Raw genomic sequence first — 57,671 nt, forward strand, 5'->3', positions numbered from 1 at the left:
TAACAGATGCTCACCCAATAACTCTCTGGTGTGCTTAACGACTAAAGTGTACTGATTGATTAAGCGTGTTGAGCAGAAGAAGATGCAAACGCTGATTTCAATTTGATTGCTGTATTTTTAACGGCTTTAAAAGCAGAAGAAATGCCTGCAATGATGTATTCAGCGCGTTCAGCACGAGCAATTGCTTCGTATTTTTCAGCATCAGTAAGAAAAGAAGTGTTTACAGTGTCTAGTAATTCGGCAACAGATTTAGTGTTTTTCATGATGTATTCCTCGTTCATGGTTGTTTTGAAAGGCATCAAAACTTATTCCGTTTTGACGCTTATATAGTAGAAACTATGGGGAAATAAGACAAACGATAAAAAATACACCAATACCTGAAAAAAACTAATCAATCGGACAAGGAAATTCTTAAGTTAATGTTTTTAATAGATTTTTATGATTTATCAAGAGGGCTACCGTTTTGCTTTGCTGTGTCTAAACGTATGTAGGATTTGGTGCTTACAACGTCAGCATGAGCATAAAGTTGTTTTACTACTAAATCGGTGAATTGTGTCATGTCTGTTGCGTAAATTTCTACCATTAAATCCACATCTCCTGTGACACCATGCACGCTAATTGCAGAACTTTGTTGCTGTAAAAAAAACATCACATTCTCTCGAGCATTGGCTGTGTCTTTACTGACGGTGACCAAAGTCCAAGCCATGACGCTATAGCCGAGCTTTTGGTAGTTAACTTGTGCTCGGTAACCGCTAATAATGTCCATTTCTTCTAACTGTCGTAAACGCCTTAAACACTGGGATTGTGAAAGATTAATGGTTTCTGCTAACTGAGTATTACTAAGTCGGCCGTCGTTTTCCAATGCTTGTATTATTTTGTAATCAGTGCGGTCTAAGGTGATTTCTTTCATAAAGTGCTCATTTAAAACAAAAATCTTGTATTACGTTAGTGATTCTACCTTTAAATAGCAAACAACTTGTGTGTCTTATTCTCTATACTTTTCTTATGAGCCCCTTGCGCGATTACTGCGTTTGTTACTTCGTGCAAAGGTCTTCTTATGTTAGTTCGATTTGAATGGCAAGCAGTAGACTGCTTTCAGTGTGGAGATAAAGTTATGACACCTAAATTGGATTTGGCGTTTGTTCGTTCTCAATTCCCAGCGTTTAAAGAACCGTCTTTAGCAGGCCAGGCATTTTTTGATAATGCGGGTGGCTCTTACGCTTGTCAGTCGGTGATTGATCATTTAGACCAATATTATCGAGAAACCAAACTTCAGCCTTATCATCTTCATCCCGCCGCTCAAAAAGCTGGCGCTCAGATGGATTTAGCTCACGAGCGTTTAGCGTCCTATTTGAATGTGAAAGCCAGCGAAGTACATCTTGGCCCTTCGACTTCTCAGAATACCTATGTACTGGCGCAAGCTTTTGGCAAGATTCTAAAAGCAGGTGACGAGGTCATAGTCACTAATCAGGATCATGAAGCGAATATTGGTGTCTGGCGAGCACTGGAATCACGTGGCATTGTTATTAAAGAGTGGCAAGTAGATACCCAGACTGGATCATTAGATATAAATGATTTAGAGACACTTTTTACGGAGCAAACCAAACTGCTGGCTTTTACTCATTGCTCAAATATTGTGGCTGAGATTAACCCGGTGGCAGAAATTTGTGCACTAGCAAAAGCTGCAGGCGTTGCGACGCTTGTGGACGGAGTGTCTTTTGCGGGCCATGGTTTGCCGGATGTGAATGCATTGGGCGCAGATATTTATCTACTTTCTCTTTATAAAGCGTACGGAACGCACCTTGGTGTAATGGTTATTCGTGATGCTATGGCGGATAAACTAGGTAATCAGGCGCATTATTTTAACAAAGCTTATCGTCAAAAATGGTTTGTCCCAGCGGGTCCAGATCATGCACAAGTTGCAGCGAGTCGTGGTGTTTTAGATTACTTTGATGCACTGCATGACCATCATTTCGACACGACAGGTTCTGTTATTGAAAAAGTCCAGCGAGTACGAGGCTTGTTGCATGATGCCGAACAAGGTTTGTTGGTTAAGTTGCTTCGTTTTGTTGATCAACACCCAAAATTAATCTTACTTGGTACGGCTGATCCGTCTAAGAGAGCTGCGACCGTAGCGATTATTCCCAAAGGACAAACACCTCAAGAGTTGGCGCAAAAATTAGTCGATCAAGGTATTATTTGTGGAGCGGGGCATTTCTATGCGGTGCGCTTATTAGAAGCTATGGGAGTGGATGCAGCTACGGGGGTGGTGCGTTTGTCATTCGTTCACTACACGAATGCCGAAGAAATAGATCAACTGATCGAAGCGTTGGACAAAGCGCTTTCATAATAGTATTTCAAACTAGTAAAAGAAGAGGCCTAAGCAAGTGAAATATCTACTTAGGCTTTATTCGCTTTATGCCTACTAAAAATCACAACGTATTGGCTGGTGCAGTTATTGTGTAACTCTATTAATCATTTTTTGGCTGCCGCCAAGAGTCATAATGAATGGCACAGCTGGCATCTCGTCTTGGTAACCAGCCAGCCCTTTCTAGGTCTGGTGTGTCATGAAATTCTTCAACATAGCCCACGCATAAATACGCAATAATATCGATGGATTCAGGGATGTTAAGCGTGTCACGTATTACTTTGTCATGAACAATACTGACCCAGCCAACGCCAAGGTTCTCCGCTCTGGCGGCTAACCATAAATTTTGTACTGCGCACACTGAACTGAATAAATCCATTTCTGGCTTCGCGGTTCGTCCTAATACCACTGAGCCTGTTCGACTGCGGTCGCATGTCACACAAATGCCCAGTGGCGCTTCTTCGATGCCTTCTAATTTGAAGCTTTTATACTGCTCTTTACGTTCGCCTTTAAACAGTTCGGTGGCTTCGGCATGGGCTTGTAAAAAACCTTGTTTAATTTGTGCTTTAGATTCTGGCTTAGTGACAAGAATGAAGTCCCAAGGCTGCATAAAGCCAACGCTTGGCGCATGGTGAGCAGCCAGTAATATGCGCTCTAAAACATCATTTGGGATAGGATCTGGTTTGAATTCTCGTCGCACATCACGACGAGAAAATATGGTTTTGTAAACCGCGTCGCGTTCTTCAGCTGTGATGTTCATAATAATCGACTTTTGATTTGTAGGAAGTCGATTATTATGGAGGTGGAAGTTCGTTTATGCCAATGAGAAAAACTCGGGTTATCAGGAGTGTTATTTAAGCTTGATTACGACAAACCGCTTTTAGTAATAAATCATCACTTGCAAGCGGGTACCAGGTTGAAGCGGATTGGCTTGATGAAGGGCTAAAGGATTGAGTGAAATCTGTTCTGGCGCCTTGTACACAATCGACTATTTGTGGGACACGTTTTGCTGTGTGGCGACGCTCAAAAAAATATAAGTCGACAAGAACAAGGTTCGGGTCAATTTTATTTTGTGCAGAATTCTCTACGTCGGCAGCAATAAAGCGGAGAGTTTGTGGGAATACGTAGCTCCAAGGACGCCACGGCGCTTCTTCTTGAACGGTTTTTACAACCACAATACCTTTTGGCAATAAGCTAGTTTGGTGATTGTACCAGTCGTACTCACCTTGAATTTGAAAACCAAGCATAGCAACACCAGCAAACGCAGGCACCAGCCATTTCGGCGCAGTTTGTTTGGTTATCTTTCTTAACAACAGAGCAATACCTGCGCCGCCAATACCGGCAAAAACAGTAGCAATGAGTTCCCAAAACATAAGCGCTCTCTTTTATTTGTGTGGATTCTTATTATAGGGAAATTGGGCCTCACAAAGAAGTGAGGCCCAATTTTCGGAAGTGCTTTTGGTTAAACCTTAGTGGTCAACAGCACCGCCTGCACCTTGAGGGTAACGAACGCTTTCAACAAGGTCTTGGATTTCTTTTGGTGGTGGCGCAGTCATCGAAGAGACAGTAAACGCGACCACAAAGTTAATCACAGCACCCACGGCACCAAACGACAATGGAGAGATACCGAACAACCAGTTATCTGGTGTGTTGGCAAGCGACGCAGTACCTGGGATGAAGAACCAGCCAAGGAATAAGAAGATATAAACCAAGGTTGAAATCAGACCCGCTAGCATACCAGCCACAGCCCCAGTGCTATTTACACGTTTAGAGAATATCCCCATCATTAAGGCTGGGAAGATAGACGCTGCCGCGATACCAAAGGCTAATGCTACTACTTGAGCGGCGAAACCTGGTGGATTCATGCCTAGATAAGTTGCTAATGCTATCGCGACAAACATGGACAGCCTTGCCACTCTGAGCTCCCCTTTGTCACTAATATTGGGGTTTATCGAGCCTTTTATTAGGTCATGACTTATTGCAGACGATATTGCCAGTAGTAGACCTGCAGCGGTTGAGAGTGCTGCGGCCAAACCACCAGCGGCAATTAGTCCAATAACCCAGCTTGGAAGGTTCGCAATTTCTGGATTTGCCAATACAAGGATGTCACGGTTAACGACTAGTTCATTGCCTTCCCAACCACGAGCTGTAGCTTCCTCTTGGAATGCAGGGACGTCGTTGTAGAATTGCACACGACCATCGCCGTTTTTATCGTCGAACTTGATAAGACCGGTTGTTTCCCAAGTCTGAACCCAATCTGGGCGTTCAGCGTATTCGATGGGTTGTTCTGTTGGACCTGATGGGTAAATAGTCGTTAGTAGATTTAAACGAGCCATAGACGCAACCGCTGGTGCGGTTAGATACAACAAAGCGATGAAGACTAATGCCCAACCAGCAGACCAACGGGCATCGGCTACTTTAGGAACAGTGAAGAAACGAATAATAACGTGTGGTAGGCCGGCAGTACCTATCATTAGAGATAGGGTAAATAAAACCATATTTAACTTGTTATCGACGTCAGCGGTATAATCTCTAAAACCAAGCTCACGTACCACCTCATCAAGTTTTTGTAACAGTGGTAAGCCAGACTCAGTATGAGTAGAGAAAAGACCAATAGCAGGGATAAAGGTATCTGTTAGTTGTAAGGAGATAAATACCGCAGGAATAGTATAAGCGATGATAAGAACCACATATTGTGCAACCTGCGTATAGGTTATGCCTTTCATACCACCTAACACGGCGTAGAAAAACACAACAACCGCGGCAATCAAAAGGCCTGTGTTGTTATCCACTTCCAAGAAGCGAGAAAATGCGACGCCCGCACCAGTCATTTGACCGATTACATAGGTGACCGATGCAATGATTAAACATGCAACAGCAACAAGCCGTGCTGTTTGGCTATAGAAGCGGTCGCCAATGAAATCTGGCACAGTGAACTTTCCGAACTTGCGCAAGTAAGGTGCTAGTAACATAGCGAGTAGGACATAACCCCCAGTCCAACCCATTAAGAAGGTTGAGTTAGCGTAACCGCCAGCCGCGATCAACCCCGCCATTGAGATGAAAGATGCGGCAGACATCCAGTCTGCTGCTGTTGCCATACCATTTAGTACTGGATGTACTCCACCGCCAGCGACATAGAACTCTTTTGTTGATCCAGCGCGCGCCCAAAATGCGATACCGAAGTAAAGAGCAAAGGAGCCGCCGACGAAAAGTAGGTTAATAGTAAACTGATCCATACGACTTACTCCTGAAGGCCAAATTCTTCATCAAGCTTGTTCATTCTCCATGCGTAGAAGAAAGTCAAAATGATGAATACGAGAATGGAACCTTGTTGAGCGAACCAGAATCCTAAATCTGTTCCACCAATATGAATGCCTGAGAGCATGGGACGAAGTAGGATGGCACAGCCATAAGAGGCCATTGCCCAAACCACTAAGCTGCCTAGTATCAGCCTTAGGTTTGCTTGCCAGTATTTTTCTGCATTAATGTTATGATCTGACACGGTAGATCTCCTTATAATTATTTTTATACGCACTGTTAATTTAGCAGGCAGTTGTTTAATAAGAAGTCAGACTTTAGTCGCATAGCGTGTTTATTGATCGACATGCTCTCATGCGGGATCCATGCAAGACAGTACTTTAGATGTGAGTAAGAGAAGTGAATAAGGATATAAAACAAAAGATTCTTTCGGTTTGTGCTGAAAAAATAAAACAAAAAGGCGACGGTGTTCAGGTGTCTTTTTATGCGTTTTTTGCGAATAAAAACGATGACCCCGTTACCTTGATGACCGTTGCGCGCTGGTGGATAGAAGAGCATCAACTTAATCACTTCGAAAAAGCCACTAAGATTTACGCTATGGTGGCATCACTCGATAATCGCTCGGCTATTCAATTGCCAGATTTACAGCAGGCTAAAGGTCTCAATCATCTGACCTTGAGTGTGTCTAATCTTGATGTATCCATTGAGTTTTATTGTGGCCTGTTAGGGTTTCAAGGCGAAGTGCGTTGGAATACTGGTGCTTATTTGTCATACGGAAACTGTTGGCTTTGTTTATCATTGGGGAAAGCGAAGCCCAGCCAGGATTACACGCACGTTGCTTTTACTTATGATTCAGCGTCTATGATTCATATTCAGCGAAAAAATGTTTTTAAGTCGGTTAAGCAATGGCAAATAAATAGCAGTGAAGGGGATTCTTTTTATATTGAAGACCCTGATGGGCATAAGTTAGAACTGCATTCAGGTTCCCTTGCTACTCGCCTTGAATCTTTAAAAGCCAAACCGTATGACGGGTTGGAGTGGCTAAATTAAATCTGTAGCATATAGCCTAACTCTAGAAGAATAGCCTCCTTAACAACTGATTTTTTTGGGAAGGTTTTTAATCATTGTGTATGTCATAATCGACCAGTGATGGACTTGTCTTAGGAGACAAAGGGTGATTCAAGCAATTTTCGTGTCGAAAAAATCTAAGCAATCACAGATAGGGATCGATGCTGTCAAAGTGGATGCAGGTAAAGGTATAGTCGGCGACAGGTATTACGGAAAAAAAGGCACAGATGGCCCAAATATTACCTTTGTAGAAAGTGAAGAAATTGCCGCCTTTAATGCTAACTTTGCGCAAAATATCGGCCTTTCAGCGACCAGAAGAAACATAGTGACCCAAGGCGTGCGATTGAACCAATTAGTCGGACAAGAGTTCTCGATTGGTGATGTGCGCTTTTATGGCGTCGAACTGTGTGAGCCTTGTGGCTCGTTAGGAAAATCCTTAGCGAATGACTCTATATCCTCACCGCAGGTGGTACGAGCTTGGTTACATCGCGGAGGCTTAAGAGCCAATGTCTTAAGTACTGGAATACTAAGAAGGGGCATGCAGTTTAATTTGATTAATAAGTAGTCATAGTTACGTTGTTAGCTTCGTTCAGGCGGCCAATTTTAAATTTTTTAAGACCACCTGAACTTTTTGTTGCCACTTTTATATTTTGATTTATAGCATTCCTGCTAGCCTTGGTAACCAAAGTACTAAATCTGGCGAAAAGGTGAATATGACGAGTAAAGTTATAAGTATTCCTAAAAACACCCATATTTCCCGAATCATTTCTCCAACAGGAATGCCATTCAGCGCTTTAATTATATACAGCAATATACCGTAAGGCGGTGTTAATAATCCTATCATCATGTTGAAAACTAGCACTATTCCAAGATGATTTAAGTCTATGCCAAGCAGCATCGCTGTAGGTATAAATAATGGCGTTACTACCAGCATAATGGTTGATACATCTAAGAAACATCCCATTACCAAATAGAGAATGTTAAGCAAAATTAAAAATTCGGTTTGGCTTAAGTTCCAAGAACTAAAAAGCTCAAAGACATTCTGAGGTAGCTGTTCAACAGTAATGACGTAATTAAAAATAAAGGCGCCACACAGTACTAATGTAACAACAGCCGTTGTTTTTACCGTATCAATGACAACATTCCAGAAGTCTTTTAACCCCATCACTCGATAAGCAAAGACGGCTAACAATAAAGCATAAAAAGCGGAAACAGCAGCCGCTTCAGTGGGGGTAAATACACCAGAGTAGATACCACCTAATAAAATAACAGGCATCAAAAGAGCGGGGAAAGCTCTGATAAAAGCAATTGGTAAAGCTCTCCAGGGAATGGCGTCTTCGACAGGAAAACCTCTGACCTTAGCCATAATGAATACTGCTACTCCTAAAACCAGGCATACCATCAAAGCAGGTACAACACCAGCTAGAAATAGTGCGCCTACCGATGTTGAAGAAATAAGAGCATAAAACACCATAGGAATTGAAGGTGGAAATACTGGTCCGACAACTGCCGATGTTGCGGTTAGGGCGCCAGCAAAACCTCTTGGATAACGGCCGTCTTTCGTCATCATATCTGTGATTATTTTACCAACTCCAGCCGCATCGGAGATAGCGGAACCAGACATACCTGAAAAAATAAGAGAGGTAATTATGTTTACTTGAGCTAGACCGCCCGGAATTCGTCCGACTAGGGCGAGAGAGAAAGTTAATAAACGGTCGGTTACTTTACCTGCATTCATAATGTTCGCGGCAAAAATGAATAAAGGAACTGCAAGGGCAACAAAGTTTCCAAAAGCACCATTCAATACATTTTCTGCGGCTAATCCGACATCATTTCCAGACATAAGTAGGTAGAAAATACTCGAAACAATCATGGCAATGCCAAGTGGCACGCCTGTTATGGTAATGGCAATTAAAATAACGAACATGATTAAGAGTGCGTATTCAGAGAAAAAATCCATGATCATGATTCCTATTAAATGTGGCTACGCCAGTCAGAGCCAAATAACTTACATAAGCGAATACCAGATTTAACGGTAAAGCCAACTAAAAAGAGCATGTAGCAGCTGTAAATTAAGTGCATTGGTACTCTTAAAACGGGGCTTTTTTTGCGAGTAAGAAAGTCTAAATAGTCTAGAGTCGCAGGCATTAAAATAACGAAAGATACGATAATGACAAGCATAGAGAAGATGGCAAAGATACGTTTTGTTTTAGGTGGAACTATGTCATAAACCACTTCCAACGTTACGTGCCTTTTAATTGGTACCATAAAGGCGGCCGCCCAAAAAACAACCCAAATAAAGGCTATCATAATGAGTTCTTCGCTCCATCGAATGGGATCGTTGAGCACGTATCGATAGAATACTTGTATGATAAATCCGCTGAACGCTGCTAGAAAGAAGAGTGCTCCGATAGAATCGGCAAGTTTGGAAAGTAGCTTGCCGATTCTTGTCAGACCTCTCCTACGAATAGGAGTTGTCATAGAGTATTACTCCTGAGCTAGTTTGTTTATTTCTTCTATTAAACCTTTAGGCCAGTCTTTTGAACGATCAGAGTTTAAGTAATAGCTTTGAACGTGTTTGCGAAAGGCTTCAACATTAGGAGTGGTAATGGTTAGACCTGCATCTTTAAAGACAGAGATTAGTCGTGCTTCTTCAGATTGACGCTTTTCATTATTCCAATCACAAGCCGTAACGGCTGCTTTTTGCATGGCTTTTTTCTCACCACTGCTCAGCTTATCCCACGTCTCATTGTTAACAACGATATTGATGGCATCAACTAAATGATCGGTCATGACAATTTGTTTGGTCACTTCATAGAATTTTGCCGCTTCAATGGTTGGGAGCGGGTTGTCTTGTGCATCGATAGCGCCTGTTTGTAGGCCTAAATACACTTCACCAAAAGGCATAGGGGTAGCCGATGCGCCTAATGCATCCCCAAGAAATAGCCAAGCATCAGACCCTGGCATTCTTAATTTTACACCCTTTAAATCGTCTGGTGTTTTGATATCACGTGTGGTCCTAAGGTTCAGCTCACGAGTACCTAAATAACAAGCGTCAAGAATTTGAACGTCCATCTCTTCTGACACATCTTTCTTAAATGCTTGGCCCACTTTTGAGTTTAGAAATGCACGGTAATGTGTAGGGCTTTTAAATAAATAGCCAGATGTGAGAGCGCCGTACTTTGGAATAGCGTCGGCAATTAATTGGTAAGATACATAGCCCATTTCAACATTGCCCCGCTGCATGGCATCTAAATCTGGACCGGATTTAAATAGAGCACCAGAATCATAAAGTTGTACATCAAATCGGCCTGGAACAGAGGTATTTAAAGAATTTTTAAATACCTTCATTGCTTTGGTGTGTATGTCTGAAGGCACTGATGCTGTGGTGAACTTTAGTTCAATGGTTTCATTCGCAAATGCTGGAACGGCAAGAGTTGTACAGCAAGTAATAGCGGCAATTATTGTTTTTAATTTCATGCTTTTCTCCATTTTCATCAACTTTTTATTTTTGTAGAGATTGCGGCTTAGGTAGTGGCTTGTAATCTACCAGCTTCCTTGAGCTTGATAAAACTTTACAGGGAAATTTTATCGAAGTATAGACTTATTGTATTAGTTATATGATTATATGTTTTATCAAAAAAACAATAACTTATTAGAGGTGGTCGTGATGAATAAAGATACAGATTTAAAAGGAGTGATTGGAGCTGCCTTAACACCCATTGACTCACATCAAGAAATTGATGTCTTAGCACTCAAAGATCATTGTGAGAATATGTTGTCTAAAGGATGTGAATTTGTATCCGTATTTGGAACAACGGGTGAGGGAGCTTCTTTTTCTTCCCAGCAAAAAATAGCTGCACTCATTGCTCTTTCTGACTTAGGTATGGACATGTCTCGTCATATACCTGGCATTATTGCTTCTTCTATAGCAGATGCGGCATCTCTTTATAAAACCGCTAGCGAATTGGGTTGTCGTGCGGCATTAATTATCCCACCTTTTTACTACTTGCCTTCAGGTAATGAGGGTGTTGTGAATTTTTATGAGGCGATAGTTGCTTCAGCTGGGACTCCTGATCTCGATATCGTTTTGTATAACTTCCCATTCTTTAGTGGTGTGCCATTTACGCCTTCTTTAGTTAAAGATGTTGTTGCTAGGTTGGGGGCGCGAGTTGTTGGTATCAAAGACTCTACAGGCAATCTTAAAGATGGATTGGAGTTGATTGCTAGTTTCCCTGATTTATCAATATTTACCGGAGATGATCGAATTCTGAGTCGTATGGTTAGTGCTGGCGGTGCTGGCATGATAGGCGGTTTACCTAATCTTTTCCCAGAAGATAGTGTGACTTTGTATAAAGGTGGTGTTGATGATGCTTTTGAATCACGCGCTGCAAAACGTATTGAAGCTATAGATGGTAATGGTGGTTTGATCTCCTTAAAAGCATTGTTATCAGATAAATACAATCAACCTTCTTTTTATAAGCCTTTACCCCCTTTATTACCTCTTTCTGATGATATTAGGACCGCGCTGAAGTTAGAATTAAACCTTTAGTACCTGTTATCAAACTGATTGATCGAGGCAAAAAATGAATGCAAAAGTAATGACAGCTCCAATTAAATACAATGATGGCCGTATACGTCAGGTGGCTTATGAACAATTTCAAGAAGCTCTATTAGACGGGCGACTTCGACCTGGACAAATGGTTAGTCAGCGAGAATTAGTTGAAATGCTGCATTTATCCATTGGCGCATTAAGAGAGCTTTTGCCGAGGTTACAGTCTGAAAACTTGATTACGGTGCTACCGCAAAAAGGCATCATGATTCCTGCTATTGATTTACAGATGATTCGTGACGCTTTCCAAATGCGTGCAGCTCTAGAAAGAGAGGCTGTTCTGTATGCTTTGAAAAAAATGCCTGAAGAGGTATTGCTAGAGCAAAAAGCACTTCACCTTGAAATTATTGAAGCCGTCAAAGCTGGTTCATCTGAAGAGTTACTTCGCAGAGGACAGGAAATAGACAGTGGCTTTCATGCATTGCTAATGCAATCAACGCGTAATGAGTTACTCATGGGTGCTTATGATATTAATAATATACGTATACGCCTGATTAAGTTAGATCGAATACGATTGAACTCTCTGACTTTACCTGCAGCCTTTGGTGATCATATTAAAATTATCGATGCACTGTTAGCACGTGATCGAAATGCGGCAATGGAAGCAATGGATCATCATATTGGTAATGCTAGAGAGCGAGCTTTGGAATTATAATATGTCTAGAGAATGCATCTATCTTCAAGCTCACAATTTAAAATGCGAGAGTTTACGGTTGCCTCGTGGCCTGAATCAATTGTCCCCTGTGTTGTCTTGGGGGCTAAAAGGTAAAGGGAGGATGTGTTCTTGGCAGATTATTGCTAGTGAATCAAAAGACAATGTCTACCAAGGTAATGGAACCGTCTGGGATAGCGGTGTTATAAAAGATGTTTGCTGTTCTGTTACTTGGGGTGGTAATCCACTATTACGTGATCAACGAATTTGGTGGGCGCTTCAAATCTGGGATGAAGAGGGACAAAGTGCAGGGCGTTCTGAGCCAGCGCAGTTCTTTACTGGGTTGGGTGAAGACGACTGGCAAGCCCAGTGGATAGCTCGTTATTTTGTTTTGCCCGCAGGGCGAGAGATACCACAAGATACTCATTATGATAACCGCTTTCAAGCTCGGCCAGCTGATTATTTACGCCGACAATTTACCTTAAACGCTGCGCCAGTTAGGGTGTTTGTTTATGTTACCGCTCTTGGTTTGTATGAATTATACCTAAATGGTAGGCGAGTAGGTGATGACGTTATGGCGCCAGGCTGGACCGACTATCATCGTCGTGTCGAGTATCAAAGCTATGATGTTACTGACTTGATTGCATCTTCAAAGAATGTCATTGGCGCTGTACTGGGAGAGGGCTGGTATTCTGGGCGTATTGGGCACAATCAAAGACGTGCAGGCAATCATTATGGTGGTCGTCCAGGGCTAATGTTCCAACTACACATTGAATACGCCGATGGAAGAGTTGAGAAAATTGTTAGTGATAATCAATGGAGCACTAAGCAAGGCCCGATTTGTTACTCAGACTTTTTGGCTGGGGAAATGTATGACGCACGTTTGGAGCTAGTTGATTGGCTCACGTCGGAATATGCCGAGGATAACTGGCAACCTGTTGAAGTATATTCGCCTGAGCCAAATGCCCCATTATTAGACGCGAGTCGAGCGGACAGTGTTAAAGAAGTCGCCCGACTTGAAGCGATACTTGCTGAGAAGGCTTCCTCAGGCGAACTTATTTATAATTTTGGTCAAAACTTAGCGGGTTATGTTGATCTAAAAGTGTCAGCGCCAAGAGGAACTGAAATACGAATCAGACACGCAGAGAGACTTGGCGAGAAAGGCGACTTATATACTGAAAATTTACGTTATGCCGTTTCTGAAGATATTTATATATGTAAGGGCGGTGGTGTTGAGTACTTTAAACCTCACTTTACTTTTCATGGCTTTCAATATGCGGGCATTAGTTTGTCTGAAGCTGTTTCAGACCTCAGCGTCACAGCGATAGCTATTCAGAGCGACTTACCAGTAAGTGGGAAGATTCACACTGGTAATACTATGGTGAATCAGCTTTTATCCAATATTTTCTGGAGCCAGAGAGGGAACTTTTTAAGCGTGCCAACCGACTGTCCTCAGCGTGACGAACGATATGGTTGGTCTGCTGACGCTCAAGTATTTTGGCGCACCGCTGGCTACTTTATGGATACCTCTGCTTTTCTAAAAAAATGGATGGAAGACCTTATCGATGGTCAGTCTGAAGAAGGCGCTTTTCCCGATGTTGCTCCTACTAAACCATTAAACCCATATCGATTAACGCCACAGCCAGGTGCGCCTGCTTGGGGTGATGCGCCGATTATTTTAGCTTGGCATCATTATCTACGTTATGCCGATCTAGGTATGTTAGAACGATGTTGGCAGCCATTTATTAAATGGATGAAAGTCATTGAGTCGACAAACCCTAATGGTATTCGAGTCAATGATATTCATAACAACTATGGTGATTGGTTAGCCGTCGGCGATGAAACAGATAGAGGGCTTATTAATACCGCTTATTGGATCTATCTTGCGGATATCATGACAAGCATGGCTAAGGTTTTAAATAAAGATAGTTCGCCGTGGACAGCATTGTCGAAAAAGCTAAGAAACGTATTTTTAGAACGGTTTGTTTTAGAAGACGGTTCATTATCTGGTGATACGCAAACAGCGTATTTATTGGCCTTAGACTTTAAAGTATTACCTCAAAGCCACGTACCTACTGCTGCAGAAAACCTCGCTCGTTTGTTTAAAAGCTCCAATGGACATTTGCAAACGGGTTTCCTTGGTGTGCGTCATTTAGCCCCCGTTATTAGCGACTACCTTTCTCCCACTCAAGCGATCGATTTATTGCTAAAAGACTCATATCCGTCTTGGGGATTCTCAATAAAGCAGGGTGCAACCACGATATGGGAGCGTTGGGATGGCTGGACGCCAGATAAGGGTTTCCAAAGTAAAGCTATGAACTCTTTCAATCATTATGCCTACGGTGCTATTGGTGAATGGATCTGGGCTCGACTTGCTGGAATTGATTGGGATGAAGTGGCCCCAGGTTATACCAATGTAAAAATGAGCCCTATTTTTGATGAAAGAATTGGGTTTGTCGAAGCGGAATATGAGGCATGTACAGGTCTTATAAAAAGCCATTGGGAAATGAATAAAGACAACCCAGAAGAAGTGAGTTGGGTTGTAGAGCTACCGCCAAATGTTAGTGCATCGATAACATTGTCTGGTCCTTGGCGTTTTCAAGAAAAAAGGGAGTTTGTGCTTGCTTCAGGAACTCATTCGATGAATATAAAAATATATAAGGAAAAATAATAATATGGCCTTTTTTATTGGTATTGATGTCGGTACTGGCAGTGCAAGAGCTGGTGTTTTTGACTCTGAGGGGAATTTAAAAAGTACCGCAGCCCAAGCTATTGAAACATATCGTCCACAGGAAAATTTTGCACAGCAAAGTAGTTCTGAAATATGGCAGGCAGTTTGTACGGCGACTAAAACAGCGATAGCTGATGCCAACATATCGTCGTCAGAGGTAGTAGGAATGGGGTTTGATGCCACTTGCTCTCTTGTCGTTACTGATGCTAATGGAGGACCGGTTAGTGTGGATCCAGCAGGTTTGACTCATCAAAACGTGATGTTATGGATGGATCATCGTGCCATAGAAGATGCCAATGAAATAAATGCAATTGGTGGTTCGGTTTTAAAGCATGTCGGTGGTCGAATTTCTCCTGAAATGGAGCTTCCAAAATTACGTTGGATGAAACGAGAGCTACCACAGAGCTGGCAAAATGCGGCCCAATTTTGGGACTTGCCAGATTGGTTAGTTCACCGAGCCACCAATAGTTTCACGCGCTCACTGTGCTCAACCGTGTGTAAGTGGACCTACTTAGGTCACAAAGGCCTTGCAGGGGAAGGTTGGGACGATGATTTTTTGTCTTCTATAGGGCTGAAAGATTTAGTTGCGGATGAACATGCTTCCATTGGCTCAACGCTCTCTGTTCCGGGTGAACGTTGTGGCGTGCTAACCGAACAATCGGCAGCTGAGCTTGGTTTGGCTGCCGGTATCGCCGTATCCGCTAGTTTAATTGATGCCTATGCTGGTGCATTAGGGACATTGGGGCTTGATATTGGTGAATCGCCGATAGACTCTCGTCTTGCAGTTATTGCAGGTACGTCGACTTGTCATATTGCTTTTAATACGAAGCCGATTTTTGTACCCGGTGTTTGGGGGCCATATTTTGGCGTAACCCTACCTGATATGTGGGCTTTAGAAGGCGGTCAGTCTGCAGCTGGTGTACTTATGGATGCGGTAGTTGCTCGTCATAGCGCCTCTGTCCCACTTGCAATTGAAGCTAAAAAACAAGGCAAAAGAATTTCCGATTTGATCGAAGACAGGCTCACTAGTATGGCTGAGGAAACGGCGTTTTTAACGTCGACTCGTCATGTGCAACCTGACTTCCATGGAAACCGCTCTCCTTTAGCTGAGCCTTGGAGAAAAGGTGCCGTAGTAGGGCTGGGTATGAGTGCAGGCCTTGATGATTTAGCGCTTGACTATTTAGCCACGATTCAAGCTTTGGCTTATGGTACTCGGCATATTATTGAAGAAATGCGTGCTCAAGGAGCGGTTATAAATACGCTTGTTATGAGTGGTGGTTTAGCTAGAAATACACTTTATGTTCGTGAGCATGCTGATGCAACGGGTTGTAAGGTGTTGGTGCCAGATCAACAAGAACCTGTGCTATTAGGTTGTGCTATGTTGGGGGCAGTTGCTGCGGGTGAGTTTACTGATCTAAGGCAAGCAATGAAGGTGATGTCCGGTCAAGGTCGTATGGTCGAACCAAGACAAGGTTCTATCAATAATTATCACAATAATAAATACAAGGTGTTTCGGAAGATGCAAGACGATTATTCCAAGTATAACGCCATGATGATGACAAAGGAGAAATAGTCAATGAGCCAAATTATATTAGTTGCTAGTGGTGATTTAAGAGAAGGTGCCAATATTGTATGTTGGCCTACACAAAAAGCAATGGAAGCAAAGCTAACCAAAGTATTGGCAGACCTTGGGCATGAGTTAGTTCGTGCTCATCCCGAAAAAGCGGCTGGGCATGGCTTTATTGCAAGCCAGCGTGAAGGCATGGATATATTTGCAACTATTGATCCTGATGCTCCTTTAATTGTCGCAGAAGCGGTTTGGCAATATTCGCACCATGTCTTAGCGGGTTTAACGACTCACCGAGGGCCTATTTTGACTATCGCCAATTGGTCCGGTCAATATCCAGGTTTGGTCGGGTTACTTAATATTAATGCCTCTATGACTAAAGCTAAAGTGGATTATTCTACTATTTGGTCGGAAAATTTTGACGATGATTTCTTCTTAACAGGTATCAAAGAATGGTTGCATACTGGAAAAATTACTCATGATACATCACATGTTAGAGTATTCGAAAATACTATAAATGAGGCTGATCATAAGTTGGTTGCAGGAATTGCAGATGATATTCGTCGCAATAAAGTGATTTTAGGGGTTTTTGATGAAGGCTGTATGGGGATGTATAACGCCATCATTCCTGATGAATTACTCATGCCTATGGGTATTTTTAAAGAAAGATTGTCACAATCAACTTTGTACCATGCGACATTGCAAGTATCTGATGAAGAAGCGATTGAAGTGTATCAGTGGATGTTAGGTAAAGGCATGACTTTTCATTATGGCCCAAACCCTGAGACAGATTTAACGGAAGCGCAAGTTCTTGGGCAATGCAAGATGTACATTGCATCTGTACGTTTAGCCGATCAGTTTGGGTGTGAAGCTATAGGCATTCAATATCAACAAGGCTTGAAGGATTTGCTGCCTGCTTCTGATTTAGCTGAAGGCATGCTAAATAATGAAGACCGCCCTGATGTAAAACGTGCGGATGGAAGTGTTATTCGCCAAGGGCAAGCCATAGTACACTTTAATGAAGTGGATGAGTGCGCAGCATTGGATGGTGTTTTAATCAACCGTTTGCACCGAGCGCTTGGACAGCCAGTTGAAAACACTCTGCATGATATTCGCTGGGGGGGATTTGACCCTACTGGTAGTTGCGATGACTATGTTTGGGTCTTTGAAATTTCAGGTGCTGTGCCGCCAGCTCATCATGAAGGTGGTTGGGCCGGTTCAGAAAGCTTACGTCAGCCATTGATGTATTTCCCATTTGGCGGTGGTTCTTTGCGAGGTATTGCGAAAGCAGGAGACATTATCTGGTCAAGAATCTATGTACAACAAGGTGCTCTTCATATGGATCTGGGGCGTGGCAAAGCGGTTGATTTACCAGAAGAAGAGGTCGCTCGTCGCTCTCAATCTACCACCCCTGAATGGCCAATTATGAACGCGGTACTAAAAGGAGTGAGTCGTGATCAAATGATGGCTCGACACAAAGCTAATCACATTCAAGTTGTTTATGCTCATTCCGAGGCGGACGCTGAGCATGCTATGTACGCTAAAGCAGCACTTGCAAAGGAGCTTGGAATAAAAGTGCATCTCTGCGGTGTGTAAGTACTGTAAGTAATACTTACTAAGAATGCTTAATAATAAAAGCAGCTATCATTTGATAGCTGCTTTTATTATGTATTAACTAAACAAGATCTTCAGCCAAAACAAAACGCTTAATCTCACTAAACTCTTGATTGAAGGGTTGTGGCTGCGGAATGTATTTTCCTGCTAGACAGTCTTTCACAATTTCTTCTGCTTCTACCAAATAAACATTTTTATCGGTCGTGTGGCTTGGTTTTTGTTCCGTGCTGAGCGATTGCCACAGCAGATTATTAAGCGATTTGGCTGTGGTGTGGTTTCCTTGAAAGCGCCATAAGTCCGAGGTTTGATCATAAGCGTAATAAGGCAACAGGGTTGTACCATGCTTCGCGATAAAATCGATTGCATCTAGAATAAATATGGCTTCTGAATCCTCTAAGAAGTAGTTCAAATTGAAACGAACCCAGCCTGGTTTTACCAGTTTTTCGCCTTTTCTCAGTGCTGCTTGAATACGTTCGGACTCAGTTTGATCTATGCCCAAAAGTTGATGACCATAAGGTCCAGCGCAAGAACAACCGCCACGTACTTGTATGCCAAACATGTCATTTAATAAAGCAGTGACAAATCCATGGTGTAAATAACCCAGTTCGGTTTTGATGCGAAACGCTGTAATTGATAAGCGTGTTGCATCAGTATGGCCTAAACGCTCAATGCTTGGGTGGTTATGCCAATGTTTGTCGATGAGTTTCACGAGTTCGTGTTCACGAGCTTCGATGTTTTTTTCACCAACAGCTTGTTTAAGTTGGAATACTAAGCCAGCACGAATGGATTCTAGAATCCCCGGTGTACCGCCTTCTTCTCGACGTTCGCCAATAGGCAAAAAAGTATGATCTTCAGGTGTCACAAAAGACACGGTGCCGCCGCCGATATGGCTCGGTTTTTGGTTGCTAATAATGCTTTTTTTAACCACTAGAATCCCCGGCGTACCTGGGCCACCGATAAACTTATGAGGAGAGAAAAAGATCGCGTCTTTGGCAAGTGAATGGTTGGCACTTGGGTTCATATCTAATGCCACGTAAGGTGCAGCTGCGGCAAAATCCCAAAAAGCGAGGGCATTATAGCGGTGGAGTAACGCTGTAATCGAATCTTGATCACACAGAATTCCTGTGACATTAGATGCGGCGCTGAAACTGCCGATGAGGCGTTTATTTTGATTTTTCTGTAATTGCTCTTCTAATGAAGAAAGACACACACCACCATCCTTTGATTCAGGAATTCTGATCACTTCAACCCCCAATTCGCGCCAAGGCAGTTCGTTGGAGTGATGTTCATAAGGTCCAATAAAAATGCATGTGTCATTTTTTTCAGACTCACTCAATTGACGCAAGCCTAATTGGCTAATTAAGGTATTTATCGCGCTGGTGGCTCCGTTACCGCAAAATATTACTAAGTCCTTATCAGAGGCGTTAACAGCTTCTCGAACTTGCTGACGAGCTTGCTCGCGAAAGGCGGTTGTTTGTAGGCCAGTAGCATTGGCTTCTGTATGAGTATTAGCATAAAGCGGTAAAACGCCGTGGCGAATCGCATCTTCAATAAAATCTAAGCTGCGACCGGATGCTGTGTAATCGGCATAGGTTAAAGTTCTTGTGCCAAAAGGAGTGTGTATTGGTGCGTCCCTGCCAATAATGCTGTTACGAATACGGGCAAACAAAGCTTCTGGATTAGGTAGCTCGTTTGTATTTTTTCCTGAAGTGCTTTGATCTAACGTGCTTTCTGCGGCAGCAATGGACATGTTTCTTTCCTTATTTGGCTTGCCGCATTAATGAACCAGATGGTCACTCATTCATTTACGCTGGGCAAGGGCAACTGAGTTGTCCACTTAATTTGCTCCATGGCGAAGTTTGATGTGACGTCGGTTAATGCGGTGGCACTAATTAATCGTTTATAAAATTTGTCGTACGCTGGAATATCTTTGACTAGCACACGAAGTAAGTAATCGTATTCTCCTGCCATGCGGTAAAACTCCACCACTTCAGAGAATTCTGCCACAACGCAAGCAAACTCATCGGCCCAATTCGCGTCATGCTGATTGGTTTTGACTTGTACAAAAACTGATACGCCGAGTCCTAATTTGTCGGCATCTAAAAGTGCAACACGACGTTTAATAAAACCTGCACTTTCTAATTTTTGCACTCGCCGCCAACAGGGCGTTTTTGATAAGCCAACCTGCTGAGCCATAGATTCTGTAGAAATACTATCATCACTTTGAATTAAGGCAAGTAGTTGCAAATCTATGTTATCTAAGTTCATTTTGTTCTCTTTTCTGTCTGTTTTTTAGATTATTTTTTCTTATTGTCATGTTTTTTTTCGCTTACTGCAACTTGGTTCCTTAACCTTGTCTGATAGAGGAATTAGGTTTTTAAATAGGTGATAAAAAAAGTGATAAAAAAGCATTTTTTTTGAAAAAAATAAGGGGCTAAGTGCTTGAGAAGGCATCGATAACGATTTATTGCATGTTTTTCTTTGAGTTTGTCCACGTGATTTTTTAAGTAGCGGTCTATCTCGAATCTGTGAAATGTTATATCATAACATTTTAGTCTTGTAGGAGAGATCCATGAAAAATTTGAAAGATAAATTACCTGTAACGGTTCTATCTGGTTTTTTAGGAGCAGGTAAAACGACGGTTTTAAGTCATATATTGAACAATCGTGATGGTCTCAAAGTCGCGGTGATTGTGAACGATATGAGTGAGATTAATATTGATGCTGCGACGATTAAACAAGAAGTATCACTAAATCGTAGTGAAGAAAAGTTAGTAGAAATGAGCAATGGCTGTATCTGCTGCACTTTACGAGAAGATTTATTGATTGAGGTTCGAAAACTGGCCGAAGACAATTGTTTTGATTATTTAGTGATTGAGTCAACTGGTATTTCTGAACCTTTACCCGTAGCAGAGACCTTTACTTTTGCGGATGAAGATGGCGTGAGTTTATCGGATATTGCTCGCTTAGATACTATGGTGACTGTTGTAGATGCGGTAAATTTTATGAAGGATTATGACGCAGCCATATCCTTGCGGGAAACGGGTGAATCTCTAGGAGAGGAAGACGAACGTAGTGTGGCGGATTTGTTGATTGATCAAGTGGAATTTGCCGACATTATTTTAATTAGTAAAACCGATTTAGTCAGTACGGTGGAATTACGACAATTAGAATCCATCCTTCGTAGTTTCAATACGGAAGCAGATATTATCCCCATTCATCAAGGCAAAATAGAGCCTAAACGCTTGTTGGGAACCGATAAGTTTAGCTTTGAAAAAGCACAACAAGCCGCTGGCTGGCTAAAAGAAATGCGTGGTGAGCATGTGCCAGAAACAGAAGAATATGGTATTAGCAGTTTTTCCTATTTGGCGCGGCGACCTTTTCATCCGCAACGTTTTTTTGATTTTCTTCATAACACTGAAGCATATGGGAAATTACTGCGCTCGAAAGGCTTTTTTTGGTTAGCGACTCGTCCAGAGTTTGCTGGTCAATGGAGTCAGGCTGGGGGGATTGCGCATTATGGATTTGCTGGCATATTTTGGAAAGCGGTTCCTAAGGATAAGTGGCCACAAGACTCAGAATACCTTGAATCGATAGCGGAGCAATGGGTTGAGCCTTTTGGTGATATGCGTCAGGAGTTGGTTTTTATTGGTCAGAATCTACACAAGGAAGCTGTGATAGAAGCCTTGAATGCCTGCTTGCTAAGCGATCAAGAGTTGCTGGCGGGAAAAGCTGTATGGGCCACATTGTCGGACCCTTTTCCAGAATGGCAAGAGGTTGCTTAAGGTCGTAATAAATAAAAAAACAAAGCATCCCTGCATTAGAAAAGCTGGGATGCTTTGATTTTTTTTGGTTTTTATATTTTTAAGTTATTCGCTTATAGGCTCTAACACTTCTGTGGTTTTAGTTTTTAATTTATTTATCAATTGATGAATATCTTCTTTTATCATCAGTAAAACAGGAATCAAAATAAGTGTGATTACGGTGGCAAACATGATGCCGTAGGCAAGAGATACAGCGGCCGGAATGAGCATTTGTGCTTGTCTTGATGTTTCCCAAAGAATTGGAATTAAGCCCGCAAAAGTAGTAAAAGAGGTCAGTAATACGGCACGAAGGCGGCTTCGACACGCGAGACTGATGGCTTTTTTAACGTGACTGGTTTCATGGCGGAGGTCGTTGAAACGAGATACGAGCAATAGACTGTCATTTACCACAACACCGCTGAGCGCAAGTATGCCGTTTAGAGAAAAAATTCCCAATGCCAGGTTGTTCATCCAATGGCCAAGCAATGCACCAATGATGCCGAATGGAATCGCCATCATGATGATAAGCGGCTGAGAGTAAGATTTTAAGGGTATCGCCAAAAGCCCATAAATGATCAATAAGGCAATCAGAAACATCTCAGACATAGATGACTGTGTTTTTTCTCTCTGTTCTGCTTCTCCAGAAAAATAAATAGAGACACCGGCGAATTGACGCTTCATCTGCGGTACAACGGCACCTTGTAGGTATTCAACGACTTCCGTCGATGACATGGTATCTTTGTCGACTTCAGCGGATAGATACAAAGAGCGTTTGCCATCGATGCGAATAATACGAGTTTCTGCATCTTCTTGAGATAGTGTGGCGACAGTCGATAAAGGGACGCGAGTGCCATCGTCTAAAACGACTTTAGTGTTCATCACTGCTGCAGGCGACTCTTTTTGTTCACTTGGGTAACCTAGGTGGACTTCGACTTCAGAGTTGTCTCGTTGATATTCTTGCACCACTTGGCCATCAAAATTACGAGCGACTTGAGTTGCTAGATTACTGGTGGATAAGCCTAATAGTCGTCCTTGATCCGTTAGTTTTAGTGTGAGTCGAGACTCGGTTGGTTCATTATTTTGTTCGATACCAGTTACAGCAGGAAGGGTCGCTAACTGCTTTAATAGCTCTTCCATAGCGCCATTAAGGACGCTGCTGTCATTGCCTCGTAATTCTACCTTTAGCGCATCGACCGTTTCACGGGCACTGCGAATTCGTAGGTTTTTGACACCTTCTGACATGCCCGAAAGCTGTTGCCATTTGCTGGCAAACTGCGCAGACGTGTAGGGACGATTATCGTCAAGTTCAATACGAATATTTCCAGATTGGTCATCGCTCGCGGTCACTTGAATGTTTTTGATCGCCACCTCGCCTTTGGGTTTAGATGGTGCTTCTGGTTGATTTGAGGTGCTTGTCTTTGAAGTACTTGGTAGTGATGGCTTAGCTTGTTCAATATTGTCTGCCGTTGGTCGTTTACGTTCATTATTGTCGCTGCGCAAAGCAATGTCGGCTTGGTAGGCTTTTTGTTCTAGTTCCAGCAGTACTTTGTTGGTTTGCCCATAGCTGACGTCGTTGTACATGGTTAATTCGCCCCGTACCGTATCGCCCGGAATTTGTGGGAAAAAACTCACGCGAATAGCTCCAGTAAATGGCATGGAAATAACTAAAATAAAGGTAGCGATAAATAGTAGACTAACGGCGTATCGATAATTCAGAGCTAAATCTATTGTTGGGCGATAAATGTGTTCGCTGAACCATTGTAGAGAGTAATCTGCCCCTTTTTGAACCATTGCCCATGCTTTGGATATCGGGTTAGTACTAGTCGATTTTTGCGTATTTATATGTGCAAGGTGAGCGGGTAAGATAATTTTAGATTCGATTACAGATAGCACCAAACAAATGGCCACAACGGTAGCAAATTGAGAATACAGCTGACCTAAACGACCTTCGATATTCGATAAAGCCCAGAATGCTGCAACGGTGGTGAAAACACCAAATAACGTAGGAATGGCGACCAACATAGTACCTTTTATGGTATTGCCTATAGTGTCGCCTTCCTTTGACCGAACGGTATAAACACTTTCCCCTACGACAACCGCATCATCCACAACTATCCCCAAGGCCATAATAAAGCCAAAGGTGGTAAACATGTTTAATGTTAGGCCAATACTTTCCGTCCCCATAAAAAATAAAGTGCCGAAAAAAATGAAAGGCAATCCCATAGCAACCCAAAAGGCTACCGTGACGTTCAGAAATATGGCCAGCAAGACAAAGACAAGCGAGACGCCTGTGATGGCGTTCTCTACCATCAATTCCAGCCGTTGATTAATCGATTCGCTGCGATCATACCAGGTGCCGAGTTTTACATTGGCTGGTAAACGTCCGCTGTCTCGCCAATCTTGAATGACGGCTTTTGCACCAGTGACGGAGTTGGAAATATCACTGGTACCGGTAGTGAGAATCTGGATTCCTAAGCTATTTTGGCGGTTAAATCTGGATAAAACATAGTCATCTTCGTCAAATGTGTCACGTATGTTAGCGATATTACCCAGTAAAACTTTTCCTCCAGATGTGTTGGTAAGGACTGGGATGCGTGAAAACTCGCTTTTTATATAGGCTTGTTCAGATGCGCTGATGGTAAGATAAATGTTTTCGTCTCGTAGGGTTGCCACTTGAGCGGGGGAGGATTCTGCGTTAATAGCTGTGGCAATATCCGATAAAGTGAGTCCGTAAGCTTCAAGTTTGTTTTTATCAATGTCGATCATAATGGCTGGATCTAGCCAACCAGAAATAGAGGTTGCGCTGATGTTTTCATTTGCCAATAGATCAGATTCTAATTCATTGGTTAGCTGTTGTAGGGTGCGTCGATCGGTTTCACCATAGAGTTGAATCCAAATTGAATGCTCTTCTCGGGTAGCCTTGGTCACGACAGCCGGATCTGCTTCGTCAGGAAATGAAGAGATTTGATCAACCTTATCTTTGACATCGTCCAGCAGAGTATCGATGTCGTAACCATCTAACATTTCAATACTGGTACTTGTTGCACTGGCGGTGGATGATGTTGTAATGGTTTTTATACCAGATACACCTTGTAAGGCTTCTTCTAGCGGGATTGCTATTCCTTCTTCATTTTCTTTGGCGGAACCGCTGTCATTACTGACGGAAATTGCTACGCGATTAGGCGTTAGGCTTGGGAAGGCTTCCTTGTTTAGCGATCCCATGTTTAGAACGCCCAAGCTAATAATTAAAATTAGCAGTAGGTTTGCGGCAACAGGGTTATTGGCAAACCATGGAATAATACCTTTTGGTTGATCTGTCGGACTCATGGTTTCACGCTCGTATCAGTCGATGTAGAGGTAGTAAGTGGTTGAGCAAGCGTGCCTTTTAAATAGCTATTGTAGGGTTGAACAAGTACTTGATACGTTTTCTGACGCATGGACTCAGGTACTTCTATATAAACGTATTTAGAGTCCACAAAGCGAGGCGTGGTTTCAAAAGCCGCCAAACGGCTATCTTGATCTATGTACCAAATTTCACTTTTTTGGCTTAATGCGGTATTAGGCAACCGCCAAAGGTTATCAAGACGTTTGCCTTGAATAGATATCTCGACAAAGGCGCCCGGAATTAATGCTGGAGACTGGTCGAGTGGTTTCTCTAAACTCACCAGTAAACTGCGCATGCGTGTTGTTTCGTCTATATGTTGGTTGATGCTTAAAATTTCACCTTGCCAAGAATTCTTGTCATCAATACTTGATATTAATGCTGGCCAGCCTTGTTTTAATAGTGTTTTTGTATCTGGAAGCTTCAGCCAATCACTATTCGATAAATCAACTTTAATTTCGGCTCGATCGATACTATAGAGTGTACCAACCTCGCTTCCAGAGCTTAGGTACGAACCAAGGGAAACGCTACGAGCGACAACCAAAGCATTAAAAGGTGCCGTGAGTTGAGTGTGCTTTAATTGAGCTTGTGCGTTATTTAATGCCGCCTTGGCTGATTCCACGTCTGCACGCGCCGCTTTTAATTGTGGCTCGCGTAACACTAAGTCCGAATCTGGATCGCCTTTAAACCCCGCGGCTTCCCATTCTGCATTGGCTTGTTCGCCTTGGCGAATTTCTTCCTTCAGTGCCAATTCTGCTGTTGCTAAAGTATTTTTAGCGCTAGCCACGTTACTGTTTAGTTCGGTGTTTTGTAGTTGGCCTAAAAGGTGTCCTTTTTTGATGATTTGGCCAGACTCAAATTTGTCTGAAAGACTAATTACTTCGCCACTTACTTGGCTTGTCATTGTTAAAGAGTATCTTGGTTTAACTATGCCTGATGCTTTTATTGCTGCGGAATAGCTGCCTATATTGGCGCTTAGAGTGGATATTTCTAAGGCTTGCTCTGGTGTCGCAGGGCGCGGTGTTTGTACCCGGTTTTGTTGAGCTTTAATAGCGTGAGACACGTATAGATAGGCGCCAGCTATTGCAACACCAGCGAGTAGTAAAGTGATCCATCGAGAAAGGTGTTTCATTAAGGTTTTACTCCAAGCCCAAGTGCAAGCCCCAAATCAACTCTGTTTGATAGGTGCTGATAATTTAAATTGTCCAGTTGTGCTTCTAAATCAAACGCAGTGGTTTGTGCGCTGATCAAATCGTTCAGCTCGACTAATCCTGTACGGTATTTTTTTTCATACTGAGTGAGGTTCTTTTTGGCGCTGAGAAGGGCGTCGTGTATATGTTGAACTTGCTGGGATAGCACTCGCTCTTGTCCTAAGGTGTTTTCTACTTCGTTGACGGCTGTCAGCAAGGTATCACGGTAATCTTGATAGGCTTGGGCGGTTTTTAGTTTGGCGATTTCAGCAGCAGCTTTTAGTTGCCCACCTTGGTAAAGAGGTTGGGTTATTTGTGCTAATAAAGACCAAATAGGAGAACCAAATAGAGCTGCGCTTGGAGAGGTTGCTGTCTCACTTAATGTTGCACTTAGGCTGATGCTGGGTAGCATGTCTTTATAAGCGACGGAGGTATTTAAATCAGCGGCTTCAATTGCCAAATACGCGGCTTTTAAGTCCGGTCTACGTTGTAAGTTTTGTTGTGGCAAATCACTCAGAGTAAGGCTGACGTCTGGATAGCTTTGATTTGCAAGGAAATCCAAAGTATTTGTTTCTCCCAAATAAAGTTGTAAGTTACGTATTTCAATAGCGAGATTTTCTTTGTACTCCACAACGTCGGCTTTAGATTGGGAAGTCGAGGTGCGCGATTCATCAAGCTCTTCCAAATTGCCAAGGCCATTTTTAAAGCGTTTTAGAATGAGCTTTTCGTTGGCTTCTAAAAGCGTTAGACGTTTTTGTTCGATATCAATAGCATGTTGTTTTTCGGTAATGGCTAGCCAAGTTTTAATGACATTAGCGACCAAGGTGTCGCGGCTGGCTTGATATAAGGCTTCCTCACTGGCAAGTGTCTTAGCTGTAGCTTGTTCTGCTTGAGCGAGTTTTTGCCATAAGTCTGCTTCCCAGCTAATACTTAAACTGGCTTTATAGTTGCTGTCGCTGCCTTCGGATTTGCTGCCAGAAAAGCCCGCTTCGATGCTAGGTAAAGAGTCGCCTTGCTGGCTTTTTAAGCTCCACAAACTGGCTTTTAGCGTTAGTTGCGTTTTTTGTAGGCTAGGATTAGCTTCGAGAGCCTTGGTAATTAAATCGTCTAATTGTTCGTCTTTAATTAGGTCTGTTAAATAGCTTGCAGGGGCAACATTATCCATTGTTTGCCACTGTGATGTTTTGATTTCACTTGTTGTATCTAATTCTTGTTGTGCTAGCTCTGCATAGTCTTTGCGTTTTTCTGTACTGCTACAGGCCGCTAATATTAAGCTGAAACAGAGCACCCCTAGATTTACAAAAGACCGATTGAGCATGTAGTGTGTCCTAGTCAAAGAGCTAAGTTGGCAGCGCTTTTAAACTACCTTTCATTAGTGAATAAGCAAGATGCTCGATTATTACGTTTTTGGGGCAAGGCTTTAAGTGTATTTGCGTTTCTTTACAGTTATTGTTTCTCTAAAATCGTAAGCGTACTATTTCTGAAATGATGTAGGAACTCTGACATTCGCTTGGGTAAGCTGCCATATGGGTAGAGTAAGTAAACGGGTATCAAGGGAAGTTGCCATTGTGGCAGTACTCTGACCAAATCACCTGGGTGGTGTTTTTCTCTCATGGCTACCATGTAATCAGGTAAGACACCTACACCTTTTCCTCTGGCTATTTGCTCAAGTTGCATGGCAATTTGGTCTGTCCATATTTGAGACTTTGGTATTTGAACGCGTTTTCTACCATCTTCAGCGTGCCGTAACTCTAAATCTCCTGCTGGCTGATAAAAATGGTGAAAGTTCACCCATGGAATATCTTCCAACCCATCAATATCTTCTAATTTGGTATTTTCTTGCTGAAATGTTTTAGAAGCATAGAGGCCGCATGTTAAGTGTCCTAGCATTTCTTCTTTGAACTTAGATGGTTGCAAAGTCCCTAACCAAATTCCGATGTCAGATTGCTCTAATTCAGAAAAGATTGAAGTTGTTTTAAGAGAAATACTGATTTCAGGGTGATTGTCAGCAAACTTAATAATCTCTTTTGGTAACCAAGAGCGAGCCAAGCCGTAATAGGCCGTAATAGTTAATTCTCCTACTACTGAGTCCTGAAGTGTGTCGATGGTTTTCTGGGCCAGTTTTGTCGCATCTAGTATTTTGCAGGCATGAGGATAGAAGGCCTTGCCGGCAGCGTTTGGGAGTATTTTATTTGCTTGACGCAAGAGAAGGGCTTGCCCAACACAGGCTTCTAAATGGGAAATTCGTCGGCTCAGTGTTGATTTAGAGACTTCAAGTTGTTTGGCCGCTTTTGTTAGGTTCTCTGTCTCAATTAACGTTATAAAGCTATATAGATCGTTTATATCATACATTTTTGTATACCTATTTTTTAATGTCATGTTGCTGTTCATTCCATAACTAGGAACAAGATGTTCCGAGGTTTTTTTCAAATTATTATGTGAGAATACTAATGGTAACCAATATCATTTATATAGGGTGTATATATGACATCACAGCTTAGCTGTTGCGCTTTTAGCGTATTGTACAAATCGCTCATTTTGACAGCATCACTTACTTTATGCAGCCAAGCTCAAGCGCAAATATCTATTTCACCAGAAGATCTAGTTAAACAAGGTCTATTGGCAGGGGCTAACTATCCTGGTCTTACAAGTCTTTGTGAAATCGATCGTCCGCTAAAAATTGCCGGCGATCGACGTCGATCCATAAATAAGAGATCGCCACTGACAGACGAAGAACGTGCTCAGCGAGCAGAAAGGTCAATGTTAGCGCCACTTCGAGTATTTGATAACTTGTACTTTGTTGGTAACCGTTCTGTAGCCAGTTGGGTAATTCAAACCTCAGATGGGTTAATTCTTATTGATGCAATGAACAGCAATCGCCAATCTGAAGCGATTATAGCGGAAGGGATTCGCTCCTTAGGTATGGATCCGAATGATATTCGTTATTTGATCATTACTCATGCTCATGGTGACCATTATGGTGGCCAAGAATACATCGTAAATGAATTTAAACCGCGAGTCGTGATGAGCGAGGCGGATTGGACTGAATTAGAAAAACCAGAGCCTGAAATTTTTAACCCTAAATGGGGGCTGGCGCCAACCCGTGATATCAGTATTGAAGATGGTCATGTGATTGAATTAGGGGATACAAAAGTCGAGCTTTATGTGACTCCTGGCCATACTTTAGGCACCATTTCGCTTATTTTTCCGGTAAAAGATGGCCAGCAAAAACACATGGCTGCTATGTGGGGTGGTACTGGATTGAACTTTGGACCGAATATCGAACGCCTACAAATGTATACAGATTCAGCGGCGCGTTTCAAGCAATTGGCAGATAACAAAGCTGTCGATGTATTTCTATCCAATCACCCGACCAGAGACAATAGCGTAGAGCGGATGCAAGCCTTGTTGCAACGTCAAATTGATCAGCCGCATCCGTTTGTGGATACGAATGCAACAGGCGCTTTTGCGTTGCTGCGCGATTGCAGTCTGGCTCGAGTGGTAAAAATTTCGAATTATCAAGATAGAGTCCAAAAAAACACCCCTTAACGAATGAATTTTTGAGTGTGATTTTATGAATAAATATCGTTTATTGCTGACAACGGCAGCAGGTTTAAAGCTAAGTATGATTTCGACCGTTATCATGGCGGATACTAGTACAGATTTGTCTGAATTAGTGGTTTCGGCGTCTGGATATGAGCAAAAAATTAATGAAGCGCCAGCCAGTATTACCGTGATTGATCAAGAAACGATTAGTCAAGGCGCTTACAGAGATATCTCTGAGGTGCTTAGCCATGTTCCTGGTGTGTTCGCTACAGGAGGGGCATCTGGTAACGATATCTCCATTCGTGGTATGCCGACCAAATATACCTTGTTGTTGGTTGATGGTCGTCCACAGTCGTCTCGTGAATCACAGCCAAGTGGCGGTGGTGGAATGGATCAAGAGTGGTTGCCACCTTTAAAGTCCATTGAACGTATTGAGATTATCCGTGGGCCTATGTCGACTTTATATGGCGCCAATGCAATGGGTGGTGTGGTCAATATCATTACCCGTAAAGCCACAGATGAGTGGCATGGTAATGTTCGCTTTGATATGACTAAGCCTGAAGACGATATTTATGGTGGGAGTAAGCAAGCCTCCATTTATTTGGCTGGCCCTCTTATCGCAGATACGTTGAGTGTTCGTTTGGGAGCTCGTGGCCTTTCTAATGAAGAAGATGAAGTATCTCGTGGTGCCTCTGAAAAAGAAATCCATAACTACAACGCTCAATTGCGTTACACACCGAATGAGGATCATGCTTTTGATTTGGATTTCATGAAAAGCAATCAAAAGCGCATTACAACTATCGGTAAGTCTGCCGCAGGAAGTGCGCGAAGCGATAGTGAAACCCAAAACGATAAAAGCTCATTTGCCTTGACTCATACAGGGTCTTGGGGCGAGTTATCTGATACTACCTACCTACAAAGAGAAAGCACCTACAATGAAGGGCGTGATATGCGCATTACCAATTTGGTGCTGGACAGTCGATGGGTTATTCCTTCGCAAGAGCATGTTACTACCGTGGGAGGGAATGTCACTCAAGCCAAATTGAAAGATATGGAAAATGTTCTCGACAGTACGAAAATCAGTAATGATCAGTATTCGCTTTATGGTGAAGATGAATGGTTTTTTGCAGAAACATTGTCTTTAACGTCAGGAGTACGTCTAGACAAAAACGAGAACTTTGATAGTCAAATAAGCCCTCGGTTTTATGCTAATTGGTTTACCACGGACTCTTGGACTTTTAAAGCGGGCGTCGCTACGGGTTATCAAACTCCTGAGCTGCGCGAAATTACCAGTGGTTGGGTCCAGGATAGTCGTGGTGGTGATATCTATGGTAATCCAGATTTAAAGCCTGAAACCTCGCTTAGTAAAGAAATTGGTGTGATCTACAGCGCGGATAATAAGGTGATAAGTGCAACAGTGTTTGATAATCGTTTTGACGACAAAATCATGACTACCAGTTGCCCTACATCCATTTGTGCTGTGTCAGGTTCCCGTTATAACATCAATGTTGATGAGGCAAAGACGCAAGGCTTTGAGTTAAGTTCTGAATTCCAATTACGTAAAACGCTAAATTTGAGTGTGCGTTACACATATACCGAATCTGAACAGTTATCTGGCGAAAATAAAGGTCAGCCTTTGACGCAAATACCACTTCACTTATTTGCTACTTCATTGAATTGGCAATTATTGGATAAGGTAAAAGCTTGGGTAGATTATGAATACCGTGGCAAAGAGTCACAGGAAACCGGTTTGTCGAGTAATACTGAAACTCAGGCACCTTCTTATGATTTAATTCATTTGGGTATGCAATTGGAGCTAAGTGATCGTTTTGTTGTGCAGGCAGGTATTAACAATCTTACGAATCAAGAATTTGCATTTTCAGAATTTGGCTTTGTAGATGCAGGACGTGAATACTGGGCATCTTTAGAATACAGTTTCTAAATTAATGTTAATATTGGCATACAATGTGTGCCAATATTTTTATGGTTTTCTTGTTAAAAGTAATGTATCGATATTTCTTATTTAGATGCTTCTTTCAGTATCACATTAGCTAAGGTTTTAATTGCCCATTCGCGTTTTTCCACACTCTGCTCGCTGAAATTGAGCCGAAAGCAATTACGATATTTCCCTGTTGCCGAAAATAGTGGGCCTGGTGCAAAGCCAACGCCTTCTTCTCGGCAGCGTTCGACTAGCTTGACACTGTCAATACTTGAGTGAAGTTCTACCCAGAGAATGAAGCTGCCAGCAGGGTAGCTTACCCTTGTGCTGTTAGGTAGGTAGGTTTTTATAACACTCAGTAGATGATCTCGCTGTTGCTCATAGTCTTGCCTCATTTTTCGGATGTGTTTGTCGTAGCCGCCTAAGCGAATGAATTTTGCGATGGCAAGCTGAGAAAGAACTGGGCACATAGAACTGCTGACGTACTTAATATGAGTTACCTTGTCACGGTAACGCCCCGGCGCAATCCAGCCAACGCGCATTCCAGGGGCAATGGTTTTGGAAAAAGACGAACACAGTAGAACTCTGCCATCTTCATCAAAGGATTTGATGGTTTTAGGACGTGGGAATTGATACGAGATATCACCATAGATATCGTCTTCTATGATGGCAATATCATAGCTTTGTGCCAGCCGATAGAGTTGTTCTTTTTTGTCTTCTGGCATGGTGTAACCCATCGGGTTGTTGCAAGTTGGTGTGACAAAAATCGCCTTAATTGGCCATTGATCTAATGCCAGCTCTAAAGCTTCTAAGCTGATACCTGTTTCGGGATGGGTCGGGATTTCCATCGCTTTTAGGTTAGCAGCTTTGATCGCCTGCATGGAGCCATAGAAGCTTGGTGACTCGATAGCAATAATATCACCTGGTTCTGTCACTGCTCGCAAGCATACAGATAATGCTTCTTGGCAACCTGAAGTAACAACTAAATCGTCAGGGTGTAACTGACAACCGGATGCAACAGCAAGACGACAAAGTTGTATGCGTAATTCTTTCGTACCACGAATATCTGCGTAGCCTAATCCTAACTCTGGTTTTTGCTTGGTAAGGTCTGACAAGGTTTTAAGTAAGGGCTTTAATGTTGCTGATTTCATATTTGGCATAGCATGCTGCAATTGCACGCCTTTATTGCCACTGCGATTCATCAGCATGTTGAGTACTTCTTCCCATTGGGACACTTCCAGAGGGCGCTGGGGCGGCCTTGAGATACTTGGCAGATTGTCCTGCTTTTGTGAGCAAACAAAGTAGCCAGATTTCGGGCGTGCTTCTACCAGTAGCTCTTGCTCAAGTTGTCGATACGCTTCTTGTACCGTGGAGATACTAACCCCATGTTCTTGGGCTAATTGGCGCACAGAGGGTAGCTTGTCGCCAGGTTTATAAAAGTCATGCTGTATGTGCTCTCGTAAGCGATTGGCAAGTTTTTGATAAAGTGTCATTTGGCCCCCTTAAAACCCTTTTTGATATCTGTATTGATTATAAGATGTATATTTGCCTTTTATGACCATACAGATTCGGGTTTATTTGCCCATACAGTGTAATAAAATCCCTCACTGTATGTTTGATAAAGTGATTTTTTGAATCTGTATTGTATTTCTATCTTCTATTAAATTGGTTACTCAATACACATAGAGCGTATTTCGTTCTGATTTTTGTCATCTAAGGGAGAGTGCCATGCTGGTTGTTAGCTTATTCGTTTGTATCCAAAAAGGTGTGGAGCGTTTTCAAACACGTAAAAAATTAGCGTCCATCACTATTCAGCAGATGAGTGACATAGGGATGACAAAGGAGCTAAAAGATGCCGAATTAGCTCAGGCTACTTTGATCGGCTTTATTCGAGATGTTTTGTTTTTCATCAAAAATAAGGGGCGAATGGAATGATTGATGTATCATTTTTCTTGGCACTTGCCATGTTTGCTTTTGTGACTTCCGTGACACCTGGCCCGAATAACATTATGTTATTGGCGTCAGGAGCTCAGTTTGGCTTTCGTCGAACTCTACCGCATATGCTAGGGATTGTGCTTGGTGTTGCAAGCTTACTGCTGTCGACATTAATGGGGCTTGGTGCTTTGTTTACCTGGTACCCACCTTTGTACAGTGTATTAAAATGGGTCGGTTGCGCCTATTTGCTTTGGTTAGCGTGGAAAATTGGTAGTGCACCAGTGGGAAACTTGGAAACCACTGTTTCATCATCTCCAATGAATTGGTGGCAAGCTTTGCTTTTTCAATATGTTAATCCGAAAGCTTGGATGATGGCGATTGGCTGTGTCAGTTCATTTGCAATCGCGGGTGATTTATATGTCCAGTCTGGCTTTTGGATGATTGTTTTATTTGCAGCGATGGGTTTTCCGGCCATTTCTATTTGGGCATGGGCAGGAGTGAGTATTCGACGTTGGTTAACGGATCAAAAACGCCAACGAATCTTTAATTTTTGCATGGGAGTTGCCACAGCTTCTACGTTGTTGCTGATTATTGGTAATTAAATGCTCAAAATAGGAGTATTAAGTGACAGATGAACAGGAAGAGCAAAGTATTTTCAAGGGGCAGGAGTGGAGTCTTTATATGATAAAGACTCGCTTGAACACGCTTTATACTGGCATTAGTACGGATGTTGAGCGCCGCTTTAAAGAGCATTCAGGTATGAGTAAGCGAGGGGCACGCTACCTGAAAGGTAAAGGACCACTGGAATTAGTGTGGCATCAAACCGTCGGTTCGAAAAGTGATGCCTTAGTTTTGGAGCATAAGGTAAAGAAGTTAAATCGTCGCCAAAAAATAAGCCTTATAAATGGTGGTTTAGACCTTAGCGCATTGCGCCTCTGATCATGACAAGAATGAGCTTCTTAAGGCGTAATATAAGCTTGTCTTTCCAGTCAATCATTCGTAGCATGTTGTTTACTTTGTGATGACTTGCACTAGGGGGCAAGGAGCTATGATCAGTCATTTTGACCACATCGTTTTGACGGTGGCAAATATCGATAAGGCCGTGTCTTTTTACGAAACCGTGCTTAAAATGGAGCCTATAACCTTTGCTAACGGACGCAAAGCAATGCGCTTTGGTCAGCAAAAGATCAATCTTCAATTATTGGGCCAAGAGCTGCGCAACCATGCGATGGAAGGATCTGGAGATTTGTGCCTGATTACCTCTTGGAGTATGGCGGAAGTAATTGATCACCTGAAAAACTGCAAAGTGACCATTCTAGAAGGGCCAGTTAGCAAATCTGGAGCGCTAGGACCCATTCAATCTGTCTATTTTAATGATCCTGATAACAATCTGATTGAAGTCAGTGTCTACGAAGACGAACTTTCTAACGATGAGCAAGAAACTGACTAACGGCTTCTTGCACTGAAACATAACTTCGCTCTTCGTATACACCAAAACCGCTTAATTGTCGGGCTTTTACTTTAGTGAATATTGGTTGTGTTAGGCCTGTTAAGAAACGCGTAATCAATACCGCCGTGATTTGAGTCGTTGGGCTTTTACTGACTACATGTTGACTAAACAGCTGGACATATTCGGCAAGGTTTGCCCAGTTTTCAAGGTCATCATTCGTGTCTGTTGGTTGGGTAAAGGCAAGAGTTTTTCCGCGACAAACTGAGCAGTGGCCGCAGTGTTCTGGTGCGTTTTGGTCGCCAAAATAGCGTGCTAAGTTATGGTTCAAACAACGATTCAGCTGGAAGAAACGAATCATAGTTGCAATGCGTTCAATCTCGGCGTTTTGTTTTTCATCTACGTACTGGTGTAACTGACTGGCTAAGGTTTGATGATGAAAATGTTCTGTGTGGACTTGATAGACTTCGGTTAAGCCTTTACTTTCTAACGTCAGAACATTGTGATCCGCTGCAAATTCCAAGATCTGTAACACATCTCCACGAGATAACCCTGCTTCATTAAAAAGTTTGTCAAAATCAGGTGAGCCCCAGATTTTTTTGTATTGAATGCCTTTTAGAATAGCTTGGTAGGCGGCTTGCCATTCGGCTGGAATTTGGTTGGAAAAAGCGATTCTATCGCCTTCCCATTTGATTTTGACATCAGCGTAGAAGCTGTATTTTGGCGTAATGGCGTCTAATAATTCGAGTTGTACTAATAAAGTTTTTAGCGGTAAAGAACGAATGTTGGTGAGATTCGATAATCCGTATAGTTGTGTTTCCCATTCGCCTTCAAGGGTGTCTTTAGCAATAGAGCGCAGTAGATTATTGATGTCTTGAGGTTCTGGAGTGTCCCCATAAACAAAGTTTTCTAAGGTGCTTAAGCCTTCTAAATTGGCAAGTAAAACACATCGGCTAGGTTGATCGTCTCGTCCTGCACGGCCAATTTCTTGACTGTAATTTTCTATTGATTTGGGCAAATCAAAGTGTATGACTAAACGGATATCTGATTTGTCGATTCCCATCCCAAAGGCAATCGTTGCAATTATAATGCGTGTTTTACCGCTCATAAAGTTGGCTTGAATAGCGCTGCGAATATCGCTATTCAAGCCTGCATGATAGGCGACAGCTGAGTAGCCATCGGCTTGTAGAGCGCGAGCGACCTCTTCGGCCGTTTTCTGCTGAGTAACATAAACGATACTTGCGCCTTGGGCTTCATTGAGAATATTTTTTAAGGCGTTTAGTTTTTGATGGCTTTGTACGGGGATAAGGTCAATATCTAAGTTGTGTCGATAAAAGCCAGTTTGCACTATATGTTCAGGGTAAATGGCAAACTTTTGTGCCATATCTCTTTGTACTCGACGTGTTGCTGTGGCGGTTAATAGCAAGACTAATGGAATAGCCAATTCTTGTTGGTAAGAGGGCAGCTTTAGGTAGTCTGGTCTGAAGTTATGACCCCACTCGGAAATGCAGTGAGCTTCGTCGACCACTAACATGGAAATTGGAACGCGCTTGATAAACCGACGAAAACGTTCATTTTTAAAGCGTTCAACCGAGATCATTAAAATCTTAATAGCGCCACTCTGTACGCCAGACATAACCGCTTGGCTTTCATCTTTGCTTTGGCTGGAATCTAAACAAGCCGCAGGAATGCCTTTTGAGGTTAAAAAGGCCAATTGATCGTGCATCAAGGCAATTAATGGCGAGATGACTAATGTTAAATTAGGTAATTGAGTAGCAGTGAATTGATAGCACAAGGATTTACCAGAGCCTGTTGGAAAAACGGCGAGAGATGAATGCCCTGCAAGAAGTTGTTCAATGGTTTGCTTTTGACCTTCACGAAACTCGTTAAAACCGAACAGCGATTGTAGCGATTGTTCTAATGGTGTTGTATTTAAAGACCTTGCATCTAAAGGCATCATCGAGAAATTTGTCCCCATTCTAATTCGCATTTTTTTAGTTCATTTAAGTGGTTGATCCAATAGTCTTCACTGCCAAACCAAGTGAATGCTTTCGTGAAAGCTGGGTCATGCCAACGGCTTTGTAGCCAAGCCGCATAGCTAATTACTCGCACACATTTGAATACATCGACTAAATCTAATTCGCGGGTTTCAAAAGGCAAATAGGTTTCATAGCCTTCAATAATTTCGCTTAACTGTTGTCTGGGGTTCTCGGTCTGAGTGATATGCAGCCACAAATCTTGGACGGCAACGCCATTCTGGCAATCATCAAAATCGACTAAGTGAAATTGTCCGTCATGCAGCATTAAATTACTACGGTGGCAGTCGCCGTGAATTGGGCGCAGCTGGGTAGGCCAATAGCTCTTTATACTGGCTTCGCACTGATCTCGTAGTGTTTGGATTTGTTTCTTGTAAATCGGTTTGAGTTTTTCTGGTAGCTGTAGTGCTTTGGTTAGTTCTGCGTGTCCGAATAAAGTGCGCCCAGTTAAAATTTGATTAGCAGCATCGTCCATTTGTGACAAAGGAGATACGCTGATACGGTCTTGAAAGGGCGTTGTTTGTATATTGCTGTGGAGCTGGCCGATGAGTTCGCCAATTTGATAAAGCTGATCTAGGTTGTCCGCCTCTGGGTGTTGCCCAATTAATCTTGGAGACAGGCAGAAGTACATGCCTTTGTGGCGAAGCAAACTCTCGCCATTAAACTTTATTGGAGCGACGACAGGAACGCCTGCGGCGTGGAGTTGTAATAATGTTTGGTGTTCTTCTCTAATTTGTCTCTCATTCCAGCGTTCCGGGCGGTAAAATTTTGCTATGACAGGCGACGCATCTTCGATACCAATTTGATAAACCCTGTTTTCATAGCTATTTAGTGGGTAGATGCGCGAGTCACTCCATAAGCCAGTGGACTCTACGGCATCTAAAATGACATCAGGAATAAGGGACGAAAAAGAATGAGTAGCCGTCATAATGGATGCTCTGATAGTAAAGGATAAAAATGTGTAAGTGGCGGTAACGCCAATTTGAAGATCAGCGCATGACCATAACGGTGCAAGGCGATTATAGCAAGCCGAGACGTTTCTTTAGCGTGTGTTTTTGAGCATCGGTAAGAGGCGAAGCTTGCCCTGATTTTATTAGGCGATTCCATTGCTTCCAAGATTTAATGGCTTCACCAAGATGATCCCTAGCTAAGTATTGTTGAATCTCTATTCGAAAAGAGTTGGATATCGCTGCTGGGTTGGTTTTCCCAAAGGAACGAAGACGGATAAGCGTGCGTTTAAATTTATCAGCTAGCTTGGAGTTATCTGAATGGCTTGTCATCATATTGGTTAAGCACTTCAAATACTCATAATAATGCTCGACTTTCTCTTGGCTAGAATCTCGAGTTAACCTTATGACTTTTGAATAAGCATGTTCGGCTGTAGACCAATCTTTTAGTTGCATACTGATTTGAGCAAGTCGAAGTGAGCGGTCTGTTGCGCGTGGAGAGACTTCTAAAACACTGCTCATCACCGTTTGAGCAGCTTCTAGATTTCCCTGGTCTTCGTATGCGTCTGCTAACAAGTCATAAGCAGATAAAAAATGGCGACTTAGGGCAATAGTGTGTTCTAGTTTTTTTATGGCTGCAGCGACAGTACCGAGTTTAAGCTCACATAATGCGATACCATAATGTGCCCAAGCAAGGTTCTTATTTTTTTGAATGATAAGCATGTAGTGGCTTTTAGCGTCTTTGTAGCGGCCACGAGCGTAAAGTGATTCGCCAATTATTTTTAAGCATTGACTGGCAAGGTTAGGATGCTTTGCCATGATGGCTTTAGCTTGAGACTCCATTTTTTCAAAATCATTTTCTTTTCTGGCGGTATTGATGCCTTCAAAGGTTTTCTTTTGTTGTTGGACTCGTTCGAATCGGCGAAAAAAGGCGGCGGGTGGAAAGGGTTTTACAAGATAGCTATCTGGTTGATATTCCAACACGCTAACAACACTTTCATAAGCTGTGTCGGCGGTAATCATAATAAAAATAGTGGAATGATCTTGGGAGTAATTCTTGCGAGAGGTTTCTAAAATTTGCTGCCCGTCGATACTCCCGCCAAGATTAAAGTCTGATAACACGACATCATAAGGCCTTTCTAATATTCGCTTTATAGCGGATTGTCCCGAAGGTTCTACATCAATATTGGAATAGCCCATGGATGTCATTAAAGACTTCAGCATAAGACGCATTTCTCCAAGATCTTCGATAATCAGAACGCGTTTTTTTGATATATCGATAAGTTCTTGATGAATATCCTTTTTGTTATCCATGTCCAGAGAGCTTACATTGGTCAAAAGCAAATCCTAGCTGTAAATACTTGAAAAAAGAGCAGCTCCTTGTTTATAGCATGGGGCAAGCTAAAACACTAAAATAATTCACCTGAAAAGAGGCTAAAAATGAAAGGCAAGGTGGTATTTGACGATAATCCCCCACCCAAAAGGTCGGGCATTATCGTAGGGAAATTAATAACGGCGGGTTAATGTATTAAATTCGCCGTGAGTACAAAGATATCCATATATCCCTGATCACCATCGATAGGCGTTATGGGTTGGGCGCTATGGAAAAACTTACGATCGTTTAGAACGACGAATTCACCTTTATCAAAATCATGACTAATAAGCGCGGGACTGTTTTTATCTAAGTGGACATTGATGTTGCCGCCTTCAATATTATGACGTTTCATGACATAAATGCCGATGCGATCAAAACCATCTTGATGGACACCTTCAGGTGCGACTTCGGCACTTTTATGGTCTGCAAAAATACGCAACTGATGGACTTCAATTGGTGTGTTATCTGCAACGTTAGACATTCTTTGAAAATGTTCAAATAACTCTGTAAAAGCTGGATCTGCAATTATTCTGTTGTCAATTTCTTCGTAGCTACGAACAACATTACCTTGGAAGTGGTTAATGCTTTCATCTTGCACAAAGGCTTGTGAATCTAGGCGATGTAACTTTCCTTGCTCGACTGTAAAACGTGAATAGCGGCGTAATCGGAATTTACCATCAGCATAAGGGTTGGGAGGTAAGCAATCAAAAGAAGGCGCTAGATGATTAACGCTATCTTGAGTGAGTTGTCCTAACTCAAGATAAAAGGACTCGTTTTTAACTTTGTTGGTGATCATGGTCTTCATCCTCAATACATGCGCTGGCAGATCGTGCGCAACACTTATCTTATTGTTGTTGTGCTTCGTGAGCTTGCTTCCTAGTGTAGTAGGATTAATGAAGGATTTTTCTGTTTTTTATGTGCAAAAAAAGCAATTTTAAGAATAATTAATTTCAAATTTTTATTTTTTTCGCATTGAGTATCTAATTTTTCAAATTTTCTAATAGCCATATAAGATGCATGCCTTTTTAGCTCAGAGCGACAAGGTGCAACAAAAAGTGTTGCTCTTAGCGACAGTGTTTTGCTGATAACAAGCATTGCAGGGTTTTTCTGTGCGACTTTAGTCTTACGCCCTTCATTTTGTATTGACCTTCCGCTTGCATAGTTAAACACTGGGGAAAAATAACAATTAAAGGGAAGGAAAAGACGATGGGGTATTTCCAGTTATGTGGTGTTCTTGGGCTTCTAGTGCTGTTTATTTTTGGTTACTTGCAAGGCTCGGTCCCTGAGACTTACGTCGGTGTTGGTATTTTACTGTGTGCTTTTTTACTCATATCCAAATTTGTTCGTAAAGCACCTGAAATTCTTTCTCAAAACACGGAAGTTAATAGTGATCACCCAACCTTTTCTGAAGTGAGTAAAACTGTTACTCGTGCCACATCCCAGATGGCGATGGGGGCCGCTGAAGTGTCTCATTTTGTCGACACCTTAAGTAAAGACATACACCTTACCCGCGATGACAGCGAGCAAATTACCCAAGCAGTAGAAACCCTGTCTGATACAGGGCTGACGCTATCAACCAATTTGGGTCAGCTAGCGCGTACCATGAGTGATACAGCAGAATCGAGTCGCACCGCTCAAACAGCCTTGTCGCAAAGTGCCGATCAGATTCATCAGCTTACCGAAAACGTACAAACAGCCAGCGAGCAATTGGCATTATTAACGAAAAGTGCTGATGATATTGACACCATCACAGCGGTAATTAAGGGCGTGTCTGAGCAAACTAATCTATTGGCGTTAAATGCCGCCATTGAAGCAGCTCGTGCAGGCGAACAGGGTCGAGGTTTTGCTGTGGTGGCAGACGAAGTGCGTGCGTTGGCCGCCAAAAGTGCTGATGCTTCTGAGCAGATCTCGAATTTGTTGACCGATGTACGTCGTAATAGTGAATTAACCAATAATGAAATGTCATCTTTGAAAAGCCTCTCTGAAACACTTTCTAGTACCTTGTTAGGAGAAGCCCAGCGCTTTATCTCTTTGACAGAAGAGGTTCAAAATGCGTCATCTGTTTTATCGGAAGTAGAAAGTGCTGGAGAAGAGTTGGGGACAGCCAGTACTCAGATTAATGGTTCAATTTCTCGAATTAGTGGTTCACTGCAAGATATCTCCCAGCGCAGTGATAAATTGTCCGAAGAAGCATCTGGTTTGAGCAAGGGAGCTGAAGTCGTCTTTAGGGAACTAGACAAGGTTGATCAATCATTGTTCTTTTCTGAATTGCTTATGGCGGCCAAGGCAGCGGCTCAATCCATTTCTCAACTGTTCGAAGAAAGCATCCAAAAGGGGGAGTTAACAGAGCAAGCTATCTTTGCCACAGACTATAAACCAATCAATAACACTAACCCTCAGAAATACAGTACTTCCTACGATACTTTTAGTGATCGAGCGTTTCCAACGATTCAAGAGTCTATTCTAGAAAAATATGAACAGGTGATGTTTGCTGGAGCGGTAGATATAAATGGTTACTTTCCGACTCATAACAAAAAATTTAGTCAGCCACTAACAGGAGATTACGAAAAAGATTTGGTTAACAATCGTAGCAAACGTATTTTTAATGACGCCACTGGCAGTCGATGCGGTGCCCATATCGAGAGCTTTTTATTGCAAACCTACAAACGCGACACAGGAGAGATCCTTCATGACCTTTCTGTACCGATTTTTGTAAATGGTAAGCATTGGGGTGGCTTCCGAATGGGGTTCAAATCGGGCGTTTGATCCTTATTAGGTTAGATGTTGAGATATCTCTACTCGGTTTTTACCCACTTGTGCTGGTACAGATGCGCTATAGTGTCGGTCATTATTACTTTGTGGTGGTTGTGACAGATGAGCAAGTCGAAAAACATTGATAGCGCAGTTGTTAATAAGGAAATGTTTGGTAGAGGAAAAGCTGATAGCGGCATAAAAACACTTTTGCCTTTTTTACGACCATATCGACGCCAGATGGTGTTGGCCTTGATCGCCTTAGTCGTTACTGCTGGTACTATGTTGAGCTTAGGCAAGGGCGTACAATTTCTTATTGATCAAGGTTTGGCTTCTGGGTCGGAAGCGGGTTTAACTCTCGCCCTGATGATTTTTATCGCTTTGGTATTCTTATTGGGTATTGGTAGTTTCTGTCGCTTTTATCTGGTGTCATGGATAGGTGAGCGCGTGGTAGCAGATATTCGCCAAGCGGTTTTTGCCCACCTGCTTACCTTGTCGCCTTCCTTCTTTGAAGATAATTCCCCCAGTGAAATTCAATCTCGTATTACGTCTGATACCACGCTTTTACAAAGTGTAATTGGTTCTTCTTTGTCGATTGCCTTACGCAGTAGTTTGATGTTGATTGGTGGCATTTTATTCTTGCTTGTGATGCACTTTAAATTAACGCTTATTTTGCTGACTTGTGTGCCTTTTGTGATTGTGCCTGTGGTGTATTTTGGTCGACGAGTGCGTCGTTTATCCCGTGATAGCCAAGATGAAGTGGCTAATGTCGGGCGCTATTTATCACAAGCTCTGCGCCACATAAAAGTAGTGCAAGCTTTTACTCATGAAAAGCATGATGCACAGCGCTTTTCAGCTACGGTTGATCGAGCCTTCAATGTGAGTGTGAAGCGTATTCAGCAGCGTTCTTGGCTTACTCTTATGGTCATTTTGCTCTCCATGAGTGGTATTGGAGTGATGTTGTGGTTTGGTGGAAAAGATGTCATTTCTGGTGCCATCAGTGCTGGTGATTTGGCGAGTTTTTTATTTTACTCCATTATTGTTGCTGGCGCGGTTGGTGCGATTTCAGAAGTGACGGGAGAGTTGCAAAGGGCAGCGGGTGCGGCAGAACGTATTATGGAGTTACTCAGTGCTAAAAGTGCCGTAGTCAGTGGTTCTAGCGAATTTTCTTCTCAGCGTATGGCTGAAATTCGTCAAGGTGAAGAAATTATTCAGTTTGATCATGTCGAGTTTCGTTATCCAACAAGGCCGGATTATGCGGCGTTAAAGAATTTGTCATTTTCCATTAAGCAAGGCGAGATGTTGGCTTTAGTTGGGCCGTCAGGTGCGGGTAAGTCGACCTTATTTGAGTTGTTATTAAGGTTTTATGATCCTCAACAGGGTGGTATCTACTTGGCTGGTGAGAATATTAAAGCGTATTCTTTGGACGATTTACGTCAGCACTTTGCCTTGGTACCACAAGAGACGGTTTTGTTTGATCAAACGGTTTACGATAACTTGGGGTACGCCAATCGTCATGCCAACAAGGAATCCATTCAGTCTGCAGCAGAGCAAGCGAACGCTCACGAGTTTATCACCCGTTTGGATAAAGGTTACGACACGCGTTTAGGTGAAGATGGTGTGCGTTTATCTGGCGGTCAAAGACAACGTGTGGCGATTGCTCGGGCGATATTAAAAGACGCGCCGATTTTATTACTAGATGAAGCAACCAGTGCCCTAGATGCAGAGAGCGAAAATAAGGTGCAAGCCGCTCTTGAGCCTTTGATGAAGGGCAGAACTTCTATAGTGATTGCACACCGTTTAGCCACGGTATTGAATGCCGATCGAATTATTGTGATGGAACATGGAGAAATTATCGCTCAAGGCACACATCGCGTATTACTCGAAACTTGTGCCTTGTATAAGCGATTAGCGGATTTACAGTTTAACCAAAATGGCGACATTCGGGTCGATTAAAATTTACCCACAAAAACGCCCCGATAAGCGCAATGGAGTGCGTTATCTTTGATGCTAAGTCCTGGTGTTTTGTACAGTGTTTCAATCGTATTGTTGTCTGCTGGTAGCATAATGCTAAGCGGTGCATCGTCACTATAGAATACAACCCAGAAATTTATAGAAGGGTCTGCAGGTGTAAGAGTTAAGGCAATGAAATGTCGGTTGTCATCCGCCCAGTTTTCAATTGTCATTGGCTCGCTATATTCGTTTAGCCAGTGGATTTTATCCGACGATGTATGTTGGTAAAGCGGGTCATCTTCAAGGCGAATCTCTGCCAAAATAGGATAGGTTTTTCGTAACGCCATGAGTGTCGCTATGGTGTCTTTTATGGCAGCTCTTGCATGATGTGTTTCAGTATCTAAATCTTGCCAAGTTTGCCAAGTGATGCCGTTGTCTTGGCAATAGGCGTTGTTATTACCTTGTTGGCTATGAGACAGTTCGTCACCACCTAAAATATGCGGTGTTCCTTGGCTTAATAATAGCGTTGCCATAAAACAGAGTTGCTGATTTAAACGCTTTTCTTGAATAGCTTTATCGTCTGTTTCACCTTCTATACCAAAGTTTTGGCTAATATTATCACCATGTCCATCACGGTTTTCTTCCATGTTGGCGAGATTATGGCGTTGGTGATAAGACACCAAATCTTTCATGGTATAGCCATCATGGTAAGTGATGTAGTTCACTGAGTTGAGTGCATTTTTTTTGCCTTTATGGAAATAGTCTCTTGACCCCATTAGACGTGTTGCGAATTCGGGTACGACACCATCATCGCCGCGCCAGAAACGACGAATAGTGTCGCGGTATTGGTCGTTACATTCCAGAAAGCCTCTGGGAAATTGCCCGACTTGATAGCCGTTTGGGCCAATGTCCCAAGGTTCCATGACGAGACAGGTTTCGCTTAAAACCGGATCTTGCAGAATAGCTTGTAACAAGGGCGCTTTTGCCGTGAAGTCGTGATCGGTGCGACCAAGGTCTACGCCTAGGTCAAAGCGGAAACCATCGACGCCCATGACGTCGACCCAATAACGCATACTGTCGCAGATAAGGCGGATACTGGTGGGGCTGTAAGTATCAATACAGTTGCCACACCCCGTGAAATTCAAATATTGACCATCTTGATGACGATAGTAGCGAGCGTTGTCTAAGCCGCGATAACATACGCTGGATTGATCTAATTCACTTTCTGCTGTGTGGTTATACACCACGTCTAAAATCACCTCGAACCCTGCTTGGCGTAATCCATCAATCATTTTCTGGAACTCAGTAACCGCATCTTTTATGGCATAAGAAGGCTCTACGGCAAAAAAACTAATCGGGTTATAGCCCCAATAATTGTTGAGTTCTAATTGCTGTAAATGACGCTCGGTCATAAAGCTAAAGCAAGGCATTAACTGAATCGTAGTGATGTTAAGTTGTTTTAAATGTTCGATACCGGCAGAGGAGATAACGCCCAGGTAAGTGCCTTGAAGTTCGCGCTCAATGGGGAGGTTTTTACTGAAGCCTTTTATGTGCAATTCATATAAGGCACGGCTCGACGGAGAGACTTTTACTCTTTCAGGGCGATCTGACTTTGCTTCTACGGTGCGGACAATTGATTTGGGCACACAATATGCGGAATCGGTTTGGTGTGCTTGGCCTTCTTTGGTTATCGCGGCTTGGTCTTCGTGCCAAACTAGTTTAGCGTTTAATTCTTTTGCATAAGGGTCAATCAGCAGTTTTTGCTCATTGTAGAGTAATTGCAGTCTGGGGTTGAATTCGCCTTTGGCTCTAAGGCCATAATGTTGACCTTCTTTTAAACCAAGGACTTCCATATACCAAATGCTCTTGTTTTTATTAATAAAGGGCAGGGGGTCTTGTTCATTACCTTCTTGATCAAATAAACACAAATACAGCTGAATAGCGTCTTCAGCGACCACGGCAAAATTGACGCCGTTTTCGGTCACTGTGGCACCTAGAGGAAAAGGGGAGCCATTGGAAATCTGGTGAGCTTGGTTCATTAAAACCTCTAGATGCTATTTATGTTGCTGTCGTCATTACTCAATATTGTAAGTGCTAGTGATTAAGGCTCGCCTAACCATTTTAATAAAACGCCAGCCAGTGGTGGCACTTGCAGTTCAATACTTTGATCGCGGCCATGACTGACAATAGTTTGTGTATCGTATTCCTTACTTTTAGCGAAGCCACTTCCAGTGTAGCTTGTCTCGTCTGTATCCATGATGACTTGATAACGACCAGCCTTTGGCACACCAATGCGATAATTGCCATGAGGAGCTGGTGTGAAGTTAATGATAGCAAGAGTATGTTCATCACAGTCTTTGGCTTTGCGTGCAAAGGCCAAAATGCTGTTGGCACTGTCGTCGTAACTGATCCATTCAAAGCCTTGATGAGAATGATCAAACTGCAAACTTGCTTCGTTTTTATAAAGATGGTTTAAATCTTTTGAGAGCGTTTGCTGAGCTTTATGGAAATCGGTGTCTAATAAGTGCCAATCCAAAGAGCGCTCATGGCTCCATTCCTGACCTTGAGCAAACTCGTTGCCCATAAAGTTGAGCTTCTTACCTGGGTGGAAATACATGTAAGCTGAAAATGCGCGTAAATTAGCGAATTTTTGCCAAGCATCGCCAGGCATTTTAGTGATCATCGAACCTTTGCCGTGTACCACTTCATCGTGCGAAATCGGCAGAACAAATTGCTCATCAAAGGCGTAAACCATACTAAAACTAAGTTCACCTTGATGATGCTGACGATAAATCGGATCTTTTTTAATATAATTCAATGAATCGTTCATCCAGCCCATATTCCATTTGAAACCAAAGCCCAAACCATTCATATAAGTGGGTTTAGAAACCCCAGGAAAGGCGGTGGACTCTTCGGCGACGGTAAAGCAGCGAGGATGATTTAAATATACGGTTTCGTTTAAACGGCGTAAAAAATCAATGGCTTCGTAGTTATGGTTGCCGCCGTCTTTGTTAGGAATCCATTCGCCGTCTTCGCGGGAATAATCTAGGTACAACATAGAGGCCACGGCATCAACGCGTAATCCATCGATGTGGAATTCTTCTAGCCAATAGACCGCGTTGCTGATTAGGTAGTTTACTACGTGTTCTTTACCAAAATCGTAAATTAGAGAGTTCCATTCTGGATGCCAGCCTTTTTTAGGGTCTGGGTATTCGTATTGTTTAGAACCGTCAAAGTTCGCCAAACCGTGACTATCGGCTGGAAAATGCGCGGGAACCCAATCCATAATTACACCAATTTTGGCTTGGTGAAGCGCATCCACAAGGGCTTTGAAATCTTCAGGTGTACCGAATCGAGAGGTTACCGCATACAAGCCAACAGGCTGATAGCCCCAAGAACCGTCGAATGGGTATTCGGTAATAGGCAATAATTCAACGTGTGTGTAGCCCATTTCTTGGATATATGGAACCAGTTGATCTTTGATCTCAAGGTAAGTCAGTGGCTGATTATCCCCTTTGCGACGCCATGAGCCAATGTGCAATTCATAAATGCTCATTGGCTTTTCATAGATGTCTTCGATAGGGCGTTTAAACCATGCGTCATCTTGCCAAGCGTGTTTGTTATCAAAGCAGGTTACGCTGGCAAAAGATGGATATTGTTCAATACGCTGTGCGTATGGGTCGCTACGATGAGGAAGAATATCGCCAGATTTTGCTCTAATCTCGAACTTATAGCGGGCGCCGTGGTTAACGTCTGGGATAAATAATCGCCAAATTCCATCGCCATTACTGGACATTGGGTGAATACGACCATCCCAAGCATTAAAGTCACCAACTACTGAGATAGAACGTGCTGCTGGCGCATAAACCGCAAAGCGTGTGCCTTGAATAGTGAGTTGATTATTCACCTTGGCGCCAGTGCGAATTGCCCCTTGGCTTTTGTATTGATTCGCTTGATGGTGTTCTGGATCGATAAAGGTTGTATTAGGAAATTGATAGGGGTCTACCAGCGTATAAGTGCTTCTGTCTTTATAGGTGATTTCAAGACGATAATGAAAACGTGAGTTTTTATTTGGCCATTCGGCGTAAAACAAACCTTTGTCATTGGTCTCGCTCATTGTGGCGAGTTCTTTGTCTGAGTCTATGGCTAACACACGAATAGAGCTCGCTTCCGGTTGCCAAACTAGTAATGATAAACCTTTTTTAGAAGGGGATGATTGTAGTCCTAAACAGCCAAATGGGTCTGAACAATGAGCATTTAGCACATCGTTAATTAGGGCGTTTTTTATTAAATCCATTCACTTCTCCAGCAAGAGTGAGCGTGTTAACTTGATGAATGTTGGTGCTGATGACTGTGAAGTTTGCTCACTGCCCAACGCAAATATTGGTTGACTTTATTCGGTGTTATTAAGGCAAACTCATCCAAAGCCGCCTCTGCTCTGCTGTCTTCAGGGTGTTCTGCTTGATGTTGCTTGGCATGATCCAAAGCGGCCTGAGTAACTAGCACCGGTAAGTTGATTTCTTGCTCAAATTTACAATTTTTATGTTGCTGGCAAAACTGTATGAAGGCATACAAACCTTCAAAAATAAGACTCTTGTACCAGCTAGGATGAATATCTGATGTTAAGGATTCAATCAATAAAGCAAAGGTGTCTTCGCCTGGTGTCATAGAGCTGAGTGCACGTTTGCAATCCAGTGCGGTATTACTTTGTAAATCACCAAATACGATCGTATTCGCATGACTCAAGCTTCCCCACAGTTGCAGTAACATAGATTCTGGTAGCTTAGTGATCATACCCTGCTCAGAACGCCAGTCAAACCAGTCGACATCTTTCATCTTGCTTTGCGCATCGCTACTGTTGTGATAACGCATGTTATTGGCTACATGAGCAAATTCATCATGTTTTTGTTGCAGTACTTGAGTGAGTGCTTCGTAAAGTTCGCTAGGAGAAACATTGGATAGCGTGTCAAAGACAGGCGCATCGTCTTCTGGGGCAAATTGTCGAGCACAGAGCATTGCTAAGTTGTGAATACGAATAGTGCGTACACCAGAGAAAAATTCAGGGTGTACTTTAATGAGTGTCCCTGCGATAGCGATTAGCTCATGGCAAATAACTAAACCAATTGACGATGAAGAAACACTTCTTAGCATGTCCAAAATAGCGTCTTGATGCAAAGGAGAGTGGATATCGATTTCGGTTTCCGGTGTTTCACCAATGACCAGTAATCGTTGTCGTACCGTAATATCGGCAATATAGGTTGCTAGATCGGTTGAGGGTTTCAGAATAAGAGAATATAGCAATCGAGCAGGGCGCCAGTTTTCTGATAGTAGTGCTTGTAGGTAGACGCTATTTAATACCTTATAAGCCGTAATGGCGGGGGTTGAGTTTGGTATGGTGCTCATTAATGCACGACGTCCACCAAGCTCTATTAAACAATCAACGGCTTCGTCTAAGCTTGGTCTATCAATAAGCCGAGCAAGCAAGGCATCGGTTTCGGCGGTTTTTATATTGGTTGCATCGTAGTCTTTTGGTTTGTCAGCTAAAGGCCACGGCGTATTGTGAACAGGTAATTTTGTTTCTAACTGTTTATGGTCCAGTGAGCTGATGATAATGGCGCGTCTATTGCCTGACTTGAAGGCATTTTTGGCCGATTGAGGAATAACACGAAACTCTTCGTGCTCACGTTTTTGCAGTAAACGAATAAACTCAAACAGTTCGTCACTGCCTTTCATTTCGCTCATTGCTTCATCTATAAGAATGCTGAAAACCGCATTCGCTTGATAATACCAATGATTGGCGATGGTTTTTAATTCGTTCCGAATATGTGCCTGAAAAAGTGCAGGGTCAATTTTTCGGTAGTCTTTGTCTTCATTTTGAATCCAAGACAAGCATAAATAACTTTCGTCATTGATGCTAAACGCCTGAGATGTCGCCAAACTATTCAACGCACGATTAGGGCGACCAGTAAGACCTAAAGTCTCAGAAGCGCCAAGGTGGCGATAGGTTTCTACTAACTGGTCAGCACTAATGGCTTTGAGTGGTGCAATGTCTTCTAATGTTTGGCAAAGGCAGCCAGCATTTAGTAGCTTTTGTTTGACTGTGTCATTTTGCGCCAAGATAACCATCGAAGTGGTGACTTTGTTTGGTCTGTGCTGAATACGATGCAAGCCAAGAGGGTCTAAATCATCCGTTGTAATGAGTTCTTCATCGAGCATTTTTCCGACCAAAAATAGACTTTGTGCCCAAACCAAAGGTAGATTGTCGTTTGGTACGCGTTTTTGAGAACCTGGCTTTTCTTTCTCTGCGAGAATATTTTCTTGCGGTACATAATAGAGTTCTGGCAACAGCATTTGACCGTCTTTTTCGACCATTAATGACTCGAGTTTATGGCGATAGAAATTGGCACTTTCCCAGTCTCTGGCAAATAAACGGTCGATATAAAGGTAGGTGAAAAACAACGGCCATTCGGATTCAATGTGCTCGAAGTTAATCAGCTCATCGTATTCATAATAGATGCGGCTTTGGTCTTCTAGCTCGGATTGGTGGCCATCTAATAAAAAGCGCTTGCAGCCATATTCCCCACCCAGTTTGCTAATGATTTCTTTGCGTGTACGACGCGTTAGTTTCTCATCATTTACCGCAAAGGCTGGGAAACCAATAATACTAAGAATAGCGCTATCAACTTCTTTGGAGCGAGACTCTTTAGGCAACAAGGATTGCAATACAGAGCCTGCGCGAGCAACGGCATCAGCAAAAGAATGCACGACAGCCCATTCGGGTCCTTCCTCACCAAATAAGTTTAATCCGTCCATGGCTTCCATAGCCGCTTTTGCCATGCCCACAGAGCTGGCGTTTATTTCGGCTTTGCCATTATTGACTTTATTACCACGCTCCCAAATACCATAATCAGGGGTGCGATAAGTGCGAGAGATATAATAAATAAGGTTTTGAATGAAATTGAATTCATCACGAGAAAAGATCAGCTTGCTGCCGGCTTTGGTCATTTGTGCCAACATCAATAGATAAAAGCTGGTGGCGTCAATTTGCAAATGTCCCCAAGCATCATCTGCAACGGCTTCTAAACCTGTTTTTGTGTCGTACTTGGCGTGCAGTGCATCTTTTGTGTCTAGGCTGTGCTTAAAAGCTTCCACTTTATGGGATTGTCGCATCATGGCGAACAATAAACCGCGCATCATTTTAATACAGGCAAATTCAAGCTCATTAGCACGCTTTTGCGGATTAGAGGCTCGTTTATAGGCTAAATGTAGGGCCCATACGGCTTGTATACTGTAGACATTATCTCGCACCCAAGCATCTGTGTAGTTACCGTGGTTGTTAATACTGGTGCTGGCAGGAAAAAGTCCTGTTACTGGGTGTTGGCGGGATAAAATAACCGCTTGGATATGTTGATAAAGAGAATCTAGCTTATCTTGCGTATCAGACGCCATGTTCGATCCTTTATGAAACTCAGTTGTTTAAGCCCATAGCTTAGTTCGTACTATAGTACTAAATAAGTCTAAAACCACTATACCCAAACATAATGTGACTCAACAATAAGATAAAGTGGTAAAAAAACTTCTTTTTCACTTAATTTTTTAAAATAGTGTGATTCCAATGAAGTCTGTCATTTATGCACAAAATATGAGCATAAAATAGGACTCAAATGCAGTTTATGGGGCGTTTTTTAATGTTTGATGACGTAGGTTGAGTTTTTAGGAAAGAGAAAGAGGCCATGGTTTTTACCGGCATGGCCTCTGTTGATTTGGGATTCTCTTAAGTACTGAACTGATGAACTAGCTGGCGTAATTGGCTAGCGCAGTCTTGTAGATTGTTTACCGATGTCTGAATATCGGTGGAATTATGATTAGTTTCTTCACAAATACTCGCAATATTCTCTAGGGTTTGGTTCACCGCTTGTGAAGATTTAAATTGACGATCGGCGGCTTTGCTAATACTGCTGTTAAGCTCAGTAATAGAAAGTACACCATTGGCAATTTGAGTAAAGGCCTGCCCTGCTTGAGATGTTTGTTCAGCACCTTGACTTGCTGTATTTCTAGCGGATTCCATTACTTCAACTGTAGCTAGCGTTTGCTGGGTCAATTGATCAATTAACTCGCCTATTTCTGTAGCGGCAAGTTGTGATCGCTGGGCAAGTTGTCGTACTTCATCTGCAACCACAGCGAAGCCTCGACCTTGTTCACCTGCACGAGCCGCTTCAATTGCTGCGTTGAGTGCCAGTAAGTTTGTCTGATCTGCGACCTCGGCAATAATGCCTAGTCGGTCGTTGATATGAGTAACGTCTTCGCGTAATTGTTGGATTTGCTTGGCTGCATCACCAACTTCAACAGAGAGTTGTTGAATATCTTGGTTGGCTTTATCCATGACTCCAAGTCCTTGTTTGGAGTGTTGGCCAAGCTCTTGTGTCGTGCTATTGGCTTGCTCGGCAATGGTGAGCGTGTCTTCAACCGAGGTCATCACGCTTTGCATGAGTTCTGTTGCTTTACCTGTATTGGATAACTGTCTTGCGACGCCTTGGGCTGTTTTTGTTGTCGAGTTATTCGTTTGACCAACGATGCTGTCTAAGGTCTCGCTGGAATGACTGACATTACGAACAATAGACTGAAAGTCATTCATCATACTGTTGAATGCTTGCGCCATTTCACCCATTTCGTCTTGGCCAGTAAATTCTACACGCTGAGTAAGATCGCCAGAGTGTTGCACCGATGTCATCGTCTTGCACAGAGAAGTGATACGACTAGTAACTAAGTGAATAATATACAAAGCAGTTCCGCCGACCAATACCGTCAATAGTCCTACTACAATGGCGTAATCGATTAAAGCTTTTAGAAAAAAGTTGATGACAGCATCCATAGATGCAGTGGCGACAATGGTAATATTCCAAGGTGCGAAGGTAGATGCAGCAGCGATCATTCTGTGCACCTTGTTATTGTTATCTTGATACTCAAATTCGATAGTTTGATAATTCTTATTAGACACTATTCCTAGTGGCTTGCTTAATTCTTCAGTAAGGGATGAAGGAGAAATACTACTATCGTATGCGGCAGGCGCGTTGAGTAATGTTTGACTGTTTGTGTTGATGACCCATAGGCTTTGTTGGTCACCATAGCGGAATTCAGAAAGCAGTGAAATAGCTTGTTTTTTAGCTTCTTCGACGCTTAGTTCACCAGAGGTTTGTTTGTTGAAAATTGGCGATAACGTAGTATTGACGATATCTAATATGTCTTGTGCTCTATCTTTTCTGGCGTCCACATGACTGTTAAAAAGTGAAGAAAGGGAAACCAGAATCAGTGCTGTTGTACCCATGGACATGAGCCCAATAATAGCCCATAACTTGTAGCGAATTTTTATATCGTTAATGCGATCCAGCATGTTGGCTCCGTTAGATTGGGTTATGTTTTATTACATTAGTCTTTTTGATACTAGACTTTTTACCCTAGTAAAGGGAACTATTGAAATAGCTGATTTATATAGAATATGGCCATATTTTCTAGAGTAATTGTTTTTTTGTACGTTGCCTAGTAGGTAAAATTGAGTTGGGTCATTGTTTTTTTATTTAGGTGTTTAGTGGAAATAGGTAAAGGAAAACAGTGTTAGAGTATTTGATTATTTTTTTTGTTTCTTTCTTGTCTGCCACTGTCTTGCCTTTGGGGTCTGAAGGGTTGTTACTTTACCAGGCAAATGACGCCTCTTTGTCGGTATTTTACCTATGGCTTTGGGCAAGCTTGGGAAATACGCTTGGTGCTCTAACATGCTGGTTTTTGGGTATATATTTACTGCGTTTTGAGCATAAAAGATGGTTTCCAGTGACGCCTAAAACTCGACAAAAGGCAGAACGTTTTTTTAATAAGTATGGTGTTTGGAGCTTATTATTTACTTGGTTGCCTGTTGTTGGGGATGGGATTGCTTTAGTATCAGGAGTGTTGCGGACGCCTATTTGGTATTTTTTACCGTTAGTTTTGATTGGCAAAGCGGCTCGTTATGCCTTAATTTTGTGGGGACAGTACTTACTATTAGCTTGATGGAAAGCCACCTGAATGGGGGGCATATAGTAGGTAATAAGTCTTAATGATGTACATGGAGAATGAAATAATGGGAATGTCCAAAAAGTTGATTGTGGTCATGGCAGGTTTATCATTAGGTGCTTGTTCATCGGTGGGTGATAAAAACACCTTTATGACCTATGATGATTTGCAAACTAAAGTTAGGACTCATGATGAGCAGTGGCAAGCTGTACAGTCGAAATTAGATCGAATCGATGAACTAGAAGCGGAAGTAGCAGCGCTAAAGCAAGGTAAATCACTGTCAGTAGTACCTGAATCAACATCAGATGACCTGATAAATAACAACTTGATAACTGACGAAAGTATGGCGGCCGTCAATGTGGCACCTGCTGTTATGCAAGCGCCTATCGAAGGACAAGATAATAACTCAGCTTCTATGGCCGTTAGTGAAGAAGAAAATATCGAGATGGATAAGGCAGCACCTCCTGTTGTAACTGCGCCTGCTATGTCTTCAAAAACGATGTCTTCAAAAACAATCTCCTCACCAACAATGTCTACACCACAAGAAACGACAAAACAACAAGACTATGGTGTTCAAGTCGCGTCATACGGTAATCGTGATGAAGCTCTTCGTGGCTGGAACGTATTGTTAAAAAACTACCCAACTTCTTTTGACGGTTTAGTGCCTCTGGTTAATCAGAAGGAAGTAAATGGGCGTACTATGTATCAGCTTAAAGTTGGACCATTTTTGAATAAATCCTTTAGCTCAGATTTTTGTAAAATGCTAAAGGAAAAGGGCAAAGATTGCTTAGTGACTCGATATAATGGCGAGACTTTTGTTAGCAATTAACATTCTTTTATTGAATTAAAAAAAGGCGCGTCTTATTTCTGTTTCTTCAGAGTATAAGATGCGCCTTTTTAGTTTGTGATTAGGCTATTTTTAACCCCGTCACTTACATTAAAGGAAAGGCTGAATCGTAAATTTGGCCTTGGCCGTCTTCGATGGTTATTTCGCTCTTATACTTGTCATCATCTAGTTGAATCAAACCTTGTTGAACAAAGCTGTTAATGATCATCAATGCTTGTTGTTTTACTTCAGGGGCATTCACTGGAGCTCGCATTTTTCTGGCAATGAATTGCTCTGCGAAGTTTCGAACCAAAGGTTCGTCTGCTTCGATATTGGCTGCCACAACAGCGTTGTATAACCAGAACTCTGGAATAAATAACTCATCAAGAGTAGGTGTATTTATGTCAGCAAGTTTACTTGTTAGCGATGCTGTAAAGCTGCCATCGGGGAAAGTGCCGCTGAAGTCAGTGATGTTGAATTCTGGTTTTGCTGCCAATAATTCACCGATATTATCTTGCATAAAAGTAAATAGCACTTCGTAGACAGCGTCAGAAGACTGAGATTCTGCGAGTGCTTTATCAGAGAATTTTTTGTAATCCATAAAGAACTTATTGCTTAATTTTGTAAGCTCAGTAACAAATGAAAGATCACTCGCAGTGAAATTCCCCATCATGGCATCTTTAATAAGGTAGGCAATTTGAAGGCTTCCTAATTGAGTATCTGGGTCTAAACTAGAACTCATTTCTATATTGATGCCTGAAAATGCGGCATCGTCACCTATTTTGAGCTTATTAAGGCTTACGTCAGTTGTGCTGTCGTAAAAACCACCTTGCATAATAGAAGCTAGATTCGCATTTAGTTCAACCGATATCGCGAAACCCTCTGCTGTAATTGGCGTGTAGCCGTCTACCAGTCCTATTTGCTCCGAATTACCTTGGTAAATAAACCCTTGGTCTGACATTTGACCTTGGCCTGTATAGCCGCTGAATTGAACTGTATCTGCAGGGTTAGTAAATGCAGGAATGGCATCTGCTAGTTTGAAATTACCTGTAAAGCCTCCAAGCACAGAAAGCTCATAGAAAGGCTGACTTGCATCCCAGTTGACGTAATTACGTAAATTGTCACCTACAAAACGAATATCCGTATGGTATAAGCCAAAGACACCTTGGCTTGCAAACAGCAAAGGACCGTAGTGCGTATCAATCGTAATCTCTACTGCAAGTGTCCCTCCGTGAATAGTTGGGTCGACTTGGGCGGTGTCAAAGGTAACGAGGACTTTATTTTCAGAGCCGAACCAAGCTAAATTGCTAGACTCTATATTGGCGGTGTAGCCAGGTGCATTGTTAATATTTGATATCAGTTCTACTACTTTTTCTTGATGCTTTGGAGCGATAAATTTAGGCGCAACTAAGCAAGCAGCAACAAGCGTGAAAACGAGCACGGCAAGTATTTTTTTCACTGGGAATTCCTTTTCATAGGGTGGATTAAGGTGATGTATGATACAGATTTATTGAGCTTAAACAAAACTAAGCTGGGGATTTTTGAAGATTCCTAAATAAAAATAGCAGCGTCAGAAGTGCTTTGTTTCATAAAAGGTTTAACGTTCATAAACAGTGGGTTTTTATGAAAACTCACTATCCAGCTCAGTTTATTTAGCTTGATAGTGAGTGAGATTCGCTTATAACTGAAAGGGAATATACAGTGCGATAGCGGGAAAAAAATACACGGCGAACAAGCAGCCGAGCATGATGAGTATGAAAGGCCAAACGCCTTGAATCACTTCCGAGGATTTTCCTCCCGATACAGACTGAATGACGAAGAGATTTAACCCAACGGGTGGTGTAATCAACGCACACTCAATCATGATGACAAAGATGATAGCAAACCAAATTGGGTCGATACCTAACATGCCAAGCGATGGATAAAGCACAGGCATCATGATCAACAGCATGGACACGGACTCCAAAAAGAAGCCCATAATCAGCAAGACAAAACACACTGCCGCAATAAACAAACCTACTTCAGATATATTTTCACTGACTAACATCGAAATATCTTGGGGGATTTGGTATAGCGTAATGGCTTTACCAAAGACTTTTGCGCCAGCAATGATAAGAAAAATCGTCACTGTATTTTTCATTGTGCTCATCGCAGCAGCTTTGAATTTCTCAAAGCTAAAGGTTCCCATCATGATGACAATAAGCAGAGAAAACGCAACACCGACACCCGCGGATTCAGTTGGTGTAAATACGCCAGTATAAATACCCCCAATGATGATGCTAGCAAGTAACAGAGTTGGTATTGCTCGTAAGCTGGCACTCTTGCGCTCCGCGCTAGTCGCCTTCTCACTTGGTGTGTAGTCTTTACTGAAACGTGCGTAAAAAAAGCAGTAAACAATAAAGCTACCTGCCATTAATAAACCGGGAACGATACCCGCTAAAAATAAATCGACAATAGACTCTTCGGTAATAACACCATACACAATCATCGGAATGGAAGGTGGAATAAGGATGCCTAAAGTGCCACCTGCGGCGATTAGGCCGTAAACAAAAGGACGATTGTAACCGCGGTCTGTCATTTCTTTGATGGCTACATTTCCTATGGTTGCCGCGGTGGCAACAGATGATC

At 42.4% G+C, this 57,671-nt stretch carries 46 protein-coding genes and 1 pseudogene (1 of these 47 only partly in view); 20 read left to right on the forward strand and 27 right to left on the reverse strand.

Annotation, left to right across the window (positions count from 1 at the left end; translation table 11 throughout):
* Positions 1 to 59: 59 nt before the first annotated feature.
* Together DFP80_RS00295 and DFP80_RS00300 are read right to left on the reverse strand one after the other, a co-directional pair.
* On the reverse strand, positions 60 to 263 hold the full coding sequence (locus DFP80_RS00295; protein ID WP_241560183.1) for an RSP_7527 family protein: 204 nt from the start codon (positions 261 to 263) through the stop codon (positions 60 to 62).
* Positions 264 to 436: 173 nt separating this feature from the next.
* On the reverse strand, positions 437 to 910 hold the full coding sequence (locus DFP80_RS00300; protein WP_113914818.1) for an Lrp/AsnC family transcriptional regulator: 474 nt from the start codon (positions 908 to 910) through the stop codon (positions 437 to 439).
* Between the two features lie 204 nt (positions 911 to 1,114).
* On the opposite strand from DFP80_RS00300, the gene DFP80_RS00305 reads away from it, so the two are divergent.
* The gene (locus tag DFP80_RS00305; protein ID WP_113915121.1) at positions 1,115 to 2,350 is read left to right on the forward strand and encodes an aminotransferase class V-fold PLP-dependent enzyme; all 1,236 of its coding nucleotides are present in this window, start codon (positions 1,115 to 1,117) and stop codon (positions 2,348 to 2,350) included.
* Between the two features lie 121 nt (positions 2,351 to 2,471).
* On the opposite strand, the gene bluB is transcribed toward DFP80_RS00305, so the two are convergent.
* The 4 genes from bluB to DFP80_RS00325 all read right to left on the reverse strand — a co-directional run bounded on the left by bluB (position 2,472) and on the right by DFP80_RS00325 (position 5,870).
* The gene (bluB, locus tag DFP80_RS00310) at positions 2,472 to 3,128 is read right to left on the reverse strand and encodes a 5,6-dimethylbenzimidazole synthase (protein ID WP_113914819.1); all 657 of its coding nucleotides are present in this window, start codon (positions 3,126 to 3,128) and stop codon (positions 2,472 to 2,474) included.
* A 94-nt stretch (positions 3,129 to 3,222) separates the two neighbouring features.
* The gene (locus tag DFP80_RS00315; RefSeq protein WP_113914820.1) at positions 3,223 to 3,741 is read right to left on the reverse strand and encodes a hypothetical protein; all 519 of its coding nucleotides are present in this window, start codon (positions 3,739 to 3,741) and stop codon (positions 3,223 to 3,225) included.
* A 96-nt stretch (positions 3,742 to 3,837) separates the two neighbouring features.
* Complete coding sequence (locus DFP80_RS00320; RefSeq protein ID WP_113914821.1) at positions 3,838 to 5,604, reverse strand: sodium:solute symporter family protein; 1,767 nt, start codon at positions 5,602 to 5,604, stop codon at positions 3,838 to 3,840.
* 5 nt (positions 5,605 to 5,609) lie between these two features.
* Positions 5,610 to 5,870, reverse strand: a complete 261-nt coding sequence (locus tag DFP80_RS00325) for a DUF4212 domain-containing protein (protein ID WP_113914822.1) — start codon at positions 5,868 to 5,870, stop codon at positions 5,610 to 5,612.
* Positions 5,871 to 6,025: 155 nt separating this feature from the next.
* Here DFP80_RS00325 and DFP80_RS20835 point away from each other — a divergent pair.
* The 3 genes and pseudogenes from DFP80_RS20835 to DFP80_RS00335 all read left to right on the forward strand — a co-directional run.
* Positions 6,026 to 6,217 (forward strand): annotated as a pseudogene (locus DFP80_RS20835) (DUF6500 family protein); the annotation flags it as partial.
* Between the two features lie 6 nt (positions 6,218 to 6,223).
* Positions 6,224 to 6,676 (forward strand): VOC family protein, encoded by a 453-nt coding sequence (locus DFP80_RS00330; protein WP_113915122.1) that lies wholly within the window; start codon positions 6,224 to 6,226, stop codon positions 6,674 to 6,676.
* 124 nt (positions 6,677 to 6,800) lie between these two features.
* The gene (locus DFP80_RS00335; protein ID WP_113914823.1) at positions 6,801 to 7,259 is read left to right on the forward strand and encodes an MOSC domain-containing protein; all 459 of its coding nucleotides are present in this window, start codon (positions 6,801 to 6,803) and stop codon (positions 7,257 to 7,259) included.
* A gap of 90 nt (positions 7,260 to 7,349) precedes the next feature.
* On the opposite strand, the gene DFP80_RS00340 is transcribed toward DFP80_RS00335, so the two are convergent.
* Genes DFP80_RS00340 through DFP80_RS00350 form a run of 3 tightly spaced genes read right to left on the reverse strand, consistent with a single transcriptional unit; the run spans position 7,350 to position 10,174 of the window.
* Positions 7,350 to 8,654: a TRAP transporter large permease gene (locus tag DFP80_RS00340; protein WP_113914824.1), complete on the reverse strand. Its 1,305-nt coding sequence runs from the start codon at positions 8,652 to 8,654 to the stop codon at positions 7,350 to 7,352.
* Positions 8,655 to 8,668: 14 nt separating this feature from the next.
* On the reverse strand, positions 8,669 to 9,175 hold the full coding sequence (locus tag DFP80_RS00345; protein WP_113914825.1) for a TRAP transporter small permease: 507 nt from the start codon (positions 9,173 to 9,175) through the stop codon (positions 8,669 to 8,671).
* A 6-nt stretch (positions 9,176 to 9,181) separates the two neighbouring features.
* Positions 9,182 to 10,174, reverse strand: coding sequence for a sialic acid TRAP transporter substrate-binding protein SiaP (locus DFP80_RS00350; RefSeq protein ID WP_113914826.1), 993 nt, complete (start codon positions 10,172 to 10,174; stop codon positions 9,182 to 9,184).
* A 190-nt stretch (positions 10,175 to 10,364) separates the two neighbouring features.
* On the opposite strand from DFP80_RS00350, the gene DFP80_RS00355 reads away from it, so the two are divergent.
* The 5 genes from DFP80_RS00355 to DFP80_RS00375 are packed head-to-tail and all read left to right on the forward strand — an operon-like array spanning position 10,365 to position 17,852.
* Positions 10,365 to 11,246 (forward strand): dihydrodipicolinate synthase family protein, encoded by an 882-nt coding sequence (locus DFP80_RS00355; RefSeq protein WP_113915123.1) that lies wholly within the window; start codon positions 10,365 to 10,367, stop codon positions 11,244 to 11,246.
* 34 nt (positions 11,247 to 11,280) lie between these two features.
* On the forward strand, positions 11,281 to 11,961 hold the full coding sequence (locus DFP80_RS00360) for a GntR family transcriptional regulator (protein WP_113914827.1): 681 nt from the start codon (positions 11,281 to 11,283) through the stop codon (positions 11,959 to 11,961).
* Between the two features lies 1 nt (position 11,962).
* A complete protein-coding gene (locus DFP80_RS00365; protein ID WP_158601339.1) occupies positions 11,963 to 14,629 on the forward strand; it encodes a family 78 glycoside hydrolase catalytic domain in 2,667 nt (888 codons plus the stop codon).
* Between the two features lie 4 nt (positions 14,630 to 14,633).
* Positions 14,634 to 16,262, forward strand: a complete 1,629-nt coding sequence (locus DFP80_RS00370) for an FGGY-family carbohydrate kinase (RefSeq protein ID WP_113914829.1) — start codon at positions 14,634 to 14,636, stop codon at positions 16,260 to 16,262.
* 3 nt (positions 16,263 to 16,265) lie between these two features.
* Positions 16,266 to 17,852 (forward strand): fucose isomerase, encoded by a 1,587-nt coding sequence (locus DFP80_RS00375; protein WP_113914830.1) that lies wholly within the window; start codon positions 16,266 to 16,268, stop codon positions 17,850 to 17,852.
* A gap of 79 nt (positions 17,853 to 17,931) precedes the next feature.
* On the opposite strand, the gene DFP80_RS00380 is transcribed toward DFP80_RS00375, so the two are convergent.
* Together DFP80_RS00380 and DFP80_RS00385 are read right to left on the reverse strand one after the other, a co-directional pair.
* Complete coding sequence (locus DFP80_RS00380; protein WP_113914831.1) at positions 17,932 to 19,620, reverse strand: aminotransferase class V-fold PLP-dependent enzyme; 1,689 nt, start codon at positions 19,618 to 19,620, stop codon at positions 17,932 to 17,934.
* 47 nt (positions 19,621 to 19,667) lie between these two features.
* Complete coding sequence (locus DFP80_RS00385) at positions 19,668 to 20,138, reverse strand: Lrp/AsnC family transcriptional regulator (RefSeq protein ID WP_113914832.1); 471 nt, start codon at positions 20,136 to 20,138, stop codon at positions 19,668 to 19,670.
* A 304-nt stretch (positions 20,139 to 20,442) separates the two neighbouring features.
* On the opposite strand from DFP80_RS00385, the gene zigA reads away from it, so the two are divergent.
* A complete protein-coding gene (gene zigA, locus DFP80_RS00390) occupies positions 20,443 to 21,654 on the forward strand; it encodes a zinc metallochaperone GTPase ZigA (RefSeq protein ID WP_113914833.1) in 1,212 nt (403 codons plus the stop codon).
* An 84-nt stretch (positions 21,655 to 21,738) separates the two neighbouring features.
* On the opposite strand, the gene DFP80_RS00395 is transcribed toward zigA, so the two are convergent.
* The 4 genes from DFP80_RS00395 to DFP80_RS00410 form a co-directional block, all read right to left on the reverse strand.
* Positions 21,739 to 24,999, reverse strand: a complete 3,261-nt coding sequence (locus DFP80_RS00395) for an efflux RND transporter permease subunit (RefSeq protein WP_113914834.1) — start codon at positions 24,997 to 24,999, stop codon at positions 21,739 to 21,741.
* Positions 24,996 to 26,186 (reverse strand): efflux RND transporter periplasmic adaptor subunit, encoded by a 1,191-nt coding sequence (locus DFP80_RS00400; RefSeq protein WP_113914835.1) that lies wholly within the window; start codon positions 26,184 to 26,186, stop codon positions 24,996 to 24,998. The genes DFP80_RS00395 and DFP80_RS00400 overlap by 4 nt, the downstream gene beginning before the upstream one ends.
* Positions 26,186 to 27,562 carry a TolC family protein gene (locus DFP80_RS00405; protein ID WP_113914836.1) on the reverse strand — a complete coding sequence of 459 codons (1,377 nt, stop codon included), beginning with the start codon at positions 27,560 to 27,562 and terminating at the stop codon, positions 26,186 to 26,188. The genes DFP80_RS00400 and DFP80_RS00405 overlap by 1 nt, the downstream gene beginning before the upstream one ends.
* 128 nt (positions 27,563 to 27,690) lie before the next feature.
* Complete coding sequence (locus tag DFP80_RS00410) at positions 27,691 to 28,596, reverse strand: LysR family transcriptional regulator (protein WP_113914837.1); 906 nt, start codon at positions 28,594 to 28,596, stop codon at positions 27,691 to 27,693.
* Between the two features lie 132 nt (positions 28,597 to 28,728).
* Between DFP80_RS00410 and DFP80_RS00415 the strand changes: the two genes are divergently transcribed.
* Positions 28,729 to 29,793 (forward strand): MBL fold metallo-hydrolase, encoded by a 1,065-nt coding sequence (locus tag DFP80_RS00415; RefSeq protein ID WP_113914838.1) that lies wholly within the window; start codon positions 28,729 to 28,731, stop codon positions 29,791 to 29,793.
* 25 nt (positions 29,794 to 29,818) lie between these two features.
* A complete protein-coding gene (locus DFP80_RS00420; protein ID WP_113914839.1) occupies positions 29,819 to 31,732 on the forward strand; it encodes a TonB-dependent receptor domain-containing protein in 1,914 nt (637 codons plus the stop codon).
* A 77-nt stretch (positions 31,733 to 31,809) separates the two neighbouring features.
* Here the strand turns inward: DFP80_RS00420 and DFP80_RS00425 are convergent, their stop codons facing one another.
* Positions 31,810 to 33,222, reverse strand: a complete 1,413-nt coding sequence (locus DFP80_RS00425) for an aminotransferase-like domain-containing protein (protein ID WP_113914840.1) — start codon at positions 33,220 to 33,222, stop codon at positions 31,810 to 31,812.
* 235 nt (positions 33,223 to 33,457) lie between these two features.
* Between DFP80_RS00425 and DFP80_RS00430 the strand changes: the two genes are divergently transcribed.
* The 4 genes from DFP80_RS00430 (at position 33,458) to DFP80_RS00445 (ending at position 35,114) form a co-directional block, all read left to right on the forward strand.
* Complete coding sequence (locus DFP80_RS00430) at positions 33,458 to 33,664, forward strand: hypothetical protein (RefSeq protein ID WP_113914841.1); 207 nt, start codon at positions 33,458 to 33,460, stop codon at positions 33,662 to 33,664.
* Positions 33,661 to 34,266 carry a LysE family translocator gene (locus tag DFP80_RS00435; protein ID WP_113914842.1) on the forward strand — a complete coding sequence of 202 codons (606 nt, stop codon included), beginning with the start codon at positions 33,661 to 33,663 and terminating at the stop codon, positions 34,264 to 34,266. Before DFP80_RS00430 ends, DFP80_RS00435 begins: the two co-directional genes overlap by 4 nt.
* Positions 34,267 to 34,288: 22 nt before the next feature.
* Entirely contained in the window at positions 34,289 to 34,603 is a 315-nt protein-coding gene (locus DFP80_RS00440) for a GIY-YIG nuclease family protein (RefSeq protein WP_113914843.1), read from the forward strand.
* Positions 34,604 to 34,712: 109 nt separating this feature from the next.
* Positions 34,713 to 35,114 (forward strand): VOC family protein, encoded by a 402-nt coding sequence (locus tag DFP80_RS00445; RefSeq protein ID WP_113914844.1) that lies wholly within the window; start codon positions 34,713 to 34,715, stop codon positions 35,112 to 35,114.
* On the opposite strand, the gene DFP80_RS00450 is transcribed toward DFP80_RS00445, so the two are convergent.
* From DFP80_RS00450 to DFP80_RS00470, 5 genes are all read right to left on the reverse strand, one after another.
* Positions 35,089 to 37,101, reverse strand: a complete 2,013-nt coding sequence (locus DFP80_RS00450; RefSeq protein ID WP_309472351.1) for a RecQ family ATP-dependent DNA helicase — start codon at positions 37,099 to 37,101, stop codon at positions 35,089 to 35,091. The genes DFP80_RS00445 and DFP80_RS00450 overlap by 26 nt on opposite strands.
* Positions 37,068 to 38,075 carry a serine/threonine protein kinase gene (locus DFP80_RS00455; protein WP_113914845.1) on the reverse strand — a complete coding sequence of 336 codons (1,008 nt, stop codon included), beginning with the start codon at positions 38,073 to 38,075 and terminating at the stop codon, positions 37,068 to 37,070. The genes DFP80_RS00450 and DFP80_RS00455 overlap by 34 nt, the downstream gene beginning before the upstream one ends.
* A 91-nt stretch (positions 38,076 to 38,166) precedes the next feature.
* On the reverse strand, positions 38,167 to 39,432 hold the full coding sequence (locus DFP80_RS00460; protein ID WP_113914846.1) for a response regulator: 1,266 nt from the start codon (positions 39,430 to 39,432) through the stop codon (positions 38,167 to 38,169).
* Between the two features lie 182 nt (positions 39,433 to 39,614).
* A complete protein-coding gene (locus DFP80_RS00465) occupies positions 39,615 to 40,265 on the reverse strand; it encodes a 2OG-Fe dioxygenase family protein (protein ID WP_113914847.1) in 651 nt (216 codons plus the stop codon).
* Positions 40,266 to 40,345: 80 nt separating this feature from the next.
* Positions 40,346 to 40,639 carry a hypothetical protein gene (locus DFP80_RS00470; RefSeq protein WP_147243831.1) on the reverse strand — a complete coding sequence of 98 codons (294 nt, stop codon included), beginning with the start codon at positions 40,637 to 40,639 and terminating at the stop codon, positions 40,346 to 40,348.
* Positions 40,640 to 40,675: 36 nt separating this feature from the next.
* Here DFP80_RS00470 and DFP80_RS00475 point away from each other — a divergent pair, with 36 nt between their 5' ends.
* Together DFP80_RS00475 and DFP80_RS00480 are read left to right on the forward strand one after the other, a co-directional pair.
* Positions 40,676 to 42,235 carry a methyl-accepting chemotaxis protein gene (locus DFP80_RS00475; RefSeq protein ID WP_175020585.1) on the forward strand — a complete coding sequence of 520 codons (1,560 nt, stop codon included), beginning with the start codon at positions 40,676 to 40,678 and terminating at the stop codon, positions 42,233 to 42,235.
* Positions 42,236 to 42,343: 108 nt separating this feature from the next.
* The gene (locus tag DFP80_RS00480) at positions 42,344 to 44,176 is read left to right on the forward strand and encodes an ABC transporter transmembrane domain-containing protein (protein ID WP_113914850.1); all 1,833 of its coding nucleotides are present in this window, start codon (positions 42,344 to 42,346) and stop codon (positions 44,174 to 44,176) included.
* Here the strand turns inward: DFP80_RS00480 and glgX are convergent.
* From glgX to DFP80_RS00500, 4 genes are all read right to left on the reverse strand, one after another.
* On the reverse strand, positions 44,173 to 46,212 hold the full coding sequence (glgX, locus tag DFP80_RS00485) for a glycogen debranching protein GlgX (protein WP_113914851.1): 2,040 nt from the start codon (positions 46,210 to 46,212) through the stop codon (positions 44,173 to 44,175). The two genes, DFP80_RS00480 and glgX, sit on opposite strands and share 4 nt — an antisense overlap.
* 62 nt (positions 46,213 to 46,274) lie before the next feature.
* Entirely contained in the window at positions 46,275 to 48,470 is a 2,196-nt protein-coding gene (gene glgB / locus DFP80_RS00490; RefSeq protein ID WP_113914852.1) for a 1,4-alpha-glucan branching protein GlgB, read from the reverse strand.
* A gap of 26 nt (positions 48,471 to 48,496) precedes the next feature.
* Positions 48,497 to 51,622 carry a glycoside hydrolase family 15 protein gene (locus DFP80_RS00495; protein ID WP_113914853.1) on the reverse strand — a complete coding sequence of 1,042 codons (3,126 nt, stop codon included), beginning with the start codon at positions 51,620 to 51,622 and terminating at the stop codon, positions 48,497 to 48,499.
* A gap of 325 nt (positions 51,623 to 51,947) precedes the next feature.
* Entirely contained in the window at positions 51,948 to 53,564 is a 1,617-nt protein-coding gene (locus DFP80_RS00500) for a methyl-accepting chemotaxis protein (RefSeq protein WP_113914854.1), read from the reverse strand.
* A 218-nt stretch (positions 53,565 to 53,782) separates the two neighbouring features.
* Between DFP80_RS00500 and DFP80_RS00505 the strand changes: the two genes are divergently transcribed.
* Entirely contained in the window at positions 53,783 to 54,214 is a 432-nt protein-coding gene (locus tag DFP80_RS00505) for a YqaA family protein (protein ID WP_113914855.1), read from the forward strand.
* Positions 54,215 to 54,284: 70 nt separating this feature from the next.
* Complete coding sequence (locus DFP80_RS00510) at positions 54,285 to 55,046, forward strand: SPOR domain-containing protein (protein WP_113914856.1); 762 nt, start codon at positions 54,285 to 54,287, stop codon at positions 55,044 to 55,046.
* Positions 55,047 to 55,149: 103 nt separating this feature from the next.
* Here DFP80_RS00510 and DFP80_RS00515 read toward each other — a convergent pair whose 3' ends face one another.
* Together DFP80_RS00515 and DFP80_RS00520 are read right to left on the reverse strand one after the other, a co-directional pair.
* Complete coding sequence (locus DFP80_RS00515; RefSeq protein ID WP_158601338.1) at positions 55,150 to 56,502, reverse strand: YdgA family protein; 1,353 nt, start codon at positions 56,500 to 56,502, stop codon at positions 55,150 to 55,152.
* Positions 56,503 to 56,721: 219 nt separating this feature from the next.
* Positions 56,722 to 57,671 carry the 3' portion of a TRAP transporter large permease gene (locus tag DFP80_RS00520; protein WP_113914858.1) on the reverse strand. It continues 322 nt past the right edge of the window, so only the last 950 of its 1,272 coding nucleotides appear in the window; its start codon lies off the right edge, out of view — the gene reads right to left on this strand; the stop codon is at positions 56,722 to 56,724.

Source organism: Marinomonas rhizomae (assembly GCF_003315485.1).
In the GTDB taxonomy this organism is placed as follows: domain Bacteria; phylum Pseudomonadota; class Gammaproteobacteria; order Pseudomonadales; family Marinomonadaceae; genus Marinomonas; species Marinomonas rhizomae.

Excerpts from the sequence above, each read along its gene's own strand:
- DFP80_RS00455 (WP_113914845.1), bottom strand. The coding sequence starts at position 38,075 with ATGACGGCTACTCATTCTTTTTCGTCCCTTATTCCTGATGTCATTTTA.
- DFP80_RS00315 (WP_113914820.1), bottom strand. The coding sequence starts at position 3,741 with ATGTTTTGGGAACTCATTGCTACTGTTTTTGCCGGTATTGGCGGCGCA.
- DFP80_RS00320 (WP_113914821.1), bottom strand. The coding sequence starts at position 5,604 with ATGGATCAGTTTACTATTAACCTACTTTTCGTCGGCGGCTCCTTTGCT.
- DFP80_RS00395 (WP_113914834.1), bottom strand. The coding sequence starts at position 24,999 with ATGAGTCCGACAGATCAACCAAAAGGTATTATTCCATGGTTTGCCAAT.
- DFP80_RS00495 (WP_113914853.1), bottom strand. The coding sequence starts at position 51,622 with ATGGCGTCTGATACGCAAGATAAGCTAGATTCTCTTTATCAACATATC.
- DFP80_RS00405 (WP_113914836.1), bottom strand. The coding sequence starts at position 27,562 with ATGCTCAATCGGTCTTTTGTAAATCTAGGGGTGCTCTGTTTCAGCTTA.
- DFP80_RS00435 (WP_113914842.1), top strand. The coding sequence starts at position 33,661 with ATGATTGATGTATCATTTTTCTTGGCACTTGCCATGTTTGCTTTTGTG.
- DFP80_RS00475 (WP_175020585.1), top strand. The coding sequence starts at position 40,676 with ATGGGGTATTTCCAGTTATGTGGTGTTCTTGGGCTTCTAGTGCTGTTT.
- DFP80_RS00385 (WP_113914832.1), bottom strand. The coding sequence starts at position 20,138 with ATGAACTTAGATAACATAGATTTGCAACTACTTGCCTTAATTCAAAGT.
- DFP80_RS00375 (WP_113914830.1), top strand. The coding sequence starts at position 16,266 with ATGAGCCAAATTATATTAGTTGCTAGTGGTGATTTAAGAGAAGGTGCC.
- DFP80_RS00430 (WP_113914841.1), top strand. The coding sequence starts at position 33,458 with ATGCTGGTTGTTAGCTTATTCGTTTGTATCCAAAAAGGTGTGGAGCGT.
- glgB (WP_113914852.1), bottom strand. The coding sequence starts at position 48,470 with ATGGATTTAATAAAAAACGCCCTAATTAACGATGTGCTAAATGCTCAT.
- DFP80_RS00305 (WP_113915121.1), top strand. The coding sequence starts at position 1,115 with ATGACACCTAAATTGGATTTGGCGTTTGTTCGTTCTCAATTCCCAGCG.
- DFP80_RS00510 (WP_113914856.1), top strand. The coding sequence starts at position 54,285 with ATGGGAATGTCCAAAAAGTTGATTGTGGTCATGGCAGGTTTATCATTA.
- DFP80_RS00360 (WP_113914827.1), top strand. The coding sequence starts at position 11,281 with ATGAATGCAAAAGTAATGACAGCTCCAATTAAATACAATGATGGCCGT.
- DFP80_RS00365 (WP_158601339.1), top strand. The coding sequence starts at position 11,963 with ATGTCTAGAGAATGCATCTATCTTCAAGCTCACAATTTAAAATGCGAG.
- DFP80_RS00370 (WP_113914829.1), top strand. The coding sequence starts at position 14,634 with ATGGCCTTTTTTATTGGTATTGATGTCGGTACTGGCAGTGCAAGAGCT.
- DFP80_RS00340 (WP_113914824.1), bottom strand. The coding sequence starts at position 8,654 with ATGGATTTTTTCTCTGAATACGCACTCTTAATCATGTTCGTTATTTTA.
- DFP80_RS00420 (WP_113914839.1), top strand. The coding sequence starts at position 29,819 with ATGAATAAATATCGTTTATTGCTGACAACGGCAGCAGGTTTAAAGCTA.
- DFP80_RS00295 (WP_241560183.1), bottom strand. The coding sequence starts at position 263 with ATGAAAAACACTAAATCTGTTGCCGAATTACTAGACACTGTAAACACT.
- DFP80_RS00380 (WP_113914831.1), bottom strand. The coding sequence starts at position 19,620 with ATGTCCATTGCTGCCGCAGAAAGCACGTTAGATCAAAGCACTTCAGGA.
- DFP80_RS00355 (WP_113915123.1), top strand. The coding sequence starts at position 10,365 with ATGAATAAAGATACAGATTTAAAAGGAGTGATTGGAGCTGCCTTAACA.
- DFP80_RS00415 (WP_113914838.1), top strand. The coding sequence starts at position 28,729 with ATGACATCACAGCTTAGCTGTTGCGCTTTTAGCGTATTGTACAAATCG.
- DFP80_RS00330 (WP_113915122.1), top strand. The coding sequence starts at position 6,224 with ATGGTGGCATCACTCGATAATCGCTCGGCTATTCAATTGCCAGATTTA.
- DFP80_RS00445 (WP_113914844.1), top strand. The coding sequence starts at position 34,713 with ATGATCAGTCATTTTGACCACATCGTTTTGACGGTGGCAAATATCGAT.
- DFP80_RS00480 (WP_113914850.1), top strand. The coding sequence starts at position 42,344 with ATGAGCAAGTCGAAAAACATTGATAGCGCAGTTGTTAATAAGGAAATG.
- DFP80_RS00425 (WP_113914840.1), bottom strand. The coding sequence starts at position 33,222 with ATGACACTTTATCAAAAACTTGCCAATCGCTTACGAGAGCACATACAG.
- DFP80_RS00350 (WP_113914826.1), bottom strand. The coding sequence starts at position 10,174 with ATGAAATTAAAAACAATAATTGCCGCTATTACTTGCTGTACAACTCTT.
- DFP80_RS00500 (WP_113914854.1), bottom strand. The coding sequence starts at position 53,564 with ATGCTGGATCGCATTAACGATATAAAAATTCGCTACAAGTTATGGGCT.
- bluB (WP_113914819.1), bottom strand. The coding sequence starts at position 3,128 with ATGAACATCACAGCTGAAGAACGCGACGCGGTTTACAAAACCATATTT.
- DFP80_RS00300 (WP_113914818.1), bottom strand. The coding sequence starts at position 910 with ATGAAAGAAATCACCTTAGACCGCACTGATTACAAAATAATACAAGCA.
- DFP80_RS00465 (WP_113914847.1), bottom strand. The coding sequence starts at position 40,265 with ATGATCACCAACAAAGTTAAAAACGAGTCCTTTTATCTTGAGTTAGGA.
- DFP80_RS00345 (WP_113914825.1), bottom strand. The coding sequence starts at position 9,175 with ATGACAACTCCTATTCGTAGGAGAGGTCTGACAAGAATCGGCAAGCTA.
- zigA (WP_113914833.1), top strand. The coding sequence starts at position 20,443 with ATGAAAAATTTGAAAGATAAATTACCTGTAACGGTTCTATCTGGTTTT.
- DFP80_RS00410 (WP_113914837.1), bottom strand. The coding sequence starts at position 28,596 with ATGTATGATATAAACGATCTATATAGCTTTATAACGTTAATTGAGACA.
- glgX (WP_113914851.1), bottom strand. The coding sequence starts at position 46,212 with ATGAACCAAGCTCACCAGATTTCCAATGGCTCCCCTTTTCCTCTAGGT.
- DFP80_RS00450 (WP_309472351.1), bottom strand. The coding sequence starts at position 37,101 with ATGCGAATTAGAATGGGGACAAATTTCTCGATGATGCCTTTAGATGCA.
- DFP80_RS00400 (WP_113914835.1), bottom strand. The coding sequence starts at position 26,186 with ATGAAACACCTTTCTCGATGGATCACTTTACTACTCGCTGGTGTTGCA.